Annotated in this window: 49 protein-coding genes (1 of these 49 running past the window's edge); 37 read left to right on the forward strand and 12 right to left on the reverse strand. The window is 69.7% G+C overall.

The features are described from left to right. Nucleotides 1–514 precede the first annotated feature (514 nt). A complete protein-coding gene (gene thrS / locus VKZ50_15500; GenBank protein ID HLJ61131.1) occupies nt 515–2,461 on the forward strand; it encodes a threonine--tRNA ligase in 1,947 nt (648 codons plus the stop codon). Nucleotides 2,462–2,511: 50 nt separating this feature from the next. Here thrS and VKZ50_15505 read toward each other — a convergent pair whose 3' ends face one another. After that, nucleotides 2,512–3,102, reverse strand: coding sequence for a YceI family protein (locus tag VKZ50_15505; GenBank protein HLJ61132.1), 591 nt, complete (start codon nt 3,100–3,102; stop codon nt 2,512–2,514). A gap of 92 nt (nt 3,103–3,194) precedes the next feature. On the opposite strand from VKZ50_15505, the gene holA reads away from it, so the two are divergent. Further along, the gene (gene holA, locus VKZ50_15510) at nt 3,195–4,271 is read left to right on the forward strand and encodes a DNA polymerase III subunit delta (protein HLJ61133.1); all 1,077 of its coding nucleotides are present in this window, start codon (nt 3,195–3,197) and stop codon (nt 4,269–4,271) included. Nucleotides 4,272–4,302: 31 nt separating this feature from the next. Here the strand turns inward: holA and rpsT are convergent, their stop codons facing one another. Continuing rightward, entirely contained in the window at nt 4,303–4,563 is a 261-nt protein-coding gene (gene rpsT, locus VKZ50_15515) for a 30S ribosomal protein S20 (GenBank protein HLJ61134.1), read from the reverse strand. Nucleotides 4,564–4,767: 204 nt separating this feature from the next. Here rpsT and murJ point away from each other — a divergent pair, with 204 nt between their 5' ends. The 14 genes from murJ (at nt 4,768) to VKZ50_15585 (ending at nt 21,665) form a co-directional block, all read left to right on the forward strand. Continuing rightward, nucleotides 4,768–6,381, forward strand: a complete 1,614-nt coding sequence (gene murJ, locus VKZ50_15520; protein ID HLJ61135.1) for a murein biosynthesis integral membrane protein MurJ — start codon at nt 4,768–4,770, stop codon at nt 6,379–6,381. Between the two features lie 97 nt (nt 6,382–6,478). Continuing rightward, nucleotides 6,479–7,501, forward strand: a complete 1,023-nt coding sequence (hrcA, locus tag VKZ50_15525) for a heat-inducible transcriptional repressor HrcA (GenBank protein HLJ61136.1) — start codon at nt 6,479–6,481, stop codon at nt 7,499–7,501. A gap of 7 nt (nt 7,502–7,508) precedes the next feature. Then, on the forward strand, nt 7,509–8,603 hold the full coding sequence (gene dnaJ, locus VKZ50_15530) for a molecular chaperone DnaJ (GenBank protein HLJ61137.1): 1,095 nt from the start codon (nt 7,509–7,511) through the stop codon (nt 8,601–8,603). Beyond that, entirely contained in the window at nt 8,600–9,574 is a 975-nt protein-coding gene (locus tag VKZ50_15535; protein HLJ61138.1) for a 50S ribosomal protein L11 methyltransferase, read from the forward strand. The genes dnaJ and VKZ50_15535 overlap by 4 nt, the downstream gene beginning before the upstream one ends. 321 nt (nt 9,575–9,895) lie before the next feature. Then, nucleotides 9,896–11,017 (forward strand): glutamine-hydrolyzing carbamoyl-phosphate synthase small subunit, encoded by a 1,122-nt coding sequence (gene carA / locus VKZ50_15540; protein HLJ61139.1) that lies wholly within the window; start codon nt 9,896–9,898, stop codon nt 11,015–11,017. 5 nt (nt 11,018–11,022) lie between these two features. Continuing rightward, nucleotides 11,023–14,223: a carbamoyl-phosphate synthase large subunit gene (gene carB, locus VKZ50_15545; protein HLJ61140.1), complete on the forward strand. Its 3,201-nt coding sequence runs from the start codon at nt 11,023–11,025 to the stop codon at nt 14,221–14,223. Next, entirely contained in the window at nt 14,224–14,415 is a 192-nt protein-coding gene (locus tag VKZ50_15550) for a DUF1272 domain-containing protein (protein ID HLJ61141.1), read from the forward strand. A 136-nt stretch (nt 14,416–14,551) separates the two neighbouring features. Beyond that, the gene (locus VKZ50_15555) at nt 14,552–14,908 is read left to right on the forward strand and encodes an SHOCT domain-containing protein (GenBank protein HLJ61142.1); all 357 of its coding nucleotides are present in this window, start codon (nt 14,552–14,554) and stop codon (nt 14,906–14,908) included. Further along, the gene (locus VKZ50_15560) at nt 14,871–15,605 is read left to right on the forward strand and encodes a response regulator transcription factor (protein HLJ61143.1); all 735 of its coding nucleotides are present in this window, start codon (nt 14,871–14,873) and stop codon (nt 15,603–15,605) included. The genes VKZ50_15555 and VKZ50_15560 overlap by 38 nt, the downstream gene beginning before the upstream one ends. Then, the gene (locus VKZ50_15565; protein ID HLJ61144.1) at nt 15,598–16,755 is read left to right on the forward strand and encodes a HAMP domain-containing sensor histidine kinase; all 1,158 of its coding nucleotides are present in this window, start codon (nt 15,598–15,600) and stop codon (nt 16,753–16,755) included. Before VKZ50_15560 ends, VKZ50_15565 begins: the two co-directional genes overlap by 8 nt. After that, complete coding sequence (locus VKZ50_15570) at nt 16,752–18,155, forward strand: TolC family protein (protein HLJ61145.1); 1,404 nt, start codon at nt 16,752–16,754, stop codon at nt 18,153–18,155. The genes VKZ50_15565 and VKZ50_15570 overlap by 4 nt, the downstream gene beginning before the upstream one ends. Then, on the forward strand, nt 18,152–19,630 hold the full coding sequence (locus VKZ50_15575) for an efflux RND transporter periplasmic adaptor subunit (protein HLJ61146.1): 1,479 nt from the start codon (nt 18,152–18,154) through the stop codon (nt 19,628–19,630). Before VKZ50_15570 ends, VKZ50_15575 begins: the two co-directional genes overlap by 4 nt. A gap of 74 nt (nt 19,631–19,704) precedes the next feature. Beyond that, nucleotides 19,705–20,451, forward strand: a complete 747-nt coding sequence (locus VKZ50_15580; protein HLJ61147.1) for an ABC transporter ATP-binding protein — start codon at nt 19,705–19,707, stop codon at nt 20,449–20,451. Beyond that, the gene (locus VKZ50_15585) at nt 20,448–21,665 is read left to right on the forward strand and encodes an ABC transporter permease (GenBank protein ID HLJ61148.1); all 1,218 of its coding nucleotides are present in this window, start codon (nt 20,448–20,450) and stop codon (nt 21,663–21,665) included. Before VKZ50_15580 ends, VKZ50_15585 begins: the two co-directional genes overlap by 4 nt. 80 nt (nt 21,666–21,745) lie before the next feature. On the opposite strand, the gene VKZ50_15590 is transcribed toward VKZ50_15585, so the two are convergent. Beyond that, complete coding sequence (locus VKZ50_15590; GenBank protein ID HLJ61149.1) at nt 21,746–21,973, reverse strand: hypothetical protein; 228 nt, start codon at nt 21,971–21,973, stop codon at nt 21,746–21,748. 644 nt (nt 21,974–22,617) lie between these two features. Here VKZ50_15590 and VKZ50_15595 point away from each other — a divergent pair. The 11 genes from VKZ50_15595 (at nt 22,618) to VKZ50_15645 (ending at nt 34,360) form a co-directional block, all read left to right on the forward strand. Next, nucleotides 22,618–23,853 carry an alkaline phosphatase family protein gene (locus VKZ50_15595; GenBank protein HLJ61150.1) on the forward strand — a complete coding sequence of 412 codons (1,236 nt, stop codon included), beginning with the start codon at nt 22,618–22,620 and terminating at the stop codon, nt 23,851–23,853. Nucleotides 23,854–23,929: 76 nt separating this feature from the next. Further along, on the forward strand, nt 23,930–24,976 hold the full coding sequence (gene argC, locus VKZ50_15600; GenBank protein ID HLJ61151.1) for an N-acetyl-gamma-glutamyl-phosphate reductase: 1,047 nt from the start codon (nt 23,930–23,932) through the stop codon (nt 24,974–24,976). An 85-nt stretch (nt 24,977–25,061) separates the two neighbouring features. Continuing rightward, the gene (gene argJ, locus VKZ50_15605) at nt 25,062–26,279 is read left to right on the forward strand and encodes a bifunctional glutamate N-acetyltransferase/amino-acid acetyltransferase ArgJ (GenBank protein ID HLJ61152.1); all 1,218 of its coding nucleotides are present in this window, start codon (nt 25,062–25,064) and stop codon (nt 26,277–26,279) included. Then, nucleotides 26,260–27,138, forward strand: a complete 879-nt coding sequence (gene argB, locus VKZ50_15610) for an acetylglutamate kinase (protein ID HLJ61153.1) — start codon at nt 26,260–26,262, stop codon at nt 27,136–27,138. The genes argJ and argB overlap by 20 nt, the downstream gene beginning before the upstream one ends. 85 nt (nt 27,139–27,223) lie before the next feature. Next, nucleotides 27,224–28,465, forward strand: coding sequence for an acetylornithine transaminase (locus tag VKZ50_15615; protein HLJ61154.1), 1,242 nt, complete (start codon nt 27,224–27,226; stop codon nt 28,463–28,465). Between the two features lie 7 nt (nt 28,466–28,472). Continuing rightward, a complete protein-coding gene (locus VKZ50_15620; GenBank protein ID HLJ61155.1) occupies nt 28,473–29,753 on the forward strand; it encodes an argininosuccinate synthase in 1,281 nt (426 codons plus the stop codon). A gap of 6 nt (nt 29,754–29,759) precedes the next feature. Continuing rightward, entirely contained in the window at nt 29,760–31,256 is a 1,497-nt protein-coding gene (gene argH, locus VKZ50_15625; GenBank protein ID HLJ61156.1) for an argininosuccinate lyase, read from the forward strand. Between the two features lie 4 nt (nt 31,257–31,260). Then, complete coding sequence (gene argR / locus VKZ50_15630; GenBank protein HLJ61157.1) at nt 31,261–31,782, forward strand: arginine repressor; 522 nt, start codon at nt 31,261–31,263, stop codon at nt 31,780–31,782. Nucleotides 31,783–31,901: 119 nt separating this feature from the next. Beyond that, nucleotides 31,902–32,357 (forward strand): rRNA maturation RNase YbeY, encoded by a 456-nt coding sequence (gene ybeY, locus VKZ50_15635; protein HLJ61158.1) that lies wholly within the window; start codon nt 31,902–31,904, stop codon nt 32,355–32,357. A 97-nt stretch (nt 32,358–32,454) separates the two neighbouring features. Beyond that, nucleotides 32,455–32,916 carry a diacylglycerol kinase gene (locus tag VKZ50_15640; protein ID HLJ61159.1) on the forward strand — a complete coding sequence of 154 codons (462 nt, stop codon included), beginning with the start codon at nt 32,455–32,457 and terminating at the stop codon, nt 32,914–32,916. 151 nt (nt 32,917–33,067) lie between these two features. Continuing rightward, complete coding sequence (locus VKZ50_15645) at nt 33,068–34,360, forward strand: hemolysin family protein (protein HLJ61160.1); 1,293 nt, start codon at nt 33,068–33,070, stop codon at nt 34,358–34,360. Between the two features lie 39 nt (nt 34,361–34,399). Here the strand turns inward: VKZ50_15645 and VKZ50_15650 are convergent, their stop codons facing one another. The 5 genes from VKZ50_15650 to VKZ50_15670 all read right to left on the reverse strand — a co-directional run bounded on the left by VKZ50_15650 (nt 34,400) and on the right by VKZ50_15670 (nt 39,627). Then, nucleotides 34,400–35,485, reverse strand: a complete 1,086-nt coding sequence (locus tag VKZ50_15650; GenBank protein ID HLJ61161.1) for an S-adenosylmethionine:tRNA ribosyltransferase-isomerase — start codon at nt 35,483–35,485, stop codon at nt 34,400–34,402. Beyond that, nucleotides 35,482–36,237 (reverse strand): SDR family oxidoreductase, encoded by a 756-nt coding sequence (locus VKZ50_15655; protein ID HLJ61162.1) that lies wholly within the window; start codon nt 36,235–36,237, stop codon nt 35,482–35,484. The genes VKZ50_15650 and VKZ50_15655 overlap by 4 nt, the downstream gene beginning before the upstream one ends. 343 nt (nt 36,238–36,580) lie before the next feature. Beyond that, the gene (locus VKZ50_15660; GenBank protein ID HLJ61163.1) at nt 36,581–37,201 is read right to left on the reverse strand and encodes a response regulator transcription factor; all 621 of its coding nucleotides are present in this window, start codon (nt 37,199–37,201) and stop codon (nt 36,581–36,583) included. Continuing rightward, complete coding sequence (locus VKZ50_15665; GenBank protein HLJ61164.1) at nt 37,198–38,418, reverse strand: GAF domain-containing sensor histidine kinase; 1,221 nt, start codon at nt 38,416–38,418, stop codon at nt 37,198–37,200. Before VKZ50_15665 ends, VKZ50_15660 begins: the two co-directional genes overlap by 4 nt. A 114-nt stretch (nt 38,419–38,532) precedes the next feature. Beyond that, nucleotides 38,533–39,627: an SIS domain-containing protein gene (locus VKZ50_15670; protein HLJ61165.1), complete on the reverse strand. Its 1,095-nt coding sequence runs from the start codon at nt 39,625–39,627 to the stop codon at nt 38,533–38,535. Between the two features lie 298 nt (nt 39,628–39,925). Between VKZ50_15670 and VKZ50_15675 the strand changes: the two genes are divergently transcribed. The 9 genes from VKZ50_15675 (at nt 39,926) to VKZ50_15715 (ending at nt 52,762) form a co-directional block, all read left to right on the forward strand. Next, entirely contained in the window at nt 39,926–40,507 is a 582-nt protein-coding gene (locus VKZ50_15675) for a YetF domain-containing protein (GenBank protein ID HLJ61166.1), read from the forward strand. A 27-nt stretch (nt 40,508–40,534) separates the two neighbouring features. Next, a complete protein-coding gene (locus VKZ50_15680; protein ID HLJ61167.1) occupies nt 40,535–41,002 on the forward strand; it encodes a cytidine deaminase in 468 nt (155 codons plus the stop codon). After that, entirely contained in the window at nt 40,989–41,774 is a 786-nt protein-coding gene (gene recO, locus VKZ50_15685) for a DNA repair protein RecO (protein ID HLJ61168.1), read from the forward strand. Before VKZ50_15680 ends, recO begins: the two co-directional genes overlap by 14 nt. 131 nt (nt 41,775–41,905) lie before the next feature. Continuing rightward, nucleotides 41,906–45,343, forward strand: coding sequence for a GAF domain-containing protein (locus tag VKZ50_15690; protein HLJ61169.1), 3,438 nt, complete (start codon nt 41,906–41,908; stop codon nt 45,341–45,343). A gap of 25 nt (nt 45,344–45,368) precedes the next feature. After that, a complete protein-coding gene (locus tag VKZ50_15695) occupies nt 45,369–45,611 on the forward strand; it encodes a hypothetical protein (protein ID HLJ61170.1) in 243 nt (80 codons plus the stop codon). Between the two features lie 55 nt (nt 45,612–45,666). Then, nucleotides 45,667–46,551, forward strand: coding sequence for a glycine--tRNA ligase subunit alpha (locus tag VKZ50_15700; protein ID HLJ61171.1), 885 nt, complete (start codon nt 45,667–45,669; stop codon nt 46,549–46,551). Beyond that, nucleotides 46,541–48,739, forward strand: a complete 2,199-nt coding sequence (glyS, locus tag VKZ50_15705) for a glycine--tRNA ligase subunit beta (protein ID HLJ61172.1) — start codon at nt 46,541–46,543, stop codon at nt 48,737–48,739. Before VKZ50_15700 ends, glyS begins: the two co-directional genes overlap by 11 nt. 63 nt (nt 48,740–48,802) lie before the next feature. Then, nucleotides 48,803–51,577: a pyruvate, phosphate dikinase gene (gene ppdK, locus VKZ50_15710; GenBank protein ID HLJ61173.1), complete on the forward strand. Its 2,775-nt coding sequence runs from the start codon at nt 48,803–48,805 to the stop codon at nt 51,575–51,577. Nucleotides 51,578–51,679: 102 nt separating this feature from the next. After that, the gene (locus VKZ50_15715) at nt 51,680–52,762 is read left to right on the forward strand and encodes a deoxyguanosinetriphosphate triphosphohydrolase (GenBank protein HLJ61174.1); all 1,083 of its coding nucleotides are present in this window, start codon (nt 51,680–51,682) and stop codon (nt 52,760–52,762) included. 12 nt (nt 52,763–52,774) lie between these two features. On the opposite strand, the gene VKZ50_15720 is transcribed toward VKZ50_15715, so the two are convergent. From VKZ50_15720 to VKZ50_15735, 4 genes are all read right to left on the reverse strand, one after another. Beyond that, on the reverse strand, nt 52,775–53,578 hold the full coding sequence (locus VKZ50_15720; protein ID HLJ61175.1) for an ABC transporter permease: 804 nt from the start codon (nt 53,576–53,578) through the stop codon (nt 52,775–52,777). Between the two features lie 22 nt (nt 53,579–53,600). Further along, nucleotides 53,601–54,488, reverse strand: coding sequence for an ABC transporter permease (locus VKZ50_15725; protein HLJ61176.1), 888 nt, complete (start codon nt 54,486–54,488; stop codon nt 53,601–53,603). A gap of 2 nt (nt 54,489–54,490) precedes the next feature. Next, on the reverse strand, nt 54,491–55,570 hold the full coding sequence (locus VKZ50_15730) for an ABC transporter ATP-binding protein (protein ID HLJ61177.1): 1,080 nt from the start codon (nt 55,568–55,570) through the stop codon (nt 54,491–54,493). A gap of 115 nt (nt 55,571–55,685) precedes the next feature. Then, nucleotides 55,686–56,846 carry an extracellular solute-binding protein gene (locus VKZ50_15735; GenBank protein HLJ61178.1) on the reverse strand — a complete coding sequence of 387 codons (1,161 nt, stop codon included), beginning with the start codon at nt 56,844–56,846 and terminating at the stop codon, nt 55,686–55,688. Between the two features lie 187 nt (nt 56,847–57,033). Here VKZ50_15735 and VKZ50_15740 point away from each other — a divergent pair, with 187 nt between their 5' ends. Continuing rightward, nucleotides 57,034–57,671 carry the 5' portion of a DUF1177 domain-containing protein gene (locus VKZ50_15740; GenBank protein HLJ61179.1) on the forward strand. It continues 313 nt past the right edge of the window, so the window shows 638 of its 951 coding nt (coding positions 1–638); its start codon is at nt 57,034–57,036; its stop codon lies off the right edge, out of view.

The raw sequence follows: 57,671 nt of genomic DNA on the forward strand, positions 1-57,671 counted from the left end.
CCGCCGCACGCGTCCGATGACGTGCTTCACCAACGTCGCCAGTTGCGAGCGCATTGTTTATGCGATCTTCCAGGCTACGAACAGACGCCAGGCGAGACGCTCTCCCTCACGGGAATTTACACAAAAGACTTGACACTACCCCCCGTCACGGGGCCGTTCCGGCGCCCGCCGGACGTGCTATAATCGTCGCATGGCATTCGCCATCGGGGCCGCTCGCCGGCACCGGTGGCGACAAGGTAATGACGGGGACGAGTACGCCGGTCGACGGCCGGAAGAGAGGCGGGATCCAGGCTGAGAGTCCCGCCCGGCCGGCGGCGGAACACCCCCCCTGAGCCGCGGGCGAGGTCACAACGCGAAGCCCGCCGGGTGTGCCCGTGAGCGCGCGCTGAGAGTTCTCGTGGGAAGGGCCGGCGACCATTGCGGCCGACCCGCGGGAGAAGTGTGGGTGGAACCGCGGATCGCCTCCGTCCCAACGGACGGGGGTGATTTCTCTTTATTCCGAGGAGGGACGAGGATGGACCCGCAGGTCACGATACGGTTCCCTGGCGGTAGCGCGAAGGCGTATCCGCGCGGCACGCCCCTCGCGACTGTGGCGCGCGACCAGGGGGCTCGGGACGCGCTGGCGGCCCGGGTCAACGGCGTCGAGCGCGACCTTGCGTCGCTCGTCGACGCCGACGCCGCAGTGGAGTGGCTCACGTTCGCCGACCCGGCCGGGAGAACCATCTACTGGCACAGCACGGCGCACCTGCTGGCGCAGGCGGTGCGGGAGCTGTTCCCGCAGGCGAAGCTGGCGATTGGGCCGGCGATCGAGGACGGGTTCTACTACGACTTCGACATCGGCCGGCCGTTTACGCCGGACGATCTCGCGCGCATCGAGGCGCGCATGCGCGAGCTCGCTGCGCGCGACGAACGGATCGAGCGGCTGTCCGTGCCGCGCGCCGAGGCGCTGCGGCTGTTCACCGACGCCGGCGAGCGATACAAGGTCGAGCTGCTCGAGGGCATCCCTGACGACCCCGTGAGCTTCTATCGTCAGGACGGGTTTCAGGATATGTGCCGGGGCCCGCACCTGCTGTCGACGGGGCGCATCAAGGCGGTGAAGCTGCTCAGCACGTCCGGCGCCTACTGGCGCGGCGACGAGCACCGGGAGATGCTCCAGCGGATCTACGGCATCTCGTTTCCGGCGCAGGCCGAGCTCGACGCCTACTTGGAGCGGCTCGAGGAGGCGAAGCGCCGCGACCACCGCAAGCTCGGGCGCGAGCTCGGGCTCTTTGCCGCCGTCGAGGAAGTCGGGCAGGGCTTGCCGCTGTGGCTGCCGCGCGGGGCGACGGTGCGGCGGCTCCTGGATCGGTACATCACCGATCTGGAGATGCGCCTCGGGTACCAGCACGTCCACACGCCCGATCTCGCGAGCATCGAGCTCTACAAGATGAGCGGGCACTGGGACCACTATCGGGAGAACATGTACCCGCCGATGAAGGTGGACGACGAGCAGCTCGTGCTGCGCCCGATGAACTGTCCGCACCACATCATGATCTACAAGCACGGGCAGCACAGCTACCGCGAACTGCCCGTGCGGATCGCCGAGCTCGGCACCATGTACCGATACGAGCGGTCGGGGGTGTTGTCCGGGCTGGCCCGGGTGCGCGCGATGACCCTCAACGACGCGCACATCTTCTGCCGGCCGGACCAGCTGACCGACGAGTTCGTGGCGGTCGTCCGGTTGATCCAGCAGGCGTATCGGGACCTCTCGCTCCGGGGATTCTGGTATCGGCTCTCGCTGCGCGACCCCCGGGACCGGACGAAGTTCGTGCAGAACGACGAGATGTGGACGCTGGCCGAAGCGCAGCTGCGCGAGGCCATGCGGCGTCTCGAGCTCGAGTATCAGGAGGCGCCCGGCGAGGCGTCGTTCTACGGCCCCAAACTGGACGTGCAGGTCCCGAACGTGCTCGGCAAGGACGAGACGATCTCCACCGTGCAGATCGATTTCTACCTGCCGGAACGTTTCGGCCTGGAGTACATCGGGGAGGACAGCCAACCGCACCGGCCCGTGATGATCCACCGCGGGGTGATCAGCACGCTTGAGCGGATGATGGCGTTCTTGATCGAACAGTACGCGGGCGCGTTCCCGCTGTGGCTCGCGCCGGAACAGGTGCGCGTCCTGCCGATCGCCGACCGCCATCGCGCCTACGCCGAACGCGTGCGGGAGGCGCTCGGCGCGCACGACGTCCGCGTCGAGGTCGACGCCAGCAGCGAGCGTACCGGCCACAAGATCCGGGAGGCCCAGCTCATGAAGGTGCCATACATGCTGATCGTCGGCGACCGTGAGGAGCGCGACGCGGCCGTGTCGGTGCGCAGCCGCGCCCGGGGCGACGAGGGCAGCCACGCGCTGACGGCGTTCGTGGCCCGCGTCGTCGACGAGATCGCGTCGCGCCGACACGACGACGCGCCGGCGGCGCCGTAGCGCGCGCCGTGTGCGTCGCGAGCCCCAGCCGACGCTCGACAAGACGACGGTCAGGGTTGTCGCGCGACGATGTGCAGCGTAATGGTGACGGGATCGCGCGCGACGAAGATGAACGCGCGCGGGTAGGGGATGCCGTAATCGGCCATGTTGATCGAGGTCGTGACGTCGGCGAGGTATTGATGGGACAGCGCGGACACGGTTGCCGAGAACTGTTCCTCGCGGGTTACGTCGCGGAGCGTGAGCCGCCCTCGGACGGCGGCGGGGAACGGTCTGAGGGCCAGCCCGGGGCGGGCCGATGCGGTGCCCGCGAACGCAATCACGGGAAACCGGTCGGTGCGCAGATAGGTCGAGCGCATCGCGGCGTCGCGGAGCCCGACGCGCGTGGTCAGGTCGCCGGCATCGATCGTCGCGGCCACTTGCGCGACGTAGGCGTCGCCCGCCTGCATGACGACTACACGCCCCGAGACCCGGGTGGTCTTCCCCGAAAACCCCCCGCGGTTGTCCGGGACGAAGAACGCGGCCGACGAGTCGCCGGGAACGATCTCGAACGTCCCCGTGGGCAGCAGACTCGGCAGCGGGGCCGCGACCGCCGGCGCGAGCAGCGCGGCGGCCAGTGTGACGGCGATCAGCGCAACGCGCACGGGCGCCTCCTCGCGAACCGCATCTACCGCGATCCTAGGTCGGCTTCGTATCGTGGGGGTCACGGACGGCGTCGGGGAGCGGGCGCGCCCCTATGAGCGCGTCGCGGCCACCGCGAGCCGCCGGGGTCCGCGGCCGCGGCGCTGCGCGCGTCGCCTCCCCGGCGGCGACGAGCGGCCCCGCGGGTCGGACGCCACACGTTGTGCTGCTGCTGGGCGACGAGGACGTGCGCGCCGAGGAAGCGCTCCGGACGCTACTCGACGAGTGGGTGCCGGCCGACCAGCGCGCGCTCAACGTGGACGTCCTCGACGCGGGCGAGACGCCGGTTCAAGCGATCATCACCCGGTGCGAAACGCTGCCGTTCTTCGGCCCCAGGCGCGTCGTCGTCGTCCGACAGGCGGGCGTCCTGCGCCCTGCGGATCAGGACGCGCTCGCCTCGTACCTCGAGCCCGCGCCGCCGTCGTCGTCGTTGGTGCTGGTCGCGGATGCTCTCGACCGGCGGCGCCGGCTCTACGGTGTCGTCCAGCGGGTTGGCAGGGTGATCCCGTGCGGCCGGCTCGATCCCGAGGCGCTTCCGCCGTGGGTTCGCGCTCGAGCGCAGCGCGAGGGAAAGACGATCGCGCCGGATGCGGCGCGCGCGCTCGTGCTGTTCGTCGGCAGCGGTCTTCGCGAACTCGGTCTCGAGGTCGCGAAGCTCGCCGCATATGTGGGCGAGCGCAAAGAGATCACGCTCGAAGACGTGCGGGCGGTCGCGAGCCACGTGGCCGAAGCCACCGTGTTTGAACTGATGGACGCGGTCGGGCGCCGAAGGGCGGGCCGCGCGCTGGACCTGCTGCAGACGGTGATCACGATGGGGGAGCCACCGGTGCGCATCCTGTACATGCTGGAGGATCAGCTCCGGATGCTCCTCCGCACCAAGACGCTCATGGAGCGGCGCGCGACGCCCATTGAGCGGCGTGACGTCCTCGGCAACCGGGCCTGGTTATACGAACGTTACCGGGAGCAGGTCTCGGCGTTCGGACGGCTGGACGCGGGAGAGATGCTGAGCACCTTGCTCGAGGTCGACGGGATGATCAAGACCGGCGCGGTGGCGCCGCGGCTTGCGCTCGAGACCCTCATCGTCCGCCTCTGCGCGCCTGGGCCGCTCGAGCAGGGGGCGGGGCGTCGGTGAGCGATCCCCGCGCGGGTGTGGCGGCGAGGACCTATGCCGGCGCGCCGGCGCGGGCGACCCGCTTCATCAATCGAGACTTCTTGCGCGCGGCGGCGTTTCGGTGGACGACGCCCTTGCGTGCGGCTGCGTCGAGCGCGCGAAGCGCCGCGCGAAGGTCGTCGGTGCTCGTGGCCCCAACCTCGCGGGCCTTTTTCACCAGCGTCTTGAGCTGAGAGCGCACGGCCTGGTTCCGCGCCGTGCGCACGGCGGCCTGCCGCTTCCGCTTCAGGCCGGACTTCGTCCGTTTTGCCACCCTGACACCTCCGTCGGTCTTGCTCGCGCCGCCGCGTCAGCCCGGGCCGCGCGTGATCCGGTGCGGCGGACCGCGCTCGCCACGCGGAGCGGCTGGAGCAAACGACGCTCATTGTAGCATACGCCGCTCGGGCGGTTCAACCGATCGCGGACCTCCGCCGTCTCGCCGGGCGCCCGGCGCGCCTGTGCTATAATGAACGGCGACATGGCTAGCGGAGAAGTCGACCTGACCGCCGCCCGCCGCCCGGCGGCGTCGGGCGGGTTGGCTCGGGCGGCCAGTCTGATCGCTGCCGGCACGATCGCGAGCCGGGTGCTCGGCCTCGTTCGTGACGTCGTGATCGCGGCGATGTTCGGCGCCACGTCAGTGAAATCCGCGTTCGTGATCGCGTATTCGTTACCGTTCTTCGTCCAGCGGCTATTTCTCGGCGGGACCCTCAGCATCGTGTTTATTCCCACGATCACCCGGGTGTTGATGCGGGGGGACGCGGAGGAGACCGACCGCGTCGTCACGAGCACGTTCAACTTGGTGATCGTGATCGGGTTGCTCATGGTCGTCGTCGGGGTGCTGGCCGCGCCCGTGCTCGTGCCCATCGCGGCGCCGGGATATTTGACCACGAACCCCTCGGTGCTCACGCAGGCGATCGGGCTGACCCGCGTGATGTTCGTGTCCATGGTGTTCCTGGCGCTGTCCGCCTTCGCGACCGGATACCTCAACGTCCATCGGCAGTTCGGCGTGCCCGCGCTCGCGCCCACGGTGTTCAACCTCGTCATCATTGGCGGCGTGCTCGTGCTCGCTCCGCGAATCGGGGTCCTCGGGATCGCCTTCAGTTTCCTCGCGGGCTGGATCGCGCAGTTTGTGGTGCAGCTGCCCGCGGCCCGGGCCGCGGGGCTTCGATGGAGCCCCAAGATCGACCTGGCGCATCCCGTGATCCGTGAGATGGGACGTCTCGCGCTGCCGGCGATGCTGGGGTTGGCCGTGATCGAGATCAACGCCAATGTGAACCGCTTCTTCGCGTCGTTCCTGCGCGGCACCCCCGGGGTCGACTACGTCGCGGTGCTCGACTACGCGTTCCAGCTCATCCAGGCGCCGGTCGCGATCTTCGCGCTCTCGCTCGCCACCGCGTTATTCCCGACAATGGCGCGGCACGCCGCGGGCAGCGGACACACCGCGCTCCGAGAGACGACGTCGCTCGGCCTGCGCGGCGTGTTCTTCACGATGATGCCGGTGATGGCGGCGATCTTTACCGCGAGTCACTTGATGGTGCGCGTGATCTTCGAGCGCGGGGTGTTTCAACCCGCCGCGACGCAGGCCGTCGCCGCCGCGCTCGTGGCCTTCGCCGTGGGCACGGTACCGTACGCCGCCTACTACATCGTGACGCGCACTTACTACGCGCTGCACGACATGCGGACGCCGGTGCGGGTCGGCCTGTTTATGATTGCGCTGAACGCGATCGGCAACTTCGTGCTGATGCGGCGGTTCGGGTTTGTCGGGATCTCGCTCTGCACCTCGGGCGTCGCGGCCGCGAACGTCGCCGTGCTGCTGTGGCTGCTGCGCGGGCGTCTCGGCGGGCTCGGCGGCCGAGAGATCCTTGTCACGGCGGTCCGGACCACGATCGCGGCGGCGGCGCTCGCCGCGGTAATGGTGGTCACGCTGCGCGTCGTGGGAGGCGCGGTGAGCACCCAGCACCTTTCGGGGGCCCTCGTGCAGTTGGGCGCGGCGCTGCTGGCCGGCGGGGCCGTCTACCTGGCGGTGTGCGCCGTCCTGGGCGTCGAGGAGCTCGAATTGCTGCGGGCGTTCGGCCGGGGAGGCCGTGCCTGACACCGGGACTTGTCATCATACCGAACAGGTGGTAGTCTGCTTTGAGACAGGGCTTAGCACTCGGCCGAGGGGAGTGCTAATCGGGAGAGTCCCGCCGATGGGGCAGCTTGAGGGGCGACGGCGCCAGATCCTGAGGGTGGTCATCGACGACTACATCGTCACGGCCGAGCCGGTGGGCAGTGAGGCGGCGCGGCAGCGGCATGGGCTGGAGATCAGCTCGGCCACCGTGCGCAACGAGATGGCGGCGCTCGAGGAACTGGGGTATCTCCACCAACCGCATCACTCCGCCGGGCGGGTACCGACCGACCAAGGCTACCGCGTGTACGTCGATTCGATGATCGCCGAGGAACAGGTGTCTGCCTCCGAGCGCCTGAGGATCCGGCGAACCCTGGCGGCGACGGAGTTCGACCAGGCCGTCGAACAGGCTGCGCGCGCGCTGGCGGTCATCACCGAGTGCGCGTCCGTGGTGTCCTCCCCGAAGCTCCCCCAGCAGGTGGTACGCCACCTGCATCTGATCCCGCTGACGCCGCGGCGCGCGATGGCGGTGATCATGACTGACGCCGAGGTGTTCGAGGGCAAGACGGTCGAGTTCGAGCAGTCCGTCAGCGCCGAGGAGTGCGACCGGTTGTCGCAGGAGATCAGCCGGCGGATCGCCGGCCGGCCGTTGAGCGACCTGACGGACCGGGTGCTCGCGACCGTGATCGGCGAGGCGGCGCACTACCAGCGCGTGCTCGACCAGATCGGCCGTCTCCTCCGCGAGCGCATCGAGCGTTCCCCGGCGCGTGTGCACACTGAGGGGCAGGCCAACATTCTCAAGCAACCGGAGTTTCAGGATGCCCGACGCGCCCAGCCCGTGCTCTCCGTGCTCGAACAGGGCGAGGCCGCGGCGGAGTTGCTCGGCGACGACGCCGGGGAGCGGGGGGTGCGCGTCACGATCGGCGCAGAAAACCGGAGGGACGAGATGAAGGATTGCGCCGTCGTCGCGGCGACCTACTACGTCGCCGATCGGCCGGCCGGGGTGCTCGGCATCGTCGGGCCGACCCGGATGCGGTATGGCCGGGTGATCAGCCTCGTCCGCTTCCTCGCTGACAGTCTGGGCGATACCTTGGAGCAGTTCTAGCCGCGCGATGGCACGCAACGACTACTACGAGATCCTCGGCGTTCCCCGTACCGCGACTCAGGACGAGATCAAGCGGGCGTTCCGGCAACTCGCCCGCGAGCACCATCCCGACGTGAACCGCGACCCCCAAGCGGACGAGCGCTTCAAGCTGATCAACGAAGCCTATCAAGTGCTGGGCGACGCGGAACGCCGGGCGCAGTACGACCGCGGCGGGGTGAACGGGGGCGCATTCGCCCCGTTTGGGGGTACGCCGTTCGACGATATCTTCGACATGTTCTTCGGGCAGCAGCGCGCGAAGGAGGGCGGCGGACAGGGACCCGAGCGCGGCAGCGACCTGCGCGTGACGTTGAAGATCTCGCTGGAAGAAGCCGCGCGGGGCGCCGAGAAACGGATCACGATCACCCGCGAGGAAACGTGCGCGGCGTGCTTCGGCACCGGCGCGGAGAAAGGCAGCGCGGCGGAACCGTGTCCCGGATGCAAGGGGGCGGGGCAGGTGCGGTACAGCCGGCGGACCCCGTTCGGGCAGTTTGCGCAGATCGCGACCTGTCCTCAGTGCCACGGCGCGGGACGCATTGTTCGACGTCCCTGCCGGGACTGCCGGGGCACCGGGCGGGCCATGGTCCAACGCGAGATCACCGTGGAGGTCCCGGCCGGCGTGGACGACGGGACGCGGCTTCGCCTTCAGGGCGAAGGTGAGGCGGGGATGCGCGGCGGCGCCCGCGGCGATCTGTACGCGGATCTGACGATCACCGCGCACCCGGTGTTCTCCCGCGAGGGACACGACCTGCACTGCCACATTGGGATCTCCATGATCCAGGCGGCGCTCGGAGCGGAGATCGAGGTGCGGACGCTGGACGGAGCGGCCCCGCTCACCGTGACGCCGGGCGTGCAACCGGGCGCCACGCTGGTGCTCAAGGGGAAAGGGATGCCGGGGCTGCACGGCGGGCACGGCGACCTGGTCGTGCACGTCGCCGTGTCGATTCCGGAGGAACTGACGAAAGAGCAGGTCAAGCTCCTCGCGCAGTTTGCGAAGCTGCGCGGCGAACAGATCAAGCCCGCCCGAAAGAGTCTTCTCGAGAAGATGCGCGCCTACCTCGTGTGACGGTCGCCCCCCGGCGCGCACCGGCCCGTGCCGTCGCTCGTCGCACGCCCCGCGCCGCCGGGCGAACCTGGGTTGAGATCACGGTCGACGTTTCCGTCGAGGCCTCGGAGGCGGCGATTGCCATCCTCGAGGAGTTACGGCCCGGCGGGCTGGTCGAGGAACCGCGCCCGCAGGCCCGCCGCCGTTTCCGCTGCTATCTGCCGCCGTCCCGGCTGCTGCCCGTGACGCTCCGTGGGCTCCGCGCTCGTCTCATTGGGGTGCAGGCGTTCGGACTCGATCCCGGGCCCGTCCGGATCACCCACCGACGGGTGGGCGCGCGCCGATGGGCTACGGCGTGGAGGCGGCACATCCAGCCGGTTCGCGTCGGCCGTCTGTTCGTGCGTCCCTCGTGGGTGCGCACGCCGGCGCCCGCCGGCTGCGTCGCGATCGAGATCGATCCCGGGATGGCGTTCGGAACCGGCCTCCACCCGTCGACACGGTTGTGCCTGCGCGCGCTGCCCAAGGCGGTCGCGCCGCCTCGGGGTGGCGGGGCATCGATCGTGTTCGACGTCGGGACCGGGTCCGGAATTCTCGCGATCGCCGCCGCCCGGCTCGGAGCCCGGCGCGTATGGGCGGTGGACAGCGATCCGGTCGCCGTCGCGGTCGCCCGCGAGAACGTGCGCCGGAACGGTGTCGCCGGTCGCGTGCGCGTCGTCCGGGGGGACGGACTCGACGGCGCCCCGGGTGTGGCCGACGTCATCGCGGCGAACATCGTCGCCGACGTCATCATCCCGATGCTGGCCGCCGCAAGGCGCCGCCTGGTCGCGGGCGGTGTATGCATCGGATCGGGCATCATCGCCGACCGTGTGCGGGACGTGCTGCGCGCCGCCAGCGCGGCGGGGTTCCTGCACCGCCGGACGCTCGCCGAGGGCGAGTGGCGTGCCGTGGTGCTGGAAGCGACGCCCGTGCGGGCCCGGCGGCCGACCGCGTAACGATCCCGCGCCGCCTCCGGCAGGCGTGCCCCGCGCGTCCTTGCAACTTGCCGACCGGTCCATGTATAATCGGACGGAGAACGCGGACCATTAACGATCTCCGGGAGGGATCGATGGTGCGCCGGTTGCTGGTGAACGCATGTGTGGGAGTCCTCTCGGGCTCCCGTTTTTCTTGTCCGCGCGGTCCCGTCCTCGACGATCCGAGATCCGCCCCGCCCGGCGCTGCCGGCGGGGGCGTCCTGAGGGAGGAGGAGCGTTGCATTTTTATGACCGCTTCATGTATAATTATGCATGCCGGGCTGAGGGCTCAGGAGGGACGCGATGCGGGCGCGGTTGGCGCTTGAAGACGGAACGGTGTTCGCCGGCCGGGGGATCGGCGTGCAGGGATCGGCCGGGGGCGAGGTCGTGTTCACGACGGTGATGACCGGGTACGAGGAGGTGCTGTCCGATCCATCGTACCGGGGACAGATCGTGACGATGACCTATCCGCTCATCGGCAACTACGGGGTCAGCGGCGAGGCATGGGAGTCCGGTCGGCCGCACGTCGACGGCTTTGTCGTCGGCGAGTGCGCGGACCTGCCGCATCACTGGCAGGCGGAGCGGACGCTGGCCGCGTCGCTGGCGCAGTGGGGCGTCGTGGGCATCGCAGACGTCGATACCCGCCGTCTGGTGCGTCACCTACGCGCGGACGGGCTCAAACGCGGCGTCATCTCAACCGAGAGCGTCTCCGACGAGGCGCTGGTCGAACAGGCCCGGGCGGTGCCCGAGATCGGCACGCTCGATCTGGTCGCCCAAGTATCCGCGGAGACGCCGATCCATTATCCAGGACCGGGCCCGCGGATCGCGGTGATCGACTGCGGGGTCAAGCGAGGGATCGTCGACGCCCTGCGGCAACGGCGGTGCGACGTGTGGGTGCTTCCGCATCGGGCCGCCGCGGACGAGGTGCTCTCGCACGAACCCGCGGGGGTCGTGCTCTCACCGGGGCCGGGCGACCCGCGCCGGTTGTCGCATCAGGTCGCCCAGGTCCGGGCCTTGTGGGAGCGGCTTCCGTTGTTCGGGATCTGCCTCGGCCATCAGATCGTCGGGCGCGCCGCCGGCGCCGAGACGTTCAAGCTGCCGTACGGCCACCGCGGCGGCAACCACCCCGTCAAGGACCTCGACAACGGGCGCGTCTACGTCACGACTCAGAACCACGGCTACGCGGTGGACGAGGCGTCGCTCGACGCCGCGGAGATGGTCGTGACCCACCGCAACCTGAACGACGGCACGGTCGAAGGGCTGCGCCACCGGCGGCTGCCGATCGTGTCGATCCAATACCACCCGGAGGGGCGCCCCGGCCCGCTGGACTCGTCCTACCTGTTCGATCAGTGGATGGAGATGGTCGGCGCCGGTCGGTCCCAGCACGTGACGCCCGCGACGATGCCGGCGGTCGGAGGCGGGTAGCGCCGGTGTCGCGGGAAGACCTCCGCAAGGTCTTGGTGATCGGCTCGGGCCCGATCGTCATCGGGCAGGCCGCCGAGTTCGACTACTCGGGCAGCCAGGCGTGCCGGTCGCTCTCGGAAGAGGGCGTCGAAGTGGTGCTCGTCAACAGCAACCCCGCCACGATCATGACCGACGTCGAGACCGCGGACCGCGTGTACATCGAGCCGCTCACGGTGGAGTTTCTGGAGCGCGTGATCGCGAAGGAGCGCCCGCAGGGCCTCCTGGCCACGCTCGGGGGGCAGACCGGTCTCAATCTCGCGGTCGCGCTCGCCGAAGCCGGTGTGCTGGAGCGGTACCAGGTTCGCCTGCTCGGGACGTCGCTGCGCGCGATCCAGCAGGCGGAGGATCGGCAGCAGTTCAAGGACGCGATGCTGGCGTTCGGGGAGCCGGTGCCCGCGAGTACGATCGCGACCTCGGTCGAAGAGGCCCGCGCGTTCGCCGCGGACATCGGATACCCGGTCGTCGTCCGCCCCGCGTACACTCTTGGCGGAACCGGCGGCGGGATCGCCCACGACCAGCGGGCGCTCGACGAGATCGCTTCGCTCGGCCTCTCCGTGAGCCGGATCGGTCAGGTGCTGATCGAGCGGTCCGTCGCGGGCTGGAAGGAGATCGAGTACGAGGTGATGCGGGACCGCGCAGACACCTGCATCACGGTCTGTAACATGGAGAACCTCGATCCGATGGGCGTCCACACGGGGGACAGCGTCGTGATCGCGCCCAGCCAGACGCTGACCGACCGCGAGTACCAGCGGCTCCGCAGCGCGAGTCTCCGCATCATCCGCGGGTTGGGGATCGAGGGCGGGTGCAACATCCAGTTCGCGCAGGACCCCGACAGCGAGCAGTACTACGTGATCGAGGTCAACCCCCGCGTCAGCCGGTCCAGCGCGCTCGCGAGCAAGGCGACCGGTTACCCGATCGCGCGGGTCGCGGCGAAGATCGCGCTTGGGCGTCGCCTCGACGAGATCCGGAACGCCGTGACTGGGCAGACGTCCGCCGCGTTTGAGCCGGCCCTCGACTACTGTGTTGTTAAGATACCGCGATGGCCGTTCGACAAGTTCCCGCAGGCGGACCGCCGCCTCGGGACCCAGATGCAGGCGACCGGTGAGGCGATGGCGATCGGAAGGTCGGTCGAGGAGGCGCTTCTCAAGGCGGTGCGGTCGCTCGACGCGAAAGCGGACGGGCTGTCCTACCCGGCGGCCGCGGCCTGGACGCGCGACGGCGTCCGGCGGCGGATCGCCGAGCCGTGCGACGAGCGGCTGTTTGCGGTCGCCGAAGGGCTCCGGCGCGGGATGATGCCCCAGGAGATCGCCGACCTGTCGCGTATCGACCTGTTCTTCATCCAGAAGATCGCCAACATCGTGGCGATGGAGGAGCGGCTGCGCAGGCACCGCGATGTCGGGACGCTGCGGGCGGCGAAGCGGTGCGGCCTCGCCGATCCGACGATTGCGCGCGTGTGGGAGGTGGACGCCGCGGCCGTGCGGGCCGCGCGCCACGCCGCGGGGATGCGACCGGTGTTCAAGGTCGTCGATACGTGCGCGGGGGAGTTCCCCGCCCAAACTCCGTACTTCTATTCCACGTACGCGGAGGAGAGCGAGGTCCCCCCGAGTCCTCGCGCCCGCGTCGTCGTACTGGGATCCGGGCCGATTCGCATCGGACAGGGCATCGAGTTTGACTATTCGAGCGTGCACGCGGTGAAGGCGCTGCGCGCCGAGGGGCTGGACGCCGTGCTGATCAACAACAATCCGGAGACGGTGAGCACCGACTTCGACGTCGCGAGCCGATTGTACATGGAGCCGCTCACGCTCGAGGACGTGCTCCACGTGGTCGAGGCCGAGCGGGCCGACGGCGTGATCGTCCAGGTCGGCGGTCAGACCGGCCTCAATCTCGCCGCGCCGCTTGCGGAGGCGGGGGTGCGGGTGCTGGGGACGTCCGTGGACAGTTTGGACGTCTCCGAGGACCGCGGGAGGTTCGGCGCGCTCCTGCGCCGGCTCGGGATCCCGCATCCCACCGGGGATGCCGTGCGGTCCGTGGAGGCCGGCGTCGAGTTGGCGGACCGGCTCGGTTATCCGCTGCTCGTCCGGCCGTCGTACGTGCTCGGCGGGCGCGGGATGGAGATCGTGGCGACGCGGGACGAGCTGGTCCGATATCTGGAATACGCGTTCGACGCGGACACCGACCATCCGGTGCTGATCGACGTGTACCTCGAGGGGATGGAGGTCGAGGTGGACGCGATCAGCGACGGCGACGGCGTGTACCTGCCGGGCATCATGCAGCACATCGAACGCGCTGGGGTGCACTCCGGGGACAGCGTCGCGGTGTTCCCCGCGCCCGGCCTCACGCCGGAGATATCCGATCAGATCGTCGCGCACACCGTGGCGATCGCGCGCGCGCTCGGGGTGCGGGGGTTTCTCAACATCCAGTTCGTCGTCAAGGACGGCACCGCGTACGTGCTGGAAGCGAACCTCCGCAGCAGCCGGACGATTCCGTTTGTGAGCAAAGCCGCCGGGGCGCCGCTGGTGCCGCTCGCGGTGCGCGTGATGCTGGGCGCGTCGCTCGCCGACCTTGGGTACCCCGGGGTCACCGTGTTGCCGCCGCCGTCCCGCGTGTCGGTCAAGGCGCCGGTGTTCAGCAGCGAAAAGCTGGGCCAGCTCGATGTGCTCCTCGGTCCGGAGATGACATCCACCGGCGAGGTGATGGGGCAGGACACCACGCTGCCCGGCGCGCTCTATCGCGCGCTCGTGGCCGCGGGTGTCGTGATACCGCAGGAGCGGGCGATGCTGGCGAGCATCGCCGATCGCGACAAGGGGCCCGCGCTGCCGCTGATCCAGCGGTTTGTCGACCTCGGCTTCGCCGTGTACGCGACGGACGACACCGCGCAGTTCCTAGAACAACACGGCGTCCGGGCGATCCACGTCAGCAAGAACGGCGGGACGCACACGGCGCTCCGGCTGATCCGCGAGCACGCGGTGGCGCTCGTGATCAACACGCCGACGCAGGGACGCACGCCGGGCCGCGTCGGGTTCGCGATGCGCCGCGCGGCGTTCGAGCGTCATCTGCCGTGTTTCACCTCGCTCGACACCGCCACCGCGTTCCTCGACGTGTTGATCGCGATCGAGCAGGGGCACATTCCGTCGCCGCACGCCGCGATGGAGGTCTCGCCGCTCTAGATGCCGCTGGAGATGCGGCGGAAGTGCGAACGGTGCGGCCGCGCGCTGCCCCCCGACGCGGACGCGTACATCTGCAGTTTCGAGTGCACTTTCTGCGCAGTCTGCGCGGGCGCGATGGGGGACGTGTGCCCCAACTGCGGCGGCGAGCTCGTGCGCCGGCCGCGCCGGAAGCATCCCGCCGCGCCCCGCTAGCGGTCGCGGCGCGGCCCCGCAGGCGCTCCAGCCGCGTTTCACGACCTTTTCATGCGCCATTCACAACTTCTTCGTACGCCGTCCGTACACTGAAAAGCGTAGAATCAATGTAGCATCAAAGCGGGAGGGATTGGCGATGCGGAGAGGCTCTGGATACGCATTCTACGGGCTCCTGGCGGTTGGGATCGTGCTCGCGGCGCTGGCCGCGGCGGCCGCGCCTGGGCTGGCGCAGGTGCGGATGCCCATCCACCCCGGCGGCCCCGGGTTCACGTACCCCGGGGGCGGCGGGTTCCGGTTCTTCTGGATCGCCGGGCTGTTCGCGCTGCTGCGGGTCGCGCTGATCGTCAGCGTCCTTGTGCTGATCTGGAAGGCGATTGGTGCGCGGACGTTGTGGGCGCGCCCGGACGCCGCCACGCAGGTGCTGCGGGAGCGGTACGCGCGCGGGGAGATCACCGATGACGAGTACCACAAGCGACTGGCCACGCTCGGTTGACGGGGCGATGCCTACCATCCTGGTCGTCGACGACGAGCCGCAGATCGTAGAACTGCTGCGGTCGTACCTCCAGCGGGACGGGTTCACCGTGGAGCAAGCGGCCGACGGCGAGGCCGCCCTGTCGGCCGTGGCGCGCGGGCACCCCGACCTGGTGGTACTGGACCTCATGCTGCCGCGTGTGGACGGTCGGGAAGTGTGTCGTCGAATTCGTGCCGAGGGGACGACGCCGATCATCATGCTCACGGCGCGCGACGAAGAGACGGACAAGTTGCTCGGGCTCGAGCTCGGCGCTGACGATTACATTACGAAGCCCTTCAGTCCTCGCGAAGTGGTGGCGCGTGTCCGGGCGGTGCTGCGCCGCGGCGTGCGGGAGGGCGCGAGCGTGATTCATGCCGGGGATCTCACGATCGACCTGCGCGCGCACGAGGTCACGCTCGGCGCGCGGCGCCTGGAGCTGACGCCGACGGAGTTCCGACTGCTCGAGACGCTCGCCAGTCACCCCAACCAGGTGTTCACGCGCATGCAGCTGATCGACCGCGTGCAGGGACACGCGTTCGAGGGGTACGAGCGCACCGTGGACGCGCACATCAAGAACCTCCGCGGTAAGGTGGAGCCCGATCCTCGTACGCCGCGGTATGTGCTGACGGTCTACGGAGTGGGGTACAAGTTCTCCGGTGGAGAGGACCATCGTGCGTAGCCTGCGCGCGAGGCTCAGCGTCGCGTTCGTCGTGATCGCCGTGCTCACCACGGCGCTGAACACCACGTTCGTGACGGTTACGTCGCGCACGATGTTTCGGCAGTACGTCGAGCAACGGCCCGACCAGGCCGCGAATATCCCGAGCGTCGGCACGCGGCCGGCCGGGCCGTCGCAGCAGACGGCCGAGCCGGAGCGGCATGGTCGATTCGGCTCCCGCGAACGGCTGTTTCAGTCGCGGATCCGCGAAGCGATCTGGGGCGGCACGCTCGTCGCGGCCGGTGTCGGCGTGCTCGTGGCGCTGTGGCTGGCGCGCCGGATCGCCCGGCCGGTCACCGATCTGACCCGGGCGGCGCGGGCGATCGCCGCAGGAAACGATGCGCCGACGGTTCCGGTGTCCGGCCGGGACGAGGTCGCGGATCTCGGGCGCGCGTTCAACCGGATGGCGGTGCAACTGGCTCAGGACGCAGAACAGCGCCGGCAGTTGTTTGCCGGGATCACGCACGAACTGCGGACGCCGCTCGCGGTCATCCAAGGACAGTTGGAAGGGATGCTCGACCGCGTCATCGAGCCGACGCCGGATCGCATCGCCGGCCTGCACGGTCAGACCCTGCTGTTGCGCCGGCTGATCACGGACCTCCGCGACCTTTCGCTGGCGCAAGCGGGCCAGCTGCGGCTCCACCCGGAGACGGTCGACGTGGCCGAGCTCGTCTCGGAGGCGGTCGAGGCGTTCGCGCCGTCGTTCCATGATCGAGGAATCTCGGTGGAGCTCGCCGCCCCGAAGACGCTGTCGGTCACGGCGGACCCGGACCGGCTCCGGCAGATCGTGCAAAACTTGGTGGACAACGCGCTCCGGTACACGCCGAGGGGGGGGACCGTGCGGATCACCCTGCGCTGGGAGAACGATGGCGTCCGGCTGGCCGTCGCGGATACCGGGCAGGGCATCGGCGCGGGGGACCTGCCGCACATCTTCGAGCATTTCTATCGGACGGACCAGTCGCGGACCCGGAGCAGCGGCGGGATGGGCCTCGGGCTTGCGATCGTGAAATCACTCGTCGAGGCGCACCACGGTCGCGTGACCGTGGAGAGCACCCCGGGCGCCGGAAGCACGTTTACGGTCGTGCTTCCGATGCGCCTACAGGAGGGAGCATGAACTGGCTAATGCTCGTTTCCATTCTCACCGCGGCGCTGCTGGCCGCGGGGTCCGGCATGCCCGGTGGCATCGCGTTGGCGGCGTCCGCGCCGGCCGGCCCGACGTCCGCGCAGGGACAGGCGCCGTCGGCGCCCGCGGGCCCGGCGTTGACGCTCGATCAAGCGATTCAGCAGGCGCTCGCGCAGAATCCACAGGTGACGGCGGCGCAGCAAGCGCTGGCGGCTGCCCAGCAGGGCATCACGATCGCCCGCACGGGGCTGGAGCCGACGGTGTCCCTGAACGGAAGCGGAAACTACGGCACGACGTCCGGCACGACGGTGACGTCCACCGGCGTCGCCCAGGTGCTCCCGAGCGTGCAGGGAACCGGCTCCGTGTCGTTCGTCGGCAGCGTGCCGCTGTTCGACGGCGGACGGACGAGCGCCGAGGTGGGCTCGGCGACCGCCGGCGTGGCGATCGCCGAGGCGGCGCTGCGGTTGACGCAGCAGAGCATTGCGCTCCAGACCGCGACCGCCTTCTTCAACGTGCTGAGCGCGGAGAAACTGACCGACGTTCGGCAGGCGCAGCTCAAGCAGAACCAGGACCAATTGGCGCAGACCCAGGCGCAGGTCAAGGCGGGGGTGGCGGCGCAGTCGGACGTCATCCAGGTCCAATCCCAGGTCGCGCAGGCGCAGGTGAACCTCTTGAGCGCCCAGGCTCAGATCGCCACGAGCAAGGCGGCGCTGCAGGCGCTGCTCGCCGCGGACGTTGCCGGGGCGGTCGAGGTCCAGGCCCCCGCCGCGCCGCCGGCGGCGGTGGCGGGCAGTGGCGCCACGGCCGTACAGCAGGCGCTGGCGAACCGGCCGGAGGTGGCGCAGGCGCAGGCCCAGGTCCAGTCGGCGCAGTCCGGGTTGGACCTCGCCCGCGTCAATGCCGGCCCGCAGATGAGCCTGTCGATCAATACCACCTACACTCCGGCGAGCACGAACTCCAACCTCACCAACAACGTGGGGTACGGGCTCGGCGGCACCGTCAGCCTTCCTCTCTATGACTCCGGCAAGGGGCGGGCCGAGGTCCAGCAGGCGCAGGCGACGCTCCAGAGCGCCCAGGCCTCGCTCAGCGCAGCGCAGCTGTCGGTCCGACAGGACGCCTACCAGGCGTACCTCAACGCGGTGCAGGCGGCTGCGAACCTGACCGCGACCGCGACGGCGGCCGCGGCGGCGGACGCGGCGCTGCAGGTCGCCCAAGGGCAGTACCGCGCGGGCGTGGGTACGATTCTGAACGTGACGACCGCAGAAGCGAACGCCGCGCAGGCCGACGTCAACGCGGTGAGCGCGGTGTACAGCTACCAGACGGCGTTGGCGACGTTGCTGCATGCCGAAGGGCTGCCGATTCAGAGCAGCGCGCTGGGAGGGACACAATGACAGGGACATTCGGCCGCGCAGGCCGCATCGCCGCGATCGTGCTGATCGCCATCTTGATCGTCGGCGCCGGCGTCGTGGGATACCAGCGCCTGACCACGAGGCGCAACGGGGTGCAGTATGTGACGCGGCCTGTCGCGTACACGGACATCACGTCGACCGTGAGCGAGACCGGCACCGTGAACCCCGTGGACGTGGTGCAAGTAGGTACGCAGGTGTCCGGGACGATCGCGGCGCTGAACGTGGACTACAACTCCAAGGTGACCAAGGGCCAGATCCTCGCGGTTCTGGATCCAACGACCTTCCAGGCAACCGTCGCACAGGGCACCGCCAATCTCTCCGCGGCGCAGGCCACCGCCCGCGCCAGCGCCAGCGCGATCGAGCAGGATCTGTCCGCCGTGCAGGCGGCGACGGCGACCCTGGCGCAGCAGCAGGCATCGCTCCGGAGCGCGCAGGCCAACGCGGCGAAGGCCGCCGCCACGCTGGCGCTCGCGAAGACGACGGTGCAGCGGGACGCCGAGTTGCTGAAGCAAGGGTACATTCCGCAGAGCCAGATGGATACGGATCAAACGGCTCAAGCGGCGGACGCCGCGGACGTGGGCGCCGCACAGGCGGCGGTCCAGGTTGCCCAAGCGCAGGTGCAGGCCGCGTCGTCTCAGCTGCAGAGCACCCACGACCAGGTGACGACCGCGCAGTCGCAGGCGGCGGCCACGCAGGCACAGGCGACGGCCTCGGCCGCGCAGGTGCGGCAGGCCCAGTACAATCTGTCACAGACGCTCATCAAGAGTCCCGTGGACGGGATCGTGATGGCACGCAACGTGAGCGTCGGACAGACTGTGGCCGCGTCGTTTTCGACGCCGACGCTGTTCACGCTCGCGACGAACCTCACGGACATGCAGGTGGACACGTCGGTGGACGAGGCGGACGTCGGCAACGTCAAGATGGGGGAGAGCGCGCAGATCACCGTGACGGCGTTCCCCAACGTCACGTTCAACGGCACCGTCCAGCAGGTGCGCGTCAACCCGACCGTAACCAACAACGTCGTCACGTACGACGCGGTCGTCGTTGTCCACGATAGCTCGGGACGCCTCCTGCCGGGCATGACGGCCCAGGTCGCGATCAACACCGGTACGCGGACCCACGTGCTGGCCGTGCCCACGGCCGCGGTGCTGTACCGCCCCCTCACGTCGCGGAGCGGCGGCGCGGGCGCCGCCGGGGGCGGTGGATCGCTGGTGCAGAGCGGGTCCAGCCAGCAGGGGCCTCCTGTCGCCGGCGCGCCGGGGTCTACAGTGACCGTGTGGATGCTCCGCAGCGGGCACCCCGCCCCGGTGCGCATCGTGATCGGTCTGTCCGACAACCAGAACATTGAGGTACGAAGCGGCAGTCTTCGAAACGGCGATGCTGTGATCGTGACCGAGCGGCGCGGCGGCGGAGGCGGTGCTCGGTCGGGCGGCGGAAGCTCAGGGGGCGGCCAATGACCGGGGACGCCACCACGATTGCGCCCGCGCCGGTCGGCACTGTGGACCGGGCGGGCGCCGCGGGCGCCGATCCCTTGATCGACGTCCGCGATCTGACCAAAGTGTACGGCGAGGGGGCGACCGCGATCCGCGCGCTGCGGGGCGTTAGCCTCGTGGTGCGCCGCGGTGAGTTTGTGGCGATCATGGGGCCGTCCGGGTCGGGCAAGTCCACGTTCATGCACCTGCTCGGCTGCCTGGATCGTCCGACGTCGGGATCGTACCGGCTCGCCGGTCGGGAGGTTTCCCGACTGTCGCGCGACGAACTGGCGCTCGTGCGCAACCGCCAGATCGGCTTCGTGTTCCAGAGCTTCAATCTGCTCGCCCGGACGACGGCGCAGGAGAACGTGGAGTTGCCGCTGCTGTACGCCGGCGTTCCCCGCGACACCCGCGTGGCGCGCGCCCGGGAACTGCTGCAGCAAGTCGGACTCGGCGACCGTCTCGGGCACCGCCCGAGCGAGCTGTCGGGTGGGCAGCAGCAGCGGGTCGCGATCGCGCGCGGACTCGCGAACGGCGCGCCGCTGCTGATGGCGGACGAGCCGACCGGCAACCTCGACAGCGCGAGCAGCGCCGAGATCATGACGCTGTTCCAACACCTCAACCGCGTCCAGGGCATCACCGTAGTTCTGGTGACTCACGACATGGACATCGCGGCGTGGTCGGAGCGCGTGGCCACGTTCAAGGACGGGTTGATCGTCGACGACCGGCCGTCCGCAGAAGCGGTTCCCTCGGCCGTCCGCGAGGCAGCGACCCGCGGGGCGTTGACACCGGAGGTGCGCGCGTGAGTCTTTCCAACCTGCTCCGCATTGCCTGGCAGGCGCTCCGGCGGAACATTACCCGCTCCATCCTGACGATGCTCGGTATCATCATCGGTGTCGGCGCGGTGATCACGTCGATGGCGATCGGGGCGGGCGCGCAGGCGGCGGTCCTCGCGCAGATCGAGAGCCTTGGAGCGAACCTGCTCGTCGTCATCCCCGGGGCGATCACCACGGGCGGGGTGAACCTCGGCAGCGGCAGCCGCACGACCCTCACGCTGCCCGACGTCACCGCGATCGCCCAGACCGTGCCGGAGGTCGCCGGCGCCGCGCCGTACTCGCAGACGAGCGCGCAGGTGGTCGCGGGCGGGACCAATTGGTACACGGTGGTTGGCGGGACGACGCCGTCCTATACGACCGTGCGGAGTTGGGCGGTGGCGCAAGGCCGATTCTTCGCGCAGGCGGACGTGGACCAGGCCACCAAGGTGGCCGTGCTCGGCGCCACCGTCGCGCAGAATCTGTTCCCCTCGGGCGGGGCGGTCGGCGCGACCGTGGTCGTCAAGAACGTCCCGTTCAAGGTCGTCGGCGTGCTCGCGGCCAAGGGGCAGTCGGGGTTCGGCCGCGATCAGGACGACGTGGTGATGGTCCCGATGACGACATTGCAGGCCCGGCTGACCGGGCAGACGTGGGTGAACAACATCTTTGTCTCCGCGACGACGCCGGAAGCCGTCCCCCTGGTCGTGGACGCGACCGAGCGGTTGCTCCGCCTCCGGCACCACCTGACCGTCTCGCAGCCCGACGACTTCTCGGTCCGCAACATCGCGGACATCCAGCAGGTCCGCATTGCCACCTCGCAGACGCAGGCGCTGCTGCTGGCCGGCATCGCGGTCGTGTCGCTGGTCGTCGGTGGGATCGGCATCATGAACATCATGCTGGTCTCCGTCACCGAGCGGACACGCGAGATCGGCCTTCGCATGGCCGTGGGCGCCCGCGGGCGAGACATTCTCCTGCAGTTCCTGGTCGAGGCGCTGACGCTCGCGTGCGTCGGCGGGCTGATCGGTATCGGGATGGGGCTCCTCACGGCCCAGGGCACGTCGGTTCTTGGGCACTGGCCCGTGCTCGTCTCCGGGTTCTCGATCGTGCTGGGGTTCGTGTCGTCGCTGGTCGTCGGCGTGGTCTTCGGATTCTATCCGGCGCAGCGGGCGGCGGCGCTCGACCCGATCGTGGCGCTGCGGTACGAGTAGGCGGGGGGCGCAACGAGGCCCCGGCGCATCAGCCGGCGACGTCGGCGCGGAGGAGCCACCCCGAAGCCGATCGCCTCCTCCTAGTATTTCCGGATTTCGGCTTCGGGGGCGGCCGCGGCGTCGAGCGCCTCCCGCAACGTGCGTCGGCCGTCGAATTGCCGGAGCACCCGCAGCCACCCTCCCGCGTCGTGCTCCGACAACGAGTATTGCACGTGGTTGTCGACGACGACGTACCAAAGATCGTCTGCCCCTGCATCCTCGCGGCGCACCAACCACACGTCGGGCGGCATGGGGAGCAGGGGCGGCATCGATCGGTCACGGTCGACGGCACGATCGTCCCAACGCTGACCCCCGCGGACACGTTGCTGCTGCTGTGCGTCCATGCCAACCAGCACTACTGGGGCGGGTTGAAATGGATCTGCGACGTGGCCGAGCTCGTCCGGCCACCCCCGAAAATGGACTGGCGGCGGGTGCGCCGCGGCTGGGGTGCCGGCGTATGGTCGCGTTGGGCTTGCGACTGGCCCTCGACCACCTCGACGCACCCCTGCCGGGCGAGATGGCGGACGCCCTGCGAAACGACGCGCGCGCGACTCGCCTGGCCGGTGCGGTTTCCCGCGAGCTTCTCACGGAGGAACCACGGCTGACTCTCGGACAGCGCGAATTCACCCCCCGTACCACGCCCACGAGGTGCTCGAGCGATTTCCGGACTGGAGCTTGGCCTTCGCGAAGTCTGCGCTCACCTGGTCTCCACATGACACGACGCTCGTCCATCTTCCCCAGTCGATGCGCGCGGTGTACTATCCATTGAGAGGTGCCCGGTTGCTCGTCAAGTTCGGGCTGCGGCCGCTGATGAGGCGGTCAGGGGGCGGGGGCATCGCGCGCTGCGGTGATCGGCGCGGGCGGCTGCGCCGGGGGCGTAGGCGTACGTTCGTGCGCGCGGGGAGCGGATGAGGTGTCGAATTCCGTCGGTGACCGTCGCCGGTCGGGTGCGCACGCCGGCGGGCGCGCGACTCGGTTCGTCGCGACCGCCTGCGCGCTCGCGGCCTGGTTCGCCGGCGCACAGGCACCGTCATCGGCGCAGATCTCGCCGCGGTCACCCATCCGGCACGTCATCGTCATCGTCAAGGAAAACCACACGTTCGACAACTACTTCGGGCAGTTTCCCGGGGCCGAGGGGGCGAGGACGGTGTCCCCCGGCGGGCGCAGGCAGTCGCCACCGGTTGCGGCGGACCGTGCGCCCGCTCCCGACAACTCCTTTGAGGCCGCCCACACCGCCTACGACCACGGGCGCATGGACCGGTTCGATCTCGTGCCGGGCGCGATCCAACACGGAGCGCCGCTCGGGTTCGCCCAGTACCGCGAGGCTCAGATCGCCGACTACTGGACGTACGCGCGCGAGTTTGTGCTCCACGATCGCTACTTCACCTCGGTGATGGGGCCGAGCACGCCCAATCATCTGTTCCTGGTCGCCGCGAGCTCGGGGGGCGCCATCAGCAACGCCCGCGGCGTTCCCCGCGACCTCGCGCCGTGCGCGATGCCGTTCGGTGCGATCACCGTCCTCGATCGCGACGGAACGCCCGTGACCGCCAGGCCGTGCTTCGACATCCCGACGCTCCCGACGCTGCTTGCGGCGCGGTCGATCTCTTGGCGGGGGTACGGCTTCTGGGTCATGGATCTCCTGGCCCGCATCTACGCCGACCCCGCCCTGCGCGAGAACCTGCGCGGTCCCGGCGAGTTCGTCGGCGACGCGCGCGCCGGCCGACTGCCGGCGGTGTCGTGGGTGTTCGGCTTCCGGGACGAGCATCCGCCGCGCAGCGTCTGCGACGGCATGCGCTGGACCGTCGATCAGATCAACGCCGTGATGGCGGGACCGGACTGGGCGTCGTCGCTGATCGTCCTGACGTGGGACGATTGGGGTGGCTGGTACGACCACGTCCCGCCGCCGCAGGTCGACACCTTCGGGCTCGGCTTCCGCGTGCCGGCGCTCGTGATTTCGCCGTACGCGCGGCGCGGGTACGTGTCCCACCAACTGACCGAGCACGCATCGGTGCCGAAGACGGTGGAGGTGCTGTTCGGCCTGCCCGCGCTCACGGCGCGCGACGCGCGCGCCAACGCCCTGCTCGACGGCGTCGACTTCACCCAGGCGCCCCGCGCGCCGCTGTCGCTCGCTGCGCACGGCTGTCCGTAGCGCGATCGGTTGCAACTTTATTCATTTGTCAGTATAATTATTCGCAGCCTCGCGGACGGCGCGAGAGGGGGCGGCGATGTCGGTTCGAGTGAGCGTGATCGGGGCCTCGGGGTACGGGGGCGCGGAGGCAGTTCGACTGCTGGCCACGCACCCCGAGACGCGCCTGGTCCACGTCACCGCCGAGAGCCGCGTGGGACAGTCGATCGCCGACCTCTACCCGAACCTGCGCGGGTTCGTGGAGTTGGTGACCGAACCCGCCGACGCGGCGGTGCTCGGCGAGGAGTCCGATCTCGTCGTCGTCTCGCTGCCGAGCGGAAAGTCTGCGACGTTCGTTCCGGAGCTGCTCGAGCGGGGCGCGCGCGTCATCGATGTCGGGGCAGACTTCCGGTTGCGGAACGCGTCCCTGTATCCGATGTGGTACAACTTCGAGCACGCCGCGCCCCAGTACCTCGCGGAGGCGGCGTACGGACTCACGGAGTTGCACCGCGATGAGATCCGGGGGGCCAAGCTCGTGGCCGACCCGGGCTGCTACCCGGCGGCCGCGCTCCTCGCGCTCGCGCCGATGCTCCGCGCCGGCGTGGCGGCCCGCGACGGGATCGTGATTGACGCGAAGTCGGGCGTGTCGGGCGCCGGCCGGGGAGGAGCGGGCGGGGGGTATCCGTACGCGGAGACGAACGAGGACATCCGCGCGTACGGCGTGCCGAACCACAATCACACCGCGGAGATCGAGCAGGAACTGAGCGCCCAGGCCGGCGGCGATGTGCGAGTGACGTTTGTGCCGCACCTCGTCCCGATGACGCGCGGGATCCTGGTCACCGCGTACGTCCCGCTCGTCCGGCAGCTGGACGGGAGCGAGATCGCCGCCCTGTACCGGGACGCCTACGCCGGCGCCCCGTTCGTCCGCGTGCTGCCGGACGGTATCCTGCCGCAGACGAAAGCGACGACGGGCAGCAACTACTGTGATCTGGCCGTGCGGGTGAACGCGCGCACGCGGACCGCGATCGCGGTCGCCGCGCTCGACAACCTGGGGAAGGGTGCGGCGGGGCAGGCGGTCCAGAACCTGAATGTGATGTTCGGTCTGCCGGAAACGTTGGGGCTCCGGACGCCCGGGCTGTACCCGTAGGCGCGCGGGCGGACACCCCGCGGTGCACCCGCGGGATCCCGACGCGCGCGGCACCAGGGACGGCCGCATCAAAGGAGGGCCTGGGATGAGCGAGCGGGTCACGAGGTTGATCCAGGGAGGGGTCACCTCGGCACAGGGATTCCTGGCTGCGGGCGTCCACTGCGGCGTGAAGCCGCAGAAGAAGGATGTCGCGTTGGTATTCTCACGAGGCCCGGCGGCTGCGGCGGGTGTGTTCACCACGAACAAGGTGAAGGCGGCGCCCGTGCTCCTCGACATGGAGCGCATACGTTCGGGGCGCGGACAGGCCGTGGTGCTGAACGCCGGCAACGCCAACGCCTGCACCGGGGAGCAGGGGATGCGAGACGCCCGCGAGATGGGGCAACTCGTGGCCGAGAGCCTGGAAATCTCCGAAGATCTCGTATACGTCTGCAGCACCGGGGTGATCGGGCACCCGATGCCGATGGACGCGCTGCGCCGGGGGATTCCTGAAGCGGCGCGGGCCCTGGGCCCCGACGGCGCCGCGGCGGCCGAGGCGATTATGACGACCGATACCGTGCCGAAGACGGCCGCGGTGCAGATCGAGGTGGGGGGCCAGATCGTCACGATCGGCGGCATGACCAAGGGCGCCGGCATGATCCATCCACAGATGGCGACGACGCTCGCGGTGCTGACCACCGATGCCGCGGTGGCGCCCGCGGTGCTGCAGGCCGCGCTGCGGCGCGCCGCCGACCTATCGTATCATCGCATCACGATCGACGGCGACCGGAGCACGAACGACACGATGCTCCTCCTCGCCAACGGGGAGGCCGGCGTGCCGGAGATCACCGGTCCGGGCGAGGCGCTCGACGCCTTCCAGGCCGGGCTGACCGCGCTGTCGGTCACGCTGGCGAAGATGGTAGCGCGCGATGGCGAGGGCGCCACCAAGCTGATCGAGGTGGTGGTGCGCGGCGCGGAGAGCGAGGAGGACGCCCACCGGGCGGCGATGGCGGTCGCGGTGTCGCCGCTCGTGAAGACGGCGCTCTACGGCCGCTCGCCCAACTGGGGACGGATCCTCGCCGCGGTGGGCTATTCCGGCGCGGAGATGCAGCCGGAGCGGACGTCGGTGCGCATCGGGCCGGTGTTGGTCGCGGAGCGCGGCGGTGCGGTGGGCAGCCGCGAGACGCTCGACGAGGTCGTGCGGTACCTGGAGGGGGAGGACGTCCAGGTGGTCGTCGATCTCGGGCTCGGCAAGGGGGAAGTGACGGTCTGGACGTGCGATCTGACGGAGGGGTACGTGAAGGAAAATGCCGGATACATCTCCTAGCGCAACGGCGGCGGCCGCTGGACAGGGCGAGGTGATCGCCCAAGGGCTGCGGTACGTCGGCGCGTGGACCGGCAAGACCGCGGTCGTGAAGTTCGGCGGCAGTGTGCTCGAGATGAGTCACGAGAGCACGCTGGCAGAGGACCTGGTGCTGCTCAAGGGCGCCGGAGTACACCCGATGCTCGTGCACGGGGGCGGCCCAGAGATCACGCGTGTGCTCGAACGCATGGGCAAGACCTCGACGTTCGTCCAGGGGCTCCGCGTGACCGACGCGGAGACGATGGAGGTGGTCGAGATGGTGCTCGGCGGCCGGGCGAACAAGGCCCTCGTCGGCGCCATCATTCAAGCGGGTGGGCAGGCGGTCGGGATCAGCGGGAAGGACGGACGCATGCTGGTCGCGCGCAAGTACCGGGGCGACCTGGACCTGGGGCAGGTGGGAGAGGTCGAGACCGTGAACCCGGAGTTGGCGATGAAGTTGAGCGGGGACGGCTACATTCCCGTGGTGGCCTCGCTCGGCATCGGCGAGGACGGGGCGAGTTACAATCTCAACGCGGACACCGCCGCGGGCGCCTTGGCCGTCGCCGTCGGCGCGAGCAAGTTCATCATCCTGACCGACGTCGCCGGGGTCTACCAGGACTATCACGGCGACCGGCGGCTGATCTCGGAGTTGCGCGCCGAGGACGCCCGGGCGATGATCCGGGACGGTGCGATCAGCCGCGGGATGATCCCCAAGGTTGAGGCGTGTCTCGGCGCGTTGCACGGGGGGGTGCCGAGCGCGCACATCATCGACGGTACCGTCCCGCACGCCCTGCTCGTCGAACTGTTCACGGAGCGCGGGATCGGCACGATGCTCATGCCGTGAGGGCCTCGGGCCATCGCGGCGTGGGCCGTCGCGTGACTGGTGGAAATGGTGGCGCAGCGGATCGAGACCAGGGTGGAGGTGGGCGATGACGACGAATGACGTGATCGAGCTGAGCGGGCGGGTGCTCACGCCGAACTATCCGCGGGCGCCGGTCGCGTTCCGCGAGGGTCGCGGCATGCGCCTGTGGGATCTGGAGGGCAAGGCGTACCTGGACTTTCTGGCCGGGATCGCCGTGGACGTGCTCGGTCACTGCCACCCGAAACACGTCGCGGCGATCCAGCAGCAGGCGGCGTCGCTGATCCACGTCTCGAACCTGTTCCAGATTCCGCAGCAGGCCGAGCTGGGGCGCCTGCTCGTCGAGGTGACCGGTATTCCGGACGGGCGCGCGTTCCTCTGCAACAGCGGGGCGGAGGCGTGCGAAACGGCGATCAAGCTCGCGCGCAAGGGCGCGCGCACGCTGCGCGGCGAGGATGTCTACGAGATCATCGTCGCCAGCCACGGGTTCCACGGACGCACGATGGGCGCCCTGTCCGCGACGATGACCCCCGCCTATCACAAGGGGTTCGAGCCGCTGGTGCCCGGGTTCGTCGAGGTGCCGTTCAACGACATCGCCGCCACCGAGCGGGCGGTGACCGCGCGGACCGCGGCGATCATGATCGAGCCGGTGCAGGGGGAAGGCGGTATCCACGTGGGGAGCGACGAGTACCTGCGCGGGCTGCGCCGCCTGTGCGACGACCGCAGGCTGGTGCTCGTGTTCGACGAGATTCAATGCGGCTTCGGGCGCACCGGGAAGTGGTTCACGTATCAGCACGCCGGCGTCACCCCGGACATCGTCACGCTTGCCAAGGCTCTCGGGGGCGGGTTCCCGATCGGGGCGATCGTCGCCCGCAAGACGCTCGCAGACGTCCTGCAGCCCGGGACGCACGGGACCACGTTCGGAGGCGCGCCGCTGGCGTGCGCCGCGGCCACCGCGGTCATCCGGACGATCAACGAGGAACACCTGGTGGCGAACGCGGCGACGATGGGCGACTATCTCATGAGCCGGCTGCGCGACCTGGCCAAGGCGACGCCCGTGCTCAAGGAGGTCCGCGGCCGTGGGCTCATGGTCGCGGCGGAACTCGGGGTGCCGTCGGGGCCCGTGGTCGCGGCGTGCCTGGCGCGCGGCCTGCTCGTGAACGCGGTGCGCCCGACGGCGGTCCGGTTCGTGCCGCCATTGATCGTGACCCGGCAGGACATCGACGAAGCCGTCGGCATCTTCGGCGGCGTGCTCGCGGAGCAGACGGCGACGGCCGCGGGCGCCCCGGCTGCGAAGCCGGCGGGACGGTGAGGTGAGCATGGTGGGGAAGCCCAAGAGCGTGGCCCTCGCGTACAGCGGGGGGCTCGACACGTCGGTCGTCATCCCGTGGCTGAAGGAGCGCTACAGCGGCTGTCGGGTGGTGGCCGTCGTCGCGGATGTCGGCCAGGGGGACGACTTCGACGAGGTGCGTGACAAGGCACGGAAGAGCGGCGCCGACGCGGTGCACGTAGTGGATGTGCGTCGGCTGTTCGTGACCGACTACATCTACCCGGCGCTGCGCGCGGATGCGATCTACGAGGGTCGCTACCTCCTCGGCACCTCGCTCGCGCGGCCGTTGATCGCGCGGGTGCAGGTTGAGGTGGCGCTCGCCGAGGGATGTGACGCGCTCGCGCACGGCTGTACGGGGAAGGGCAACGACCAGGTGCGCTTCGAGCTCGCGTACCAGGCGCTCGCCCCGCACCTCGGCGTGATCGCTCCGTGGCGCGAGTGGACGCTCGGATCGCGCGAGGAGGAAATCGACTACGCAAAAGCCCACGGCGTGCCGGTGCCGGTGACGCGCGAAAAGCCGTACAGTATGGATCAGAACCTCTGGCACCTGAGCTTCGAGAGCGGCATCCTGGAGGATCCATGGGCGGAGCCGCCGGCCGACATGTTTCGGCTGACCGTGGACCCGAGCGCGGCGCCGGACACGCCCGAATACGTCGAGCTCGGCTTCGAGCGGGGCCTCCCGGTGTCCGTTGACGGGAAGGTGCTCGATCCGGTGACGCTCATCGAGACGCTGAACCGCCGCGCCGGCGCGCACGGCGTCGGGCGGGTCGACATCGTCGAGAACCGCCTCGTCGGGATGAAGAGCCGCGGCGTCTACGAGACGCCGGGGGGCACCGTGCTGATGGAGGCGCACCACCATCTCCAGACGATCACGCTCGATCGGGACACGCAGCATTACAAGGGGTTGATCGCGCCGCGCTACGCGGAGCTCGTGTACAACGGCGTGTGGTATTCGCCGCTGCGTCGGGCGTTCGACGCGTTTGCGGCGGTAACGCAGGAAACGGTGACCGGGACGGTGCGGGTGAAGTTGTTCAAGGGCGCGTGTGCCGTCGTGGGGCGGAAGGCGGCGGCGTCCCTGTACAGCAACGCCCTGGCGACGTTCGGCCGCGGCGAAGGGTACGACCAGAAGGACGCCGTCGGCTTCATCCGGTTGTTCGGTCTGCCGACCAAGGTGTTCGCCGCCGTGAACCCGGACCTCACGCGCGACAGCGCCCCGCTACCGATCGAAGCGCCCGCGGGCCGGCACGGGCCCGCCGCGCCTCGCCGGTAAGGGGCCGTGGCGGAGCCGAAGCGCCCGCGGGCGGACGACCCGGCGGCAGCGCGCCTGTGGGGCGGCCGCTTTCGGGGCGACCTCGACCCGAAGATCGCCGCGTTCACGACGTCGCTGCCGTTCGACCGGCGGATGTACCGGGCGGACATCCTTGGCAGTATCGCCCACGCGACGATGCTGGGCCGGTGCGGGATCGTGCCGCGCGCGGATGCGGACGCGATCGTCCGCGGTCTGCGTGAGATCCTCTCGGAGATCGACGCCGGCGTGCTCTCGATCGGGGGCGCCGAGGACATCCACACGTTTGTCGAGGCGACCCTGCGCGCGCGCATCGGCGACCCTGCGGGCCGGTTGCACACCGCCCGGTCTCGCAACGATCAGGTCGCGACCGACCTGCGCTACTATCTCAAGGCCGAAACCGTGAAGCTCGTCGGCCGCACCGTGGCGCTGCAGCAGGTGTTGTTGGCGCTCGCGGAGGCCCACCCGTCGGTGATCATGCCGGGGTACACGCATCTCCAGCGCGCGCAACCGGTGCTGCTCGCGCATCACCTCCTTGCCTACCTGTGGATGCTGCAGCGGGACGTGGGGCGGCTGCGAGACGCGTTCGGCCGGACCGACGTGCTCCCGCTCGGGGCCGCGGCGCTGGCCGGCACGTCGTACCCGATCGACCGCACGCTCGTGGCGTCGCTGCTCGGGTTCTCGCGCGTCGCCGAGAACAGCCTCGATGCCACGGCCGACCGAGACTTCGCCGTCGAGTTTACCGCCGCCGTCACGCTGCTGATGACCCACCTGTCGCGGCTGGCTGGCGAGATCGTGTTGTGGGCAACATCTGAGTTCGGGTTCGTGGAGCTGTCGGACACCATCAGCACCGGCAGTTCGATCATGCCGCAGAAGAAGAATCCCGACGCCGCCGAACTCGTGCGCGGCAAAGCGGCGCGCGTGGTCGGGGACCTCGTGACGTTGCTGGCGATGCTGCGGGGCCTGCCGCTCGCGTACAACAGCGACATGCAGGAGGACAAGGAGGCGGTGTTTGACGCGGTGGACACGGCCCACGCGAGCCTGCAGGCGATGGGGCTCGTGCTGCACGGCATCCGATTCAACGCCGATCGGATCGCGGCACAGCTGCGCGGCGGGTTAATGGGCGCAACGGAGCTCGCCGACGCGCTCGCGACCCGGGGCATGCGGTTTCGGGAGGCGCACGAGCTCGTGGGCCGCATTGTGCTGTACGCGCAGGATCAGGGCCGCGAGCTGTGGGAGCTGTCGCCGGACGAATACCGGCGGTTCAGCGCCCTCCTTGAAGACGGCGCCGAGCTGACCACACCCGCCGGCGCCGTCGCGAACAAGCGCTCCGCGGGCGGCACCGCGCCCGAGCGCGTTGCCGAGCAGCTCGGCGAGGCACGCACGGTGATCGCCAAGAACCTCTCGTGGCTGGCGGGGCTGCCCGCGGTGCCGGTCGAACGTGACGCGTCGGTCGCCGTGGATCCCGGAGCCGGGCGGGGCCGGTGATCCGATGACGTCCGGTTCGCGTCGGCGCGTGCGCGCGACCGCGCCAGCCGGACGCGATTCGACCCGCGCGGACCGCGAGCGCCGGATCCGCGAGATTCTCAGCCAAGAGCCCGTGGAAACGCAGGAGGAACTGGTCGAACGGCTCAGGCGGCAGGGGCTCGCAGTCACCCAGGCGACGGTGTCGCGCGACATCAAGCGGATGGGGCTCGTCAAGGTGCCGTGGGCGGACGGTCGCTCGCACTACGTGGCGCCGGAAAAGCCTTCCCCGGTGGACGTGCTTCGCCGGCTCCAGCATGCCGTGACCGAATACGTGCTGTCCGCCGAGACCGGCGAGGCTTTGGTCGTCATCCACACGCTCACCGGGCGCGCGAACGCGGTCGCGGCCGCGATCGACGAGATGCAGTGGGACGACGTCGTCGGCACGGTCGCAGGCGACGACACCATCCTGGTTGTGCCCCGCCGACGCGCGATGCGAGACCGTGTGCTGCTCCGCCTTCGTGATCTGATGGAGGGCCGCGCTCCGTAACAACTTCTGCCGGCGGGATCGGCGCGTCATCCGCGGGAGGTGTCGGCACGCCGAGGGACGAAAACTTCTCGTCGATACGGACGCTGTGCCGTAGCGTTCCCGAACGAGGCGAACAGCCGATGGAAGTCTGGGTCACGAACCTCCAAAACAAGATCGCCGTTGAGCCGAATTTCATCCGGGATGTCGTGAGCGAAGTGCTGCGCCTTGAAGGCCACCGAAACCCACCAGACGTGAGCGTGGCACTGGTCGACAACACATACATCCGCATGCTGAACCGGGAGTATCGTGGCACCGACCAACCCACCGACGTGCTCGCGTTTCCGATGGAACCGGACCGCGACGGCTCCGGGGAGCCGGCGCTCGGCGACATCGTCATCTCGGTGGAGCGCGCGCGGGAACAGGCCCGCCAGTTCCGACATCCGCTGCGCCGTGAGGTCGCGTTGCTCGCGGTGCACGGATTGCTGCACCTGCTCGGGTACGAAGACGAGACCGAGGCGGGCGCGTCGGCGATGTGGTCCAGACAAAAGATGCTGCTGGAGAAGATCCTCGGCGCGGAGGCCCGGGACGCGCGGTAGCGGATTCCGCCGCTGCCGTTGGGCACCGCCGCGGTCCGGCGTGGGACGGCTGCGTCCGAGACGCCCCGCGCACGCGCGCCGCCCGGTCCGTTCGTAGATGTCCGCTCGATCATCCCGCCCGCGGTCGTTCCTGACGTCGGTCGCGTGCGCCGTCCGGGGTCTCACCGGCGCGGCGCGCACGCAGCCGCACATGCGGGTCCACCTCGTGCTCGCCGCGGCCGCGCTCGTCACCGGCGCGTGGGCCGGGTTGACCGGGGTCGAGCTCGCCGTGATCGCGCTCGCGGTTGGCCTCGTGCTTGCGGCGGAGCTCGCGAACACAGCGATCGAATGGTTGACGGATGCCGTCCACCCCGAGCCGGGGCCGGTGGCGGCCGCCGTGAAGGACGCCGCCGCCGCGGCGGTGCTCGTCGCGGCCGCGGTCGCCGTATGCGCGGGCGCGTTCGTGCTGGGCGCGCGCATCGGCGCGCCGACCGCGGCCGTGGATCGCGGGCTTCCTCTGCTGGCCGCGGCCGCGTGCCTGGTGGCGCTCGCCGCCGGAGCGGCGCGCGTCCGTCGATGAGTCGCGTGCGCGCGTCCCACAGGCGCGTTCGGCGGAGTCGCCCGCGCGGCGGCGTCCGTGGTATAAGTATAGTGATGACGATCGCGAACGCACCCTTGAGCCGGTCGACGCGCGGCGCGCGCACCACGCGGGACAGGTAGGTTATCCCGCCGTGGCCGGGTCGAACCTTACCTTGTGGGCGGTGGTGCTCGCGCTCCTGATTCTGTCCGGGGCGTTCTTCAGTGCGTCAGAGACTGCGCTGTTCGCGTCCAACCGCATGACCCTCCGGCGGATGCGCGACCGCGGCGACCGGCGGGCTCGCGTGGCGCATCACCTCCTCGAGGCCCCGGGCGACCTCTTGACCACCCTGCTTGTCGGGAACACGATCGCCGACGTCGGCGCGTCGGTGTTGGCGACGTCGATCGCGATCTCGCTCGCCGGGCGACACGGGGAGTGGATCGCGTTCGTCGGCGTGACCCTGATCGTGTTGATCGTTTCCGAGATCGCCCCCAAGACCCTCGCGGCCCGTCACGCCGACCGCATGGCGCTGTGGGTGGCCGAGCCGATCCACACGATCGGCCGGCTGTTCCGGCCGCTGATTCGGGTCCTGTCGCTCGTGGCCACGATCTTGATCCGGCCGTTCGGCGCTCCGATCACGACGCGCCCCCCGCTGGTGACCGAGGAGCAGCTTCGCTTCCTCGTCCAGGTCGGCGAGGAGGAGGGCGTGATCGAGGAACGCGAGCGCGACATGATTCATTCGGTCTTCGAGTTCGGCGATACGGTTGTCCGCGAGGTGATGCGCCCCCGGATCGATCTTGTCGGCGTGCCCGCGTCCGCCACGATCGACGAGGCGCTCGGCCTCATGATCGAGAGCGGGCACTCGCGCCTCCCCGTGTACGAGGGCAGCGCGGACCACATCGTGGGCGTCGTGTACGTGCGTGATCTGCTCGCGCCCCTTCGCCAGGGACAGCACAACCAGCCCGTCCTCGACGTGCGGCGCCCGGCGTTCTTCGTGCCCGAGACGAAGAAGGTCGACGAGCTCTTCCGCGAGATGCAGCGCAACAAGGTCTCGATGGCCATCGTCCTCGACGAGTACGGCGGCACCGCCGGCCTCGTGACGATGGAGGATCTGGTCGAGGAGATCGTCGGGGAGATTCAAGACGAGTACGACTTGGAAGAGAAGCCGATCCAGGTGCTCGACGAGCGGACAGCCGTCGTGAACGGGCGGACCCACATTCACGAGCTGAACGAGGCGCTCGGGCTCTCGTTGCCCGACGAACACGTGGACGTGGACACCGTCGCCGGCCTGATCTACGAGACGCTCGGCCGCGTGCCGCAGCAGGGCGAGACGCTGACCGTGGCCGGTACGGAGCTCCGAGTCGAACGGACGCACGGGCAGCGCATCACGAAGGTACGGGTCACGCTGCCGGCATCCGTTCCCAAGGAGGAGCCGGCCACGCCGTAGATGGAGCCTCCCTGGCTGCCTCCGCCGTTTCGCCGTTCGCTATTGGATGAGGTGCAGGTCGCCGAACTCGTGCCAGAGGTAGCCCCCAGCAATGGCGGCGCGATATGCCTCGGCCAAGTGAGCGCGCCCGGCGAACGCCTCGAGCATCGCGAGGTGTGATGCGCGGGGTTCGTGGAATCCCGTCAGCAACGCGTCCACGGCGCGCACCCCGCGTTGCGGGGTCACCACCAGATCGGTCCAACCCTCGCTCGCGATGACCTCCTGATCGACGGTGGCGGCGCTCTCGAGCGCCCGGACCACCGTCGTGCCGACCGCGACGACACGCCGGCCCCCACGCCGAGCGGCCCGGATCGCGGCCGCGGTCCCGGACGGCACGCGGTACCACTCCTCGGCCGGCGGTTCGTGGCGCTCCGGGCTGGCTACCCCGGCGTGCAGCGTGATGTGCGCCAGCCCAATTCCGCGCCGCGCGGCGCGCGCCAGCACCGCCGGGGTAAACGCCCGACCAGCCGAGGGCATCTCCGCCGAGCCTGGCTCGCGCGCGTACACCGTCTGGTACGCGTCGAGCGGCCACGTTCCGCGGACGTACGGGTAGGCGATCGGCCGTCCGTGCCGGCCCAGGTACTGGCGCAGCGGGGTGGGCAGATCGAGACGTGCGATCCAGAGGCGCCGGGATCCCGGATAGGTGATGAGCAGGCGCGCTCGGGCGCCGTCCGGCAGTTCGAGCGTCTCGCCCGGTTCCGGGTCGACCTCACGCGGTTCGACGATCCAGAGCCCGGCGGGGAGCCGGGTGGAGAGGTGGAGGGCCGCCGCCGTCCCGTTGCTCCGCCGCGCCCGCAGCGCCGCCGGGAGCGTCGCCGAGTCGTTGACGATCAGGAGATCGCCGGGCGCGAGGTGCTCCGGCAGATCCGCGAACCGGGCATGAACGATCGCTCCGGTGTCCCGGTGCGTGACGAGCAGGCGCACGCCGTCGCGGCGAAGCCCACGCGCCTCGGGCGGTTCGTGTGCTTCGAGGTCCGGCGGTAGCGCGAACTCCAGGGGTGCCGCGTCCAGCGGCAGGGTCTCGGACGGAGCGGGTTTCGTGACCCCAGACGCCCGCTCGAGCGCGGCCGCCGCCGTGCAGGTCATCGGAGCACGCTCCCGGCCGGGTCCGCCATGCGCTGCGCTTGGAACCGTCCGAACGGCGCCGCTTCCCGCTCGACCAGGGAGACGAACGCCGGCGCCACGGCCGCGGGCGACGGCAGGTGCGACAGGTCGACGCCGGGTTCCGCCTGCTCGTGCATGCGCGTGTTCATGTCGCCGGGATCGACGACGTAAACGCGGATCCCGAGGCCGTCGAGTTCGGCGGCGAGGACGCGGGATAGGTGCTCGAGCGCGGCCTTGCTCGCCCCGTACCCGCCCCACCCCGGATACGCTTCGACGGCGGCGTCCGACGTCACGTTGAGGATCAGGCCACAACGCCGCGCCTGCATCGACGGCAGAAGGCCCTGGATCAGTGCGTGTGGGGCGAGGACGTTGACACGCAGGACCTCCCACAGGGCTTCGGGGCCGAGATCCGCGAGGCGCGGCATCGGGCTGGGGCCGAGCGCAGACGCATTATTGACGAGGATGTCGACCTGGCCGAACCGCTCAAGCCCGGCCCGAACAAGCGCGGCGATGTGGTCCGGGTCGCCGAGGTCGCCGGCGAGCGCCAGGACGTCTTCGGGTCCGACCGCGTCGCGCGCTTCCGCGCGAATCGTGCGAACGGCCCGCGCGAGGGCCTCCTCGTCCCGCGCGGTGAGCACCAGTCGCGCCCCCCGGCGCGCGAACACCTTGGCCACTTCGAGTCCAAGCCCCCGGGATGTGCCTGTGATGAGCGCAACCGAATCGCGAAGCTGCATGAGCGTTGCCTCCTCCGGACGTTCCTTGTCACTTAGTGTGCGCCATCGTCCCCTCACGCCACACCGTGCGTCGTGCGGGGCGTGCTTCCGGTCGTAGGAGCGGTCGCGGCCCCTGTCCGGGAGGACAGGCGACGAAACGGCGAGCCGCCGAGGGGGGGAGCCGGCGTCGCCGTGCGATGGAGCCGCTGAGGGGGAATCGTGTCAACGCAGCCCCGATCTCGTGCTGGTGTCCGAAGCCCCTAGGGACATCCCTCGAGGCAGCGCCGTGAACGCGGGATCGGTGTCCTCCCGGCGTGGAGGGATGATTGAGGCGGAAGCAACTCCGGGAGTGGATGCGCCGACACTAGAGGAGCCCGCGCCGCGCCGCCTCCGCAACCGCCTGCGCGCGGGTTTCCGCGCCCAGCTTGTTCAGGATCGACCCTACGTGGAACTTGACCGTCCGCTCCGTGATGGCGAGGCGGGTCGCGATCTGCTTACTGGAGAGACCGTCGGCGACGAGGCGGAGCACCGTGCGCTCTCTCGGCGTGAGCGTCCTGCCGCGTTCCGGCGCGCGGACCTCAGTCAACACCTTTGCCGCGATTCTCGGGCTGAGGTGCGAGCCGCCTTCGTGAACGGCCCGGATCGCCCGCGAGATCTCATCCCCCGTGACGCCCTTCAGGAGGTACCCTCGGGCGCCCGCCCGCAGGGCTCCGAGCACCCGCTCGTCGGTATCGTATGCCGTCAGCACGATGACGCGTGTGTTGGGAGCCGCCGTCGAGATGCGCGGGATCGCCTCGACACCATTCATGTCGGGCAGCTCCAGGTCGAGGAGCACGACGTCGGGTCGATCCCGGCCGGCCGCGGCGATCGCGTCCGCGGCGGAGCCGGCGGTGCCGATCACCTGGATCTCAGCGTCATCCTCGAGGATCGCCACGAGCCCCTCGCGGACCACTGGATGGTCGTCCACGATGAGGACGCGGATCACGTCGGCGTGCCTTCGAGCGGGATCGACGCGCCCACGGTCGTGCCGTGCCCCGGCGTGCTTCGGATGCGCAGCGTCCCCCGCAGCAACTCGGCCCGTTCTCGCATGCCGACCAAACCAACGCGGCCGTCTGCGACGCGCGCGGCGGCGAAGCCCCGGCCGTTGTCGTGGATGGTCAGGTGCGCCCGGCGCCCTCGCGTCTTGAGCGTGACGGTCACCTCGGTGGCCCGGGCGTGCCGGCGCACGTTCGTCAACGCCTCCTGCGCGATGCGGAACAGTTCTGACTCGGCGCCGGCGGGGAGGGGTGTCGCCCCGGACGCATCGACTCGGATACGGATGCCCGTGTCGGCGGTGACCGCGCGAGCCAGGGCGGTAAGGGCCTCGGGGAGCGGACGACCGGCGAGCGCGGTGCCGCGCAGCGTGAGCACCGACCGGCGCGCTTCCTCCAGGCTGTCCCGCGTGACGTCGAGCGCGCGCTGGACCCGTTGTCGTGCGCGCTCGGGGTTGCGGTCGAGCTGTCGCACCGCGGTTTCCAGATGGAGCGCGATCGCCGTGAGCGCCTGGGCGAGCGTGTCGTGGATCTCTCTGGCGAGCCGTGTGCGCTCCTCCGCTCGCGCGAGCCGCGCGCTGCCCTCGGCGAGCCTCGCCCGCTCGATCGCGATCGCCACCTGGTAGGCGATGGTCGAGAGCAGACGCAATTCGTCGGCGGTCAGTTCCCGCCACGACGGTCCCGTCACGTTCATGATCCCGAGCGGTGTGTCCCGAAAGTAGAGCGGGATGCTCGCATGGTACGCGAGCCCGCGCGTCAGGTCCGTCGCGCGCTGCCGCACCGCAGGTCGGAGGCGACTGCACTCCATGACGTCGATGTTCTTCGGCGTGAGCCGACCCTCGCGAAACTCGTCCAGGCACCAGCACGAGCGTCCGGCCATGCGCACGGGTTCTTGAAGGTACGGCGGCAGGTTCCGCGCCGCGGCGTTGTAGAATCGGCCCGTCTCGGGGTCACGCAGCCAAACCCATCCCGTGCGCAGGTCCAGTAAGTCGGCGACCATGGCGAGCGTCTGCTCGAGCGCCCGCTGGACGTCCGGCGCGCTGTTGAGGGCTTCCGCGATCGCGTTCAGGATCCGCAACTCCCGCGTGTGTCGGTCGTGCGCCGCCGTGCGCGCCGGCGCGCGGCGCGTCTCGGACGTCGAGCGGACCCCACCCGCCGGTTTCCTCGTCACGTGCGTCACGTCTCCGCTCGTTCTACGGTAGCCGCTGGCGCCGCCCGCCGCACCGTCGGTCCGGCCGGCTGCGTCCCCGGCCATTCGGACAGGTGGCGGCTCCGAGTGGCGCACTTAGAGGGTGACCCGCGCGTAGGCCTGCGCAAAGCGCGCATCCTGCAGCCGGAACCCGTCGGGGTTCGTCCCGCGGGCCATCGCCAGGTGGTATGCGAAGAGTTGCAACGGGACGACGCACGTGAGCGCCGCGAGCGGCTCCGGGACCCGCGGCACCGTGCACACGCCGGCGCCGGGCGGCGGTTCGACGCTGCCGTCGCCGACAACAAAGAGGCCCGCACCGATCGCACCGACCGCGGCGGCGAGATCCGCAACGCGCGTCTGAGCGGGGCCCTGCGGCGCGATCAGCACGAACAGATCCTCGGGCTCGGCGCACTGGAACGGTCCGTGCAGCATCGCCTCGACGCTCATCCCCTCGGCCTGCAGGTAGGACGTCTCCTTGATCTTGAGCGCGGCCTCCTGGGCCGTGACCGCTCCAGGCCCGCCGCCGGCGAGCCAGATCCTCCGCCGTCCTACACGCGCCCGCGCCTCCACCGCGACGCTCGGTTCCGTCCCGAGGGCGGTGCGGAGTGCCTCCGGCACATCGGTGCGCAGGAACGCGGACCCGAGCGGCCGCCGTCCCGTGCGACGACCACCGAGCTGGTCGGCCACGGTGGCGAGGGTCGAGACGGCCCCGATGTAACTGATCGTGTGCGCGGAGGACCGTTCCTGTGGCACGGTGTGCAGCGTGACGTCGGCGTGTGCAGCGCCCGTCGGTCCGTCCTCGCCGGTGATGAGCATCGTGAAACATCCCGCCTCAGCGGCGCGCGCGAGCGATGCGGCGGTGTAACGTTTGGTGCCGCGGTGGCTGATGCCGAGCACCGCATCGTCACGCGCGAGCGCGGGACCGTACAGTGCGAAGTCGAACGCGTGAACGGCGCGGACCGGAAGGCCGCCGCCGTACGCCCCCACGAGGTATTCTCCGATCTGCGCCGCGTGGTACGACGTGCCGATGCCCACGAGAAAGAGGCGCGCACACGAGGCGAGCCGTTCGACGAACGCTTCGGTCGCCGCTTCCGTCCGATCGCTGACGCGCGAGAACGCGTCCGGCTGGCCTTGGATCGCGTCGTACATGAAGTACGGGTGATTCGCGCGCGGGCCGGGCGCCGTGCTCATTCCAAGCACCTCCACGACAGTCTCAAGTGTACGTGAACCTGCCGGCCTCTGGTCATCCGATCCGGAGACCACAACGGATCCGGGCAAGGCAGGATACTGAGTTGGGTCACCCGGATCCCCTCCTGAAGCCGGCCCGCGCGGCGGATCGCGGGCACGGACCAGCGGAGGAGTCTGCGACACCACCGGCCATCATGAGATAAACTAGAAGCCACTCGGAACTCGCGACGGCGATCAATTTCTCGACGAGTCATGAAGACCCTCCCGCATCTCCGGTGGCGGGAGGGCTCTCCGGGAGGTCGTGCGGTGTGGCGTCTTCGTTCCTGAGCTCTCGCGCGCCGAAAGGGTCATCCGGCCGGTGCTGGTCTACCTGTTCCTCGTGGTCGTGGTCCGCCTGGCGGGCCGGCGGCAGTTGGCGCAGCTGAACTCATTCGACCTCGTCATGCTCATGATGCTGGCGCACACGGTGCAGAACGCCACGATCGGCAACGACAACTCGATGGTCGGTGGCCTGATCGGCGTGAGCGCCCTGATTCTCGTGAACTACCTGGTGACGCGTTTCCTCTACCGCCGGCCCGCGATCGACCGGCTGTTGGAAGGAGCGCCGACGGCGCTGATCCAGACCGCCAAGATCGTCCCGGAGAATCTCGCGACGGAGGCCATCACCGAAGAAGAGTTGATGGAGGCCGTGCGGAAGCAGGGCTTCGGGTCGCTCGGGCACGTGGCCGAAGCAACGCTGGAGCGAGGGGGCGTGATCAGCGTGGTGCCTCGGACGACAGCCGAAGAGCGGATCCGTCATGTGGACAGGAAGTGCGACGCCATCCAAGTGCAGCTCGATGAGTGGCGGCGGCTGCTGCGACCGCACGACGCGCAGCCGTCGTAAGGGAGGATGGGACGGATGACGCACGTGATGCGGGTGCGAGCGTCGAAGAGGACATCGTCGGGGGCGGCGCCGCTCGCGCCGGCCCTGCGCCGGCTCGTGCGCGCGGCGGTCGCGGCGCGGCGACGCGCGTACGCGCCGTACTCCCGTTTCACCGTGGGCGCGGCGGTGCTCGCCGTCGGCGGCGCGATCTACACGGGCTGCAACGTGGAGGACGCGTCCTACGGGCTGACGGTCTGCGCCGAGCGCGTGGCCATCCACACCGCCGTTGCGGCCGGTCGGCGCCGTCTTCGCGTCGTAGCCGTCGCCGGGGCGCCCGGCATCAGCCCGTGCGGCGCCTGCCGCCAGGTGATGGACGAGTTCGGCGTGGAGACCGTGATCCTGGTATCTCCCGCGACCGAGCCGGTCGTTCTCGCGCTGCGGGACCTGCTGCCCCGTCCGTTCGCGAGGCGCGCGGGGTCGGCTCCTCCCCGGGAGGCGCGGCGTGCCGGTCTATAAGGCCGAGGGAGTCGTGCTCCGGCGGCAGGTCATCGGCGAGGCGGACCGGACGATCACCCTTCTGACCCGTGAGTATGGCAAGCTGCGGGCGGTGGCACGCGGTAGCCGGAAGATCACGAGCCGGCTCGGCGGTCTCGTCGAGCCGTTCACCCACGGCCGGTTTCTGCTGGCGCGTGGACGCTCGCTCGACATCGTCGCGCAGGTCGAGGTCGTTCGGGCATTCCCCCGGATCCGTGATGATCTCGTCAGGTCCGGGTACGCTGCGTACGTCGCCGAGTTGGTGGACCGGTTTCTCCCGGAGCGCGATCGCCATGAGGACGTCTTCGACCTCGTACTCCGCGCGCTCGCCGGTCTCGAGCAGGCGGATGAAGAGGCCGCCGAGATGGGGACGCTCTGGTTCGGCCTCCGCCTCGCGTCGGACCTCGGTTACCGCCCGGAGGTCGAGACATGCGTCGAGTGCGGGCGGAGCCTACCCCGGCAGGCCGCCGGGCCGGTTGCGGCCTGGGGCTTCAGCCCCGGCGCGGGCGGCGCGCTCTGCCCCGCATGCGCGGCGGGCCAGCCCGAAGTGATCCCGGTCGCCCCCGGCGTGCTGGCGATGTGCGGGTACCTGCTGCGCACGTCGCCGGAACAGGCCGGGCGGCTGCGCGTGCCACCCGCGCAGCGACATGACCTCGCGCGGTTGGTGCAGATCCACTTCGAGTACCAGTTGGACGCCAAGCTCCGCGCCCCGGCCGTGATCGGACGCCTCCGGCAGGGCGGGCCTGGGTCATAGATCCGTCCGTCGATCGCCGGCTAGCATGACCGGGCCGGGCCCGTCCTCGGCCGGCCCGGTCCGTCGTGCGGCGCGACGCCGTCTAGGCGGCCGCGATCCCGGGCATCGTGCTAGCGAGGGGGCGTGGCGGCATGGACAGCGGTCGTGACGTCGGAAACCTGCGTCGTGCAACGCGCCGTCCGGCCGGGGCGGCGCCCGACTCCGGCTTTCGCCTCCTCTTCGATCACAACCCCCTGCCCATGTGGGTGTTCGACCGCAAGACACTCCGCTTCCTCGAGGTCAACGCGGCCGCCGTCGAGCACTACGGGTATTCGCGGGAAGAGTTCCTGGCGATGACGATCGCGGACATTCGTCCGCCCGAGGACGTGCCTCGACTGCGCGCAGACGTGTCGAACCGACCGCTCGGACTGCGCCGGTCCGGCGAGTGGCGACACCGTCTCAAAACCGGCGAGATCATCGACGTCCAGATCACTTCGCATTCGTTGCGCTTCGGTGGACGAGACGCCGTGCTCGTCGTCGCGCAGGACATCACCCGGCAGAAGCGCGCCGAGAAGACCCATCGGGCGACCCAACAGGCGCTGCGGGAGAGCGAAGTTCGGTACCGCAGCCTGTTCGATGGGATGCCGGCTGGCCTGTACCGCACCACGCCGGCCGGACAGTTCCTCGACGTCAACGCCAGGCTGGTGAGCATTCTCGGGTATCCAAGCCGCGACGATCTCCTGGCCGTCAACGCCTCCGATCTCTACGTCGACCCCGACGTCCGTCGGCAATGGAGCCACCGTCTCGAGCGCGACGGCGCCGTGACCGAGTCCGAGGTCCAGGTGAAACGATACGACGGATCGTGGATCTGGATTCGGGAGAACGCCCGATCGGTGCGGAACGGCGCCGGCCGCGTCGTCTGCTACGAGGGCGCGGTCTCGGATGTGACGCGGCGTCGGGAGGCGGCCGCGCACCTCGAAGCGCTCAACGACATTGTCCTGGCGGCCGCTGGCGCCGCCGACCTGCGGACGTTTCTCGGGACGCTGCTCGACCGGACGCTCGCGGTCCTCGAGGGGGAGCGCGGCGGCGTGTGGCTCACGTCGGAACCGGACGCCCACGTCACGCGCAACATCGCCCCCGACGTTAGTGTAGCGCGCGTCGCCGAGGCGGCGGCCGCCGGGTTGGACTTCTCGCGGGTCGTCGCGGTGGACGATTGGGAGACGCTCACGGGCCCGCTCGCGGACACGCTCCGGCCGGCGCTGCGCCGGGCCGGCGCCGCCGGGGCATCATTGACCGGACCGCTGCTCGTCGACGGCCGCGTGATCGGTGGCTTTGCGATCGCCACGTCCCGGCCGCGCCGCTGGTCGCCGGGCGAGATCAAGCTGGCGGAGGCGGTCGGCCGGCAGGTCGGGTCCGTCGCGGAGCGCCTGCGGCTGCTCGACGAAGTGCGGGCGCACGCGCGGGAGATGGACGCCGTGCACAGCTTCGGCACCGCGCTCCGGCGGGCCGGCGATCTTGATGATCTGTACGCTCTGATCACCGAGCGCACGATGGCGTTCCTGCAAGGCGCGCACGCCTCGCTCGTGTTGGTGGAACCCGACGGCGCGACGTTCCGGTGTGCGTGCGCGCGCGGCGTCGAGACGGTGGCGGAGGGGGCGACGTTTCCGATCGCGGGTAGCATCTCCGGGAGGGCCATCGATCTCGGCGGCGCGTTCCTGACCTCCGACCTCACGGCGGAGCCCGAGTCCGTGGGCGGGCTCTCTCCCGCCCGGGGCACCATGGGCCCGTGCATCGCGGTGCCGATGCGGGAAGGAGAGCGCGTGATCGGGGCGTTGGCGATCGCCCGCCTGCGCGGGTCAGCGCTCGGCCCGTTTGCCCCCCGCGACGCCGGCACGCTGACGGCGCTCGCCGAGCTCGCGAGTAACGCGATCCATCGGGCGCAGCTCACGCAGCAGCTCGCGCAGGAACTGGAGAATCTCCGGGGGCTGTACGAAAGCGCCCAACGGATGGCGGGGGTCCTCGACCTCCCGCGCCTCGCCCACGACGCCGTGGCGCGATGCGTCGACGTCTTCGGCGTGTCGCTTGCGTGGATCGCGACGCTCGACGCGGGAGGCCGCCCGCGGCTCGTGGCCGGTCACCCGGCCGACACCGACCTGCCGCAGTACATCATCGCGCTGTGGTCCGAGTCGACGGCCCAGGGCGCGATCGGGCGGTCCCTGACTGGCGGGGATACCGTGGTGGTGGAGGACGTCGCGCGGTCCGACACGCCTCCGCCGTGGGAGCCGGCCCTGCGGGCGCGGGGCCTTCGCAGCGTGGGCGCGTTTCCGCTCATCAGCCGGACGCGCACGTTCGGCGTGCTCGCATTGTACAGCCGCCAGCCGGGTTTCTTCACGAGCCAGCGCGTCGCGTTTCTTCGCGGCTACGCGCACCAGTTGGCGGGAGCCCTGGAGAACGCCCGGCTGTACGACGAAACGGTGCGCCGCTCTGCGCAGCTTCAGGCGCTTCGAGAGATCGATCAGGTGATCACCGGTAGCCTGGACCTCGGCGTCAGCCTGAACGTCGTGCTCGCCAAGGCCATGGCGCTGTTGCGCGTCGACGCGGCGTGCGTGTTGTTGTTCAACCCGCACACCCAGATCCTCGAGTACGCCGCCGATCACGGGTTTCAGACCGCGGTGTTGCGTCACGTGCGCATCAATCTCGGCGAAGGCCTCGCCGGTCGCGTCGCGCTCGAGCGCCACGGTCTCGGCGTCCCGGACCTGGACGCCGCTCCCGACACGCTAGTGATGACCCGGTTGCCTCAGGGTCGCACGGAGCGCTTCAAGGCCACGTATGCGGTCCCGCTCGTCGCCAAAGCGCAGCTGCTCGGCGTGTTGCAAGTGTTCTATCGGCATCCAGTGTTGTTCGATGAAGACTGGCTTGAGCTTCTGGGTATGCTGGCGGCGCAAACAGCGATCGCCATCGGCGACGCCCGGCAGTTCGAGGCGCTGCAGCGGTCCAACGCGGATCTCGCGCTCGCCTACGACACGACGCTCGCCGGGTGGGCCCGCGCGATGGAGCTCCGGGACCGCGACGTCGAGGGGCACACGCAGCGCGTCATGGACACAACCGTGCGCCTCGCGAGCCGGCTGGGGGTGTCGGCCGACGAGCTGGTGCACGTCAGACGTGGCGTGCTGCTGCACGACGTCGGGAAGCTCGGGGTGCCCGATGCCGTGTTGTCCAAGCGCGGCCCGCTCACGGACGAGGAGCGGGCGGTGATGGAGCGCTATCCGGCATATGCGTACACGCTGCTGACGCCGATCCCGTACCTGCGTCCGGCGCTGGATATTCCCTACTGTCATCGCGAGAAGTGGGACGGCACGGGATACCCCCGCGGCCTCAAGGGCGAGCAGATTCCGCTGGCGGCGCGGATCTTCGCCGTCGCGGACGTCTGGGACGTCGTGCGATCGGACCGTCCCTACCGGCCGGCGTGGAGCGACGAGGCAGCGACGGCGTATCTGCGCGGCCACGCGGGCACGCAGTTCGACCCGACGGTGGTCGAAGCGTTCCTCCAGATGGTCCGCGAGGAGTTCTCAGCCGCCAAGACGACGTGATAAGATAGACGTCGGAGGTGGTCTCATGGAGATCGACCTGGAGCGGGTCCAGCGGGCGCTCGCCCACTTCGGATCCGCGATGGAGGAAGCGCAGCGCATCGTGCGGCGCGGCCCCGCCGGCGCCGTGCGGATCCACACCGATGATCGGGTCATCGAGTTGCCGCTGAGTTGGGCGGCCGCAGGGCTCGCCGCGTTCGTCGTCGCGACCATGCTCACCTCGCTGCCGGTGCGCCGCGAACGAGAGGAGGAACCGCTCGGGATCGGATAGGGCGACCGGCTCCGCCTCTCGCCAAGGGCAGCCGCTCGATTCGCAGGAGGACCCCATGACATTTCAAGACCTCATCCTCGGCCTGGAGCGGTATTGGGCCGCCCGCGGATGCGTGATCGCCCAACCGTATGATCTGGAAGTGGGCGCGGGCACGATGCACCCGGCCACGTTCTTGCGGGCGCTCGGACCCGAGCCGTGGGCCGTGGCGTACGTCCAGCCGAGCCGGCGGCCGGCCGACGGCCGCTATGGCCAGAATCCGAACCGCCTCTACCAGCACCATCAATACCAGGTCATCCTCAAACCCTCCCCCGACGACGTGCAGGATCTCTATCTCCGCAGCCTCGGCGCGTTGGGGATCGAGCTGCGCGACCACGACCTCCGGTTCCTCGAGGACGACTGGGCGGACCAGACGCTCGGGGCGTCCGGCGTCGGGTGGCAGGTGTTTCTGGACGGTCAGGAGATCAGCCAGTTCACCTACTTTCAACAGGCCGGCGGGATCGATCTGCCGGTGGTGCCGGTGGAGCTGACGTACGGGCTGGAGCGCATCGCGCAGTTCGTGCAGCGCAAGGACAACATCTTCGACCTTGAATGGGCGCCCGGGGTCACATACGGTGAGATCCGGCGGGAGGAAGAGTTTGAGCACTCCAAGTACGCGTTCGAGCACGCAGACGTGCAGATGTTGCGGGACCAGTTCACCGCGAACGAGGCCGAGGCGGGCCGGTTGCTCGACGCCGGCCTCATCGTGCCGGCGTACGAGCACGTGCTCAGGTGCTCCCACACCTTCAACCTGCTCGACGCGCGCGGGGCGGTCGGCGTCGCGGAGCGCGCAAGCCTAATGGCCCGGTGCCGGATGCTGGCACGGCGTAGCGCGGAACTCTATCTCAAGCATCGCGAAGATCTGGGCTGGCCCCTGCTCCGGAAGCGGCACGATGCCGCGTAACCCCCGGACGACGTCCCCATCGGCGCGGCGCCCCCGCCCGGCGGCGCGGACCGGCACTCCCGCGCGCCTTGTCTTCGAGATCGGCTGCGAGGAGCTGCCGCCGCAGGCTGCGTGGGATGGAGCGCGGCAGCTCGCAGACGGCGCGCGGAGCGCGTTCGAGGCAGCGCGGATCACCGTGGGCGAGATCCGCGCCGTCTCGACACCCAGGAGGCTCGTGCTGATCGTCGAGGACGTCGCGTCCCGCCAGTCCGATCTCGTTCGCGAGGTGCGGGGGCCCGCCGCGCGCGCGGCGTTCACCCCCGACGGGCGCCCGACTCCGGCGGCCGAGGGGTTCGCGAAGGGGCAGGGCGTGCCGGTGGGGGCGCTTGAGCGGCGTGCGACGCCCCAGGGGGAGTATGTGTACGCCGTGCGGCGCGAGCCGGGAGAGCTGGCGGCGCGGGTGCTCGGCGCGCTGCTGCTGCAACTCGCCGCCGGGCTGGCGTTCCCGAAGCCGATGCGGTGGGGGACGGGGACGGTGCGGTTCAGCCGGCCGGTGCGGTGGCTGGTCGCGCTCTTCGGGACCCGTGTTGTCGCCTGCGAATTCGCCGGGGTTCGGGCTGGACGGCGGACGTACGGGCATCGGATCCTCCACCCGAGGTCGGTGGCGGTCGCCTCCGCCGGCGTCTACGAGGCGACGCTGCGGCGAAGTTTCGTGTTGGTCGATCCGGAGGAACGCCGGCGGCGCATCACAGACGCGGCGACCCGAGCCGCCCGGGCGGTCGACGGTCGTCCGATCCTCGACCCGGACCTGCTCGACGAGACCGTGCAGCTTGTGGAATGGCCGGAGGCATTCGTCGGCCACTTCGCCGAGGAGTTTCTCGCGCTCCCGCGCGAGGTGCTGATCACGGTGATGCAGCACCACCAGAAGTACTTCGCGGTCGAGGACGCCGCGGGGCGGCTGCTGCCCGCGTTCGTGGCGGTGCGCAACGGCAACCGGCGCGGGCTCGCCACCGTTCGCGAGGGAAACGAGTGGGTGTTGCGGGCGCGGCTCGCCGATGGCCGGTTCTTCTTCGACGAGGACCGCAAGCGGCGGCTCGAGGACCGGGTCCCGGCCCTCAAGGACCTCGTGTTCCTCGACCGGCTCGGCACGATGGCCGACAAGACGGCGCGCCTGGAGCACCTGGCGCGCATCCTCACCCGGCTGCTCGGACTCTCGACGTCCGACGGGCAGCTGCTGGCGCGCGCCACGCATCTCAGCAAGGCCGATCTCGTTACCCAGGTGGTGCGCGAGCTGCCGGAGCTCCAAGGCATCATGGGCGGCATCTACGCCCGGCTCGACGGGGAACCTGCGCCGGTCGCAGACGCGATCCGCGAGCAGTATTTGCCCCGCGGCACCACCCTGCCGGCCTCGACGACCGGCGCGCACCTGGCGCTGATCGACAAGGTCGATACGCTGCTCAGCGCGCTCGCGGCGGGCATCACGCCGAGCGGGTCGCAGGACCCGTACGGCCTCAGGCGTGCGGCGTCTGGGATTGTTGCGATCGTGCTGCGACACGAGATCCGGGTGAGCATGGACACCCTCGCGCGTGAGACCGGCGTCATCCCGGCGGCGGATGAGGCGCGCGTGCTCCACGAGTGGCGGAGTGCGCTGCGCCAGCGTCTCCGTGCGGCGCTGATCGACGAGGGAATCAGTTACGATACCGTCGACGCCGTGCTCGAGGCCGGCGCCGACGATCTGATCGACGCGGCTGCTCGGGCGCGCGCGCTGTGGGAGTTTCGGCGGACGGCGGCGTTCGCCAGCGTGTACACGGCGTTCGACCGGGCGGCTCGGATCCTGCCGAAGGGTGTCGGGGGGGAGATCCGCGAGGAGCTCTTCGCCGCACCGGCGGAACGTGCGCTGCTCGGGAGCCTGCGCAAGGCGCAGGACGTCGCGGGCGCGGCGGCGCGGCCGGGCGATCAGGCCGTCCAGGACGGCGCCGCGCGCGGCGCGGACGCGCTCGTCCGGCGGTACGGGATGGCGCTCGCGCGGCTTGCCGGGCTGGCCGGTCCCGTGGATCGGTTCTTCCAGGACGTGCTGGTGATGGATCCCAACGAGACGATCCGCCAGAACCGCTTCGCGCTGCTCGCGGGCGTGGTCGGGTTGATCCGGCCGATCGCAGACCTGTCGCGCGTCGTCGTCGGAGAAGGAAAGGCGGCGACGTCCTCCTAAACGCACAGTGGTACCGCGGACGATCCGATACTCAGAACCATTACAAGGTGAGGTGACTTGAGGATGGCAGTACGCACTCGCGCAAAGGCGTCCGGGCGACGCGTGTCCGCGCCGCGCCGGCGCAGTGCGGCAACTCTGGCGAAAGGGAACGCCCGCAAGGGCATCTGGTTGTTCGAGGAAGGCAACGCGACGATGCGGGACCTGCTCGGCGGCAAGGGCGCCGGGCTCGCAGAGATGAGCCAGGTCGGACTCCCGGTGCCGCCAGGGTTCACGATCACGACCGCGGTGTGCAACGCGTACAACGCGCGGGGCCAGCAGTTTCCGGCGAGCTTGATGGATGAGGTGCGCCGCGCGCTCGCGACGGTCGAGCGCAAGATGGGCAAGAAGTTCGGCGACCCCGAGAACCCGCTGCTCGTCTCGGTGCGGTCCGGGGCGAAGTTCTCGATGCCCGGGATGATGGACACGGTGTTGAACCTCGGGTTGAACGAAGCCACACTCCGCGGTCTCGCGGCGCTCACCGGCAACGAACGGTTCGCACAGGATGCCTACCGCCGCTTCGTGCAGATGTTCGGGAAGATCGTCCTCGACGTTCCCGGCGACAAGTTCGAGGCGATCCTGGAGGCGCACAAGCATCGCACCGGCGCCCGCATCGACACCGACCTGAGCGCGCAGGACCTGCGCGAGATCGCGCAGGCGTTCAAAGACCTGATCCGGCGGGAGAAGGGTGTGGAGTTCCCGACCGACCCGTGGACGCAGCTGGAGCTGGCGATCCGCGCGGTGTTCGACTCGTGGATGGGAAGGCGCGCGGTCGACTACCGGAACTTCAACAAGATCGCCCACGACCTCGGGACCGCGGTCAGCGTCCAAACGATGGTGTTCGGGAACATGGGCGAGGACAGCGCGACCGGCGTCGCCTTCACGCGCAACCCCGCGACCGGCGAGAAGAGCCTGTACGGCGAGTATCTGCCGAACGCGCAGGGCGAGGACGTCGTCGCGGGCATCCGGACGCCGCACCCGATCTCCCAGATGTCCAAGGAGATGCCGGGCGTGTACACGCAGTTCCAGAAGGTCGCGACCATGCTGGAACGCCACTACAAGGAGATGCAGGACCTCGAGTTTACGGTCGAACGCGGCAAGCTGTGGATGCTCCAGACCCGCACCGGCAAGCGGACGGCGCAGGCCGCGGTGAAGATCGCCGTGGACATGGTGCGGGAGAAGTTGATCTCGAGGGACGAGGCGCTGTTGCGCGTCGAGCCGGACCAGATCTACCAGCTGCTGCTGCCGCGATTCGATCCGGACGACAAGACGGCCGCGGAACGGGAAGGCAAGCTGCTCGCGACCGGCCTGAACGCGTCGCCCGGCGCCGCGACCGGCGTCGCGGTGTTCGATCCCGACACCGCGGTCGAGATCGGGCAGCAGGGCACGGCCGTGATCCTCGTGCGCCCCGAGACGAACCCCGACGACGTGCACGGGATGCTCGCCGCGCGGGGCATCCTGACGGCGCGGGGGGGCGCGACGAGCCACGCCGCGGTCGTGGCGCGGGGGCTCGGCAAACCCTGCGTTGCGGGGGCCGAGGCGATCCGGGTGGACCCGCAGAGTCACCAGTTCAGCGTCAACGGCACGATCGTGCGCCAGGGCGAAGCGATCTCGATCGACGGCACGACCGGCGAGGTGTTCGGCCGCGCGATTCGCACGATCGACCCGGACGTCAGCAAGGATCGCGATCTGCAAACGCTGCTCGGGTGGGCCGACAAGACGCGGCGGCTCGGCGTGTGGGCGAACGCCGACTATCCGCGGGACGCGGCCCGGGCACGGGCGTTCGGCGCCGAGGGCATCGGGCTGTGTCGGACCGAGCACATGTTCTTCGAGGAGGACCGGCTCCCGATTGTCCGCCGCATGATTCTCGCCGAGACGGAGGCCGAGCGGCAGCGCGCACTCGATGAGCTCCTCCCGATCCAGCGGCAGGATTTCGTCGGCATCCTCCGCGAGATGGCGGGGATGACGGTCGTCATCCGGTTGATCGACCCGCCGCTGCATGAATTCCTGCCGCAGTACGACGAGCTGCTGATCGAGGTGACGGAGCTGCGCGTCCGCGGGAACAACCCCGCGGAGCTCGCGGAAAAGGAGCACCTGCTGCGTGAGGTTGCGAAGATGCGCGAGCAGAACCCGATGCTGGGGCTCCGGGGGATCCGCCTCGGCATCATGTTCCCCGGCATCATCGATATGCAGACGCGAGCGATCCTCGAGGCGGCATGCATCCTGGCCAAGGACGGCGTGCGCACGCATCCGGAGATCATGATCCCCCTCGTCGGCCACGTGAACGAGCTCAAACTCGTCGAGGACCGCGTCCGCCCGCTCGCGGACCGCGTCATGACCGAGCAGGGCGTGCGGGTCAAGTACAAGTTCGGGACGATGATCGAGGTGCCGCGGGCGTGCGTCGTCGCCGACGAGATCGCGCAGGTCGCGGAGTTCTTCTCGTTCGGCAGCAACGACCTGACGCAGCTGATCTTCGGGTTCAGCCGGGACGACGCGGAGGGGAAGTTCCTGCTGGAGTACGTGAACATGAAGATCCTGCCCGAGAACCCGTTCCAGGTGCTCGACGAGAAGGGGGTCGGGGCGTTGATCGACCAGGCGGTGCGGCTCGGCCGGCGGACGCGCTCCGACATCGAGCTCGGGATCTGCGGCGAGCACGGCGGGGATCCGGCGAGCGTGGAGTTCTGCCACCGGGTCGGGCTCAGTTACGTCAGCTGCTCGCCGTACCGCGTGCCCACCGCGCGCCTCGCGGCGGCACAGGCGGCGCTCAAGGAGAAGCGGGCCCGCGGCGAGCGTGACCGGTAGTCGCCGGCGCCGAGGCCTCGCCCGCTCGAGCGCGGATCGAGGAGACGGGGGTCCGGCCGGCCGAGAGGCCGGCCGGACCCGCAGGGGGGCGATTGGAAGCCCATGACGCCGCGCGAGACCACCGAGGCGTTGGAGGACAAGGTGCTGTCGACTCGCGGCGCGCGAAGCGCACGCTCGCGGGGCCGGCAGCGGCCCGAACCGTTGGACTTCCTGCGCACCGAGTTCCAGCGCGATCGCGATCGCATCGTGCACTCGAAGGCGTTCCGTCGGTTGATGCACAAGACCCAGGTGTTCGTGGCGCCCGAGGGCGACCACTACCGGACCCGACTGACGCACACGATCGAGGTCGCACAGATCGCGCGCACGATCGCGCGCGCGATCCGCATCAACGAGGATTTGACCGAGGCGATCGTACTCGCCCACGATCTCGGCCATCCGCCGTTCGGCCACGCCGGCGAGGAGGTGCTCGACCACCTCATGGCCGATCACGGCGGATTCCGACACGATCTGCAGAGCCTGCGGATCGTCGAGGTGCTCGAGCGTCGCCGGACGCGCGACGGCGCGTACGAGGACGGCCTGAACCTCACGTGGGAGGTGCGGGACGGCATCGGCGGGCACTCCAAAGGCCGGAAGGACCTGGAGGTGCTTCCGGGGATCGAGGAAGCGCTCCCCGAGCGGGTGCCGGAGACGATCGAGGGACAACTGGCGCGCGTGGCTGACCGGATCGCCTACATCCACCACGACACCGACGATGCGATTCGTGCCGGGCTGATCGATGAGCGGGACGTGCCGGCGTCCGTCCGGAGCGTCCTCGGCGAAACGCGCGGCCGGTGGGTGGACACGACGGTGCGCGACATCGTCAGCCACTCCACGGACACGCCGCGTCTGGGTATGAGCGACACGGTCCGTACCGCCCTCAACGAGCTCAAGGAGTTCCTGTTCACGACCGTGTACTTCGGCTCGGCCGCCAAGGCCGAGGTCGGCAAGATGCAGCGGCTGCTGGAGGTTTTGTTCGCTTACTACGTGGAGCACCCGGAGGAGATCAACCCGGACGCGCGCCGGTTGCTGGACGAAGGCCGGGCGACCGTGCACCGCACGGTGTGCGACTTTCTTGCCGGGATGACCGATCGCTTTGCGATCCGGACTCAGGAGCGGCTGTTCGTCCCGAAGGCGTGGGGTTTCTAAGGCGTGCGGCGGTCATCCGCCGCCGAGGTACAACGATTCCAGCCCGACGAGCCTCTGGGTGATGAGCACGACGACGAGGGCCATCCCGATGCTGATCGTGCCCGCTACGGCGGCCGTGGGATCGAACGAGAACCGCAGGTAGTCGAACAGTTCGATCGGCAGCGGGGTCGTGCCGACGCCGCTCAACAGCAGCGAGATATTGAACTCGTCGTAACTCGTGACGAACGCGAACACCGCCCCGGAGATGAGCCCCCCTTTGATCAGCGGCAGCGTGATCCGCCAGAACGTCTTGAACGCGTCGGCCCCGAGATTGCGCGCCGCTTCTTCCAGCGTGCGGTCGAACCGGATGAGCACCGCGCTTGTGATGAGGAACACGTAGGGTACGCAGATCAGCGTGTGGCCGACGATCAGCCCCGCGAGCCCGGTCTTCTCCCATCCGACCGCGTAGAAGAAGATCAGCAGCGCGATGCCGGTGAGGATACCGGGCACCGCAAGCGGTGCGACCATCAGAATCCGCAGTGTGTTGCGGAACCGTCCGGAGAACCGGACCACCCACAGACTGGCCATCGTGCCGACGACGGTCGCACACACGGTGACCACGGTCGCCAGTTCGAGGCTGAACCGGAGCGATCGGGTGAACGATCGACTGTGGGCGAACGCGACGAACCATCGAATCGACAGCCCCTCGGGCGGGAACCGGAGATAGGCGCCCGAGTTGAGCGCCGCGAGCACGACGACGACGATCGGCGCCAGGAGAAACGCGTAGACCAGGCCGACGGCGAGGTTCATCCACAACCGCTCGCGGGGTCGGATCATCGTGGAAGGGCGCCCCGGTGCGTCACGACAGATGAGCCGCGCGGCCCATCGCGCGGACGTAGAGCCAGATGACGGCGAGCGAAATGACGAAGAAGAGGATGGCGAACGCGCTGCCCCCCGGCCAGTTGAAGAGCTCCGTGACGGTGCGAACGACGAGCAGCGGCACGGTGAGCACCGTGAAGCCCCCAAGAAGCGACGGGATCACGTACGAGCTGACCGTGAGGACGAAGACGAGGATCGTGCCGGCGAACACGCCGGGCAGGCTCAAGGGTACGACGACGCGCCAGAACGTCCGCCAGGCCCCCGCGCCGAGCGACCGCGCAGCGAACTCGAGCTCCGGGTCGATGTGTTGGATCGTGCCGGCGATCGACAGCACCATGAACGGGATGAACACATGCACGAGGCCGATCAGTACGCCGGTGTTGTTGTACATCAACGGCGCCCCTCGCAGCCCGACGGCGCGCAGGAACTGGTTGACGAGCCCGGTGTCCTGCAGCAGAATCATCCATCCGTACGTCCGGATCAGCACGCCCACGAGCAGCGGCGAGATGACGAGGACCATCAGGACGCCCCGCAGCCGGCGGGGCGCCCGGGCCAGATGGTACGCGAGCGGGTAGGCGAGCACCAACGAGATCGCGGTCGTGACCCCGCCGATCCACAGCGTATGCCAGATCACCTGCCAGGTGAACGGATCGCGCAGCAGCGTGGTATAGTTGCCGAGCGTGAGGACGCGCAGGTACGGCGCGCGGTGGCTCGGCGTCATGAGGCTGATCACGAGCAGGTTGAGGTACGGCAGGACGAAGAAGACGACGAGCACGGCGAGCGCCGGGGCAACGAGCAGGTGGCGGCCGACGACGCGCCGTGAGGCGTCGGCGGCCGCGCCGTTGGCTGCGGCGCGTGCGACGGCCACGGCTAGCCGTCCCCCCGCGGCAGCGCCCAGCCCGCCGCGGGGTCGAACGACACGGCGACGATGTCGCCCACGCGCTCCGGCGCACTCACGTTCCCCTGGATACGCAGGACCAAGTCTCGCCCGACGTCCACGCGGAAATCGATGAGGGCGCCGAGAAACGTGCGCTCGCGGACGGTGCCCCGCATTCGGTTGCGGCCGTCCTCGGGCGAGACATCCGGGCGGCGGAACTCGAGGTGCTCAGGGCGGATGCTGAGGAGCGCGTCCGCGCCCTCTCGCAACGACGCGTCGCCGAGCGACGAGACGTGGCCCCCGGCCGTGTCGAGTACGACGCGGTCGCCGGCGCGCGCGCGCACGCGCCCGGGGATCAGATTGGTGAGCCCGATGAACCCGGCGACCGCAGCCGACCGCGGCCGCTGATAGACTCGTTCCGGCGGATCGTACTGCTGCAGCACGCCGTTCATCAGGACTGCCACGCGGTCGGCCAAGACGAGCGCTTCCGCCTGGTCGTGCGTGACGTACAGCGTCGTGATGTGGAACTCCCGCTGCAGCGATCGGATGTAGAACCGCATCTCTTCGCGGAGCTTCGCGTCCAGGTTGGCGAGGGGTTCGTCAAGCAGCAGGACGCTCGGGTTGATGATCAGGGCCCGCGCCAGCGCCGTCCGCTGCTGTTGGCCTCCCGAAAGCTGGCGCGGATACCGCCGGCTCAGGCCACGGAGCCCGACCTTCTCGACGATCTCGCCCACGCGGCGGCGTACTTCGGTGCGGTCGATCCCCCGCATCTCGAGTCCGAACGCCACGTTCTGTTCGACGGTGAGGTGCGGGAACAATGCGTAGTTCTGAAACACCATGCCGCAGTTGCGTTTCTCCGGAGGCGCGTCGGTCACGTCGGCGTCCCCAAGCCGCACGCGCCCCTCGGTCGGCGTCTCGAAGCCCGCGACCATCCGGAGCGTCGTGGTCTTCCCGCATCCCGACGGACCCAGCAGGGCGACGAGCTCGCCGGACCCAAGCTCGAGCGTCAGGTCCTGGACCGCGACGGCGTCGCCGAACCGCTTCGTCAGGTGATCGAGGGTGATTTGGGCCATCGTCGGTTAGGCCGGCGTCTCCGCCACGCCTGCTGGCCGGCGCGGCGTGGCGAGGCGGCGCGCGGATTCTCGAGATCGGCGGGCGCCCCGGGACGGGCGGATGTTCACGTCGGCGTTAACAGTGCCCGGTCACCTCGTGGTTCCACGCATCCGTCATCGCCTCGCGCGCGCCCGAGTTGTTGAGCCACACGTAGTCCCAGCGGGGAATGCGCGTCAACTGGTCCGGGGTGACGGGGATCAACTTCTGGAGGTCGCTGCTGATCGTCACATGGCCGTTGGCTGGCGTCCAGTAGAACTTCTCTGTCCACTTCTGCTGGACGGGCGGGCTCAGCCAGTAGTTGATGAACGCATACGCGAGATCTTTGACTTTGCTCCCGGCCGTCACGTTCATATCCTGCTCGAACATGCCACAGTAGCCTTCCTTGGGGAGCACCCACTCGACAGGGAGCCCCTTGGCTTTGAGAAACGCCCAGTCGGGGGCGTCGATCACGCCGACGTACGTCTCGCCCTGGGTCAGCATCGTCTGCTCCGTGCCGCTGAAGTCCACCTGGCGCGCCGCGCACAGGTTCTTCGCGATCCAGTCGACCGCCGGTTTGTAGTTCTTGTAACTGCCCGTCAGAATCTGGGACATCTTCATCACGTGCTGCGGTTCGCCCGAGTTCCCGATGGTGAAGATCGTCGTCTTGTTCCCGTACTTTCCCAAGTCGGTCCACGATTTCGGGACATCCTTGACTTGGTCGGACCGGTAGGTGATCCCAAGCGCGCCGACGAGCCCCAGGACGCCCACATCTTTGGGCTGGCGCAACGGTTTCGGCACGAACGCGAGGTTCGGCAACTTGTCCGCGGGCAGCGGCGCGAAGTAGCCTTCGAGGCGCAGTTGCGCCAGATAGGTTTCGTTGGTGACGAAGATGTCGTACGGCGGGTTGCTCTTTCCCGCGGCCTGCATCTTGGCGAACCAATCCTTCGCGAGCCCGATCGCCAGCTCCACCTTGGCGCCGGTGAGGGCCTCGAACGGCGGGATGTGTTCCTGCTCCATGAAATCCTGCCAGGTGCCCCCGTAGCTCGTGACCACGAGGGTCTGGCCCTTGAACTGCCCCGTCTGAGCGAACGCGGGATACCCCTCGCCAAGGGCGCTGATGAGCGTCGACGCGGCTCCAAGGCCAATACCCAGCGACGTCAGGCGGTGGAGGAGTTCGCGCCGCGTGAGATGCGCGGCGCTGGCCGGATGGAGCGTGCGTCGTACCTCGCGATGCCGCAGCAGATCAGCGATGTGCATCGATGCCTCCGCGGTACAGCGTGTGCGCGCCGGCGTCTCGGCCCGCGGCGTTCACCGAGTGTTCCACCCGCGTGGCGGACGTTCCTTCAGCACCGCACGAGGGCATTGTTGTACGTCGCGAGAATACTCCTCACGGCGGGATGCCGTAGGGCTTCCGCGTATGACGGCGCGTTCGGGGAACGGCCGCATGGCGCTCAAGCAGACGCTCGAAATCATGGAACTGGTCGATTCGGCGCGGGCCTCCGGCAGCCGCGTCGCGGCACTCCTGAAGGCGAGGGGGCTCGACCATGTGTCCGTCGAGCCGATCCGCGGATCGCGGGGCGCGACCGAGTTCCTCACCGTCACCGTTCCGGGTCGTACGGGCAAGCTCGTCGGCGGCGCGGCCCCGACCCTCGGGGTGGTCGGTCGTCTCGGGGGGCTCGGCGCTCGGCCGGAACGGATCGGGTTGGTGTCCGACGGCGATGGGGCGGTGACGGCGCTCGCCGTCGCCCTCAAGCTTGCCGATATGGCGCGGGAGGGTGACCGTCTGATCGGCGACGTGCGCGTCGCCACGCACGTGTGTCCGAATGCGCCTACGCAGCCGCATGAGCCGGTCCCGTTCATGGGGTCGCCCGTCGATATGCGGACGATGAACCAGCGCGAGGTGGATCCCGCGATGGACGCCGTTTTGTCCGTAGACACCACTCGCGGGAACCGGATCGTCAATCGCCGCGGCATCGCCATCTCGCCCACGGTCAAGGAAGGGTACGTGCTTCGGGTCAGCGATGACCTGCTGGATCTGATGCAGATCGTCACAGGGCGTCCGGCGGTGGTCCTCCCGATCAC

This window comes from bacterium (assembly GCA_035295165.1).
In the GTDB taxonomy this organism is placed as follows: domain Bacteria; phylum Sysuimicrobiota; class Sysuimicrobiia; order Sysuimicrobiales; family Segetimicrobiaceae; genus JAJPIA01.

Coding starts and splice junctions, on each gene's coding strand:
- thrS (HLJ61131.1), top strand. CDS start 515: ATGGACCCGCAGGTCACGATACGGTTCCCTGGCGGTAGCGCGAAGGCG.
- holA (HLJ61133.1), top strand. CDS start 3,195: ATGAGCGCGTCGCGGCCACCGCGAGCCGCCGGGGTCCGCGGCCGCGGC.
- murJ (HLJ61135.1), top strand. CDS start 4,768: ATGGCTAGCGGAGAAGTCGACCTGACCGCCGCCCGCCGCCCGGCGGCG.
- hrcA (HLJ61136.1), top strand. CDS start 6,479: ATGGGGCAGCTTGAGGGGCGACGGCGCCAGATCCTGAGGGTGGTCATC.
- dnaJ (HLJ61137.1), top strand. CDS start 7,509: ATGGCACGCAACGACTACTACGAGATCCTCGGCGTTCCCCGTACCGCG.
- carA (HLJ61139.1), top strand. CDS start 9,896: ATGCGGGCGCGGTTGGCGCTTGAAGACGGAACGGTGTTCGCCGGCCGG.
- VKZ50_15550 (HLJ61141.1), top strand. CDS start 14,224: ATGCCGCTGGAGATGCGGCGGAAGTGCGAACGGTGCGGCCGCGCGCTG.
- VKZ50_15555 (HLJ61142.1), top strand. CDS start 14,552: ATGCGGAGAGGCTCTGGATACGCATTCTACGGGCTCCTGGCGGTTGGG.
- VKZ50_15560 (HLJ61143.1), top strand. CDS start 14,871: ATGACGAGTACCACAAGCGACTGGCCACGCTCGGTTGACGGGGCGATG.
- VKZ50_15570 (HLJ61145.1), top strand. CDS start 16,752: ATGAACTGGCTAATGCTCGTTTCCATTCTCACCGCGGCGCTGCTGGCC.
- VKZ50_15575 (HLJ61146.1), top strand. CDS start 18,152: ATGACAGGGACATTCGGCCGCGCAGGCCGCATCGCCGCGATCGTGCTG.
- VKZ50_15590 (HLJ61149.1), bottom strand. CDS start 21,973: ATGCCGCCCCTGCTCCCCATGCCGCCCGACGTGTGGTTGGTGCGCCGC.
- argC (HLJ61151.1), top strand. CDS start 23,930: ATGTCGGTTCGAGTGAGCGTGATCGGGGCCTCGGGGTACGGGGGCGCG.
- argJ (HLJ61152.1), top strand. CDS start 25,062: ATGAGCGAGCGGGTCACGAGGTTGATCCAGGGAGGGGTCACCTCGGCA.
- argB (HLJ61153.1), top strand. CDS start 26,260: ATGCCGGATACATCTCCTAGCGCAACGGCGGCGGCCGCTGGACAGGGC.
- VKZ50_15615 (HLJ61154.1), top strand. CDS start 27,224: ATGACGACGAATGACGTGATCGAGCTGAGCGGGCGGGTGCTCACGCCG.
- VKZ50_15620 (HLJ61155.1), top strand. CDS start 28,473: ATGGTGGGGAAGCCCAAGAGCGTGGCCCTCGCGTACAGCGGGGGGCTC.
- argR (HLJ61157.1), top strand. CDS start 31,261: ATGACGTCCGGTTCGCGTCGGCGCGTGCGCGCGACCGCGCCAGCCGGA.
- ybeY (HLJ61158.1), top strand. CDS start 31,902: ATGGAAGTCTGGGTCACGAACCTCCAAAACAAGATCGCCGTTGAGCCG.
- VKZ50_15640 (HLJ61159.1), top strand. CDS start 32,455: ATGTCCGCTCGATCATCCCGCCCGCGGTCGTTCCTGACGTCGGTCGCG.
- VKZ50_15650 (HLJ61161.1), bottom strand. CDS start 35,485: ATGACCTGCACGGCGGCGGCCGCGCTCGAGCGGGCGTCTGGGGTCACG.
- VKZ50_15655 (HLJ61162.1), bottom strand. CDS start 36,237: ATGCAGCTTCGCGATTCGGTTGCGCTCATCACAGGCACATCCCGGGGG.
- VKZ50_15670 (HLJ61165.1), bottom strand. CDS start 39,627: ATGAGCACGGCGCCCGGCCCGCGCGCGAATCACCCGTACTTCATGTAC.
- VKZ50_15680 (HLJ61167.1), top strand. CDS start 40,535: ATGCGGGTGCGAGCGTCGAAGAGGACATCGTCGGGGGCGGCGCCGCTC.
- VKZ50_15690 (HLJ61169.1), top strand. CDS start 41,906: ATGGACAGCGGTCGTGACGTCGGAAACCTGCGTCGTGCAACGCGCCGT.
- VKZ50_15695 (HLJ61170.1), top strand. CDS start 45,369: ATGGAGATCGACCTGGAGCGGGTCCAGCGGGCGCTCGCCCACTTCGGA.
- VKZ50_15700 (HLJ61171.1), top strand. CDS start 45,667: ATGACATTTCAAGACCTCATCCTCGGCCTGGAGCGGTATTGGGCCGCC.
- glyS (HLJ61172.1), top strand. CDS start 46,541: ATGCCGCGTAACCCCCGGACGACGTCCCCATCGGCGCGGCGCCCCCGC.
- ppdK (HLJ61173.1), top strand. CDS start 48,803: ATGGCAGTACGCACTCGCGCAAAGGCGTCCGGGCGACGCGTGTCCGCG.
- VKZ50_15715 (HLJ61174.1), top strand. CDS start 51,680: ATGACGCCGCGCGAGACCACCGAGGCGTTGGAGGACAAGGTGCTGTCG.
- VKZ50_15720 (HLJ61175.1), bottom strand. CDS start 53,578: ATGATCCGACCCCGCGAGCGGTTGTGGATGAACCTCGCCGTCGGCCTG.
- VKZ50_15730 (HLJ61177.1), bottom strand. CDS start 55,570: ATGGCCCAAATCACCCTCGATCACCTGACGAAGCGGTTCGGCGACGCC.
- VKZ50_15735 (HLJ61178.1), bottom strand. CDS start 56,846: ATGCACATCGCTGATCTGCTGCGGCATCGCGAGGTACGACGCACGCTC.